General features: G+C 41.9%; 57 protein-coding genes and 1 pseudogene. 17 read left to right on the top strand and 41 right to left on the bottom strand.

The annotated features are described in order from the left end of the window. Window positions 1–509: 509 nt before the first annotated feature. From DXA54_RS21700 to DXA54_RS21580, 25 genes are all read right to left on the bottom strand, one after another. Entirely contained in the window at window positions 510–2252 is a 1743-nt protein-coding gene (locus DXA54_RS21700) for an ABC transporter ATP-binding protein (RefSeq protein WP_004292670.1), read from the bottom strand. A 6-nt stretch (window positions 2253–2258) separates the two neighbouring features. Beyond that, complete coding sequence (locus DXA54_RS21695) at window positions 2259–4055, bottom strand: ABC transporter ATP-binding protein (protein WP_118420357.1); 1797 nt, start codon at window positions 4053–4055, stop codon at window positions 2259–2261. A gap of 7 nt (window positions 4056–4062) precedes the next feature. Next, window positions 4063–4569, bottom strand: coding sequence for a methyltransferase family protein (locus DXA54_RS28605; RefSeq protein WP_227035123.1), 507 nt, complete (start codon window positions 4567–4569; stop codon window positions 4063–4065). Window positions 4570–4754: 185 nt separating this feature from the next. Next, entirely contained in the window at window positions 4755–5432 is a 678-nt protein-coding gene (locus DXA54_RS21685; RefSeq protein ID WP_120080642.1) for a methyltransferase, read from the bottom strand. Then, window positions 5429–6223 (bottom strand): methyltransferase domain-containing protein, encoded by a 795-nt coding sequence (locus DXA54_RS21680; protein ID WP_004292661.1) that lies wholly within the window; start codon window positions 6221–6223, stop codon window positions 5429–5431. Before DXA54_RS21680 ends, DXA54_RS21685 begins: the two co-directional genes overlap by 4 nt. Next, window positions 6213–7019, bottom strand: coding sequence for a hypothetical protein (locus tag DXA54_RS21675; RefSeq protein ID WP_004292659.1), 807 nt, complete (start codon window positions 7017–7019; stop codon window positions 6213–6215). The genes DXA54_RS21680 and DXA54_RS21675 overlap by 11 nt, the downstream gene beginning before the upstream one ends. Further along, on the bottom strand, window positions 7003–8112 hold the full coding sequence (locus DXA54_RS21670; protein WP_004292658.1) for a saccharopine dehydrogenase NADP-binding domain-containing protein: 1110 nt from the start codon (window positions 8110–8112) through the stop codon (window positions 7003–7005). The genes DXA54_RS21675 and DXA54_RS21670 overlap by 17 nt, the downstream gene beginning before the upstream one ends. 4 nt (window positions 8113–8116) lie before the next feature. After that, window positions 8117–9199, bottom strand: coding sequence for a saccharopine dehydrogenase NADP-binding domain-containing protein (locus DXA54_RS21665; RefSeq protein WP_004292655.1), 1083 nt, complete (start codon window positions 9197–9199; stop codon window positions 8117–8119). Then, entirely contained in the window at window positions 9178–9837 is a 660-nt protein-coding gene (locus DXA54_RS28815; protein ID WP_008778686.1) for a DUF6796 family protein, read from the bottom strand. The genes DXA54_RS21665 and DXA54_RS28815 overlap by 22 nt, the downstream gene beginning before the upstream one ends. Window positions 9838–9889: 52 nt before the next feature. After that, entirely contained in the window at window positions 9890–11077 is a 1188-nt protein-coding gene (locus DXA54_RS21655; RefSeq protein WP_004292650.1) for a YncE family protein, read from the bottom strand. A 39-nt stretch (window positions 11078–11116) separates the two neighbouring features. Then, the gene (locus DXA54_RS21650; protein ID WP_017140788.1) at window positions 11117–13546 is read right to left on the bottom strand and encodes a TonB-dependent receptor; all 2430 of its coding nucleotides are present in this window, start codon (window positions 13544–13546) and stop codon (window positions 11117–11119) included. Next, window positions 13528–14118, bottom strand: coding sequence for a 4'-phosphopantetheinyl transferase (locus DXA54_RS21645; RefSeq protein ID WP_004292648.1), 591 nt, complete (start codon window positions 14116–14118; stop codon window positions 13528–13530). Before DXA54_RS21645 ends, DXA54_RS21650 begins: the two co-directional genes overlap by 19 nt. A 2-nt stretch (window positions 14119–14120) precedes the next feature. Beyond that, complete coding sequence (locus DXA54_RS21640) at window positions 14121–20285, bottom strand: non-ribosomal peptide synthetase (RefSeq protein ID WP_005942627.1); 6165 nt, start codon at window positions 20283–20285, stop codon at window positions 14121–14123. 464 nt (window positions 20286–20749) lie between these two features. Further along, the gene (locus tag DXA54_RS21635; protein WP_004312210.1) at window positions 20750–21172 is read right to left on the bottom strand and encodes an integrase; all 423 of its coding nucleotides are present in this window, start codon (window positions 21170–21172) and stop codon (window positions 20750–20752) included. A gap of 27 nt (window positions 21173–21199) precedes the next feature. After that, a complete protein-coding gene (locus tag DXA54_RS21630; protein WP_118420358.1) occupies window positions 21200–21736 on the bottom strand; it encodes a hypothetical protein in 537 nt (178 codons plus the stop codon). 6 nt (window positions 21737–21742) lie between these two features. Next, window positions 21743–22975: a hypothetical protein gene (locus DXA54_RS21625; RefSeq protein ID WP_004292643.1), complete on the bottom strand. Its 1233-nt coding sequence runs from the start codon at window positions 22973–22975 to the stop codon at window positions 21743–21745. Next, window positions 22972–23409, bottom strand: a complete 438-nt coding sequence (locus DXA54_RS21620) for a plasmid mobilization protein (RefSeq protein ID WP_004292642.1) — start codon at window positions 23407–23409, stop codon at window positions 22972–22974. Before DXA54_RS21620 ends, DXA54_RS21625 begins: the two co-directional genes overlap by 4 nt. A gap of 141 nt (window positions 23410–23550) precedes the next feature. Beyond that, window positions 23551–24066, bottom strand: coding sequence for a hypothetical protein (locus DXA54_RS21615; RefSeq protein WP_005942618.1), 516 nt, complete (start codon window positions 24064–24066; stop codon window positions 23551–23553). A gap of 111 nt (window positions 24067–24177) precedes the next feature. Continuing rightward, window positions 24178–24651 (bottom strand): hypothetical protein, encoded by a 474-nt coding sequence (locus tag DXA54_RS21610; protein ID WP_004292640.1) that lies wholly within the window; start codon window positions 24649–24651, stop codon window positions 24178–24180. A gap of 30 nt (window positions 24652–24681) precedes the next feature. Continuing rightward, the gene (locus DXA54_RS21605; RefSeq protein WP_004292639.1) at window positions 24682–24924 is read right to left on the bottom strand and encodes a helix-turn-helix domain-containing protein; all 243 of its coding nucleotides are present in this window, start codon (window positions 24922–24924) and stop codon (window positions 24682–24684) included. Window positions 24925–25157: 233 nt separating this feature from the next. Next, window positions 25158–25571 carry a hypothetical protein gene (locus DXA54_RS21600; protein WP_004312207.1) on the bottom strand — a complete coding sequence of 138 codons (414 nt, stop codon included), beginning with the start codon at window positions 25569–25571 and terminating at the stop codon, window positions 25158–25160. Further along, window positions 25568–26188, bottom strand: coding sequence for a hypothetical protein (locus tag DXA54_RS21595; RefSeq protein ID WP_004312206.1), 621 nt, complete (start codon window positions 26186–26188; stop codon window positions 25568–25570). The genes DXA54_RS21600 and DXA54_RS21595 overlap by 4 nt, the downstream gene beginning before the upstream one ends. Window positions 26189–26193: 5 nt before the next feature. After that, entirely contained in the window at window positions 26194–27624 is a 1431-nt protein-coding gene (locus DXA54_RS21590; RefSeq protein ID WP_004292637.1) for an AAA family ATPase, read from the bottom strand. Window positions 27625–27933: 309 nt separating this feature from the next. Next, window positions 27934–29079: a site-specific integrase gene (locus DXA54_RS21585; protein ID WP_004292636.1), complete on the bottom strand. Its 1146-nt coding sequence runs from the start codon at window positions 29077–29079 to the stop codon at window positions 27934–27936. A gap of 14 nt (window positions 29080–29093) precedes the next feature. Further along, complete coding sequence (locus DXA54_RS21580) at window positions 29094–30236, bottom strand: site-specific integrase (RefSeq protein ID WP_004292635.1); 1143 nt, start codon at window positions 30234–30236, stop codon at window positions 29094–29096. A 202-nt stretch (window positions 30237–30438) separates the two neighbouring features. On the opposite strand from DXA54_RS21580, the pseudogene DXA54_RS21575 reads away from it, so the two are divergent. The 10 genes and pseudogenes from DXA54_RS21575 to DXA54_RS21530 all read left to right on the top strand — a co-directional run. Then, window positions 30439–30897 (top strand): annotated as a pseudogene (locus DXA54_RS21575) (hypothetical protein); the annotation flags it as partial. A gap of 42 nt (window positions 30898–30939) precedes the next feature. Then, window positions 30940–31335, top strand: coding sequence for a hypothetical protein (locus DXA54_RS21570; RefSeq protein WP_032528637.1), 396 nt, complete (start codon window positions 30940–30942; stop codon window positions 31333–31335). Window positions 31336–31341: 6 nt separating this feature from the next. Then, window positions 31342–31956 (top strand): conjugative transposon protein TraK, encoded by a 615-nt coding sequence (gene traK, locus DXA54_RS21565; protein WP_007216015.1) that lies wholly within the window; start codon window positions 31342–31344, stop codon window positions 31954–31956. Between the two features lie 12 nt (window positions 31957–31968). Further along, complete coding sequence (locus DXA54_RS21560) at window positions 31969–32358, top strand: hypothetical protein (RefSeq protein WP_005807095.1); 390 nt, start codon at window positions 31969–31971, stop codon at window positions 32356–32358. Further along, window positions 32355–33500 (top strand): conjugative transposon protein TraM, encoded by a 1146-nt coding sequence (traM, locus tag DXA54_RS21555; RefSeq protein ID WP_007216014.1) that lies wholly within the window; start codon window positions 32355–32357, stop codon window positions 33498–33500. The genes DXA54_RS21560 and traM overlap by 4 nt, the downstream gene beginning before the upstream one ends. Before the next feature lie 14 nt (window positions 33501–33514). Next, complete coding sequence (locus tag DXA54_RS21550; protein WP_005807100.1) at window positions 33515–33868, top strand: hypothetical protein; 354 nt, start codon at window positions 33515–33517, stop codon at window positions 33866–33868. After that, the gene (locus tag DXA54_RS21545; protein ID WP_005807102.1) at window positions 33865–34644 is read left to right on the top strand and encodes a DNA-methyltransferase; all 780 of its coding nucleotides are present in this window, start codon (window positions 33865–33867) and stop codon (window positions 34642–34644) included. The genes DXA54_RS21550 and DXA54_RS21545 overlap by 4 nt, the downstream gene beginning before the upstream one ends. 46 nt (window positions 34645–34690) lie before the next feature. Then, window positions 34691–35542: a conjugative transposon protein TraN gene (traN, locus tag DXA54_RS21540; protein WP_032534606.1), complete on the top strand. Its 852-nt coding sequence runs from the start codon at window positions 34691–34693 to the stop codon at window positions 35540–35542. After that, entirely contained in the window at window positions 35539–36051 is a 513-nt protein-coding gene (locus DXA54_RS21535) for a hypothetical protein (RefSeq protein WP_005807106.1), read from the top strand. The genes traN and DXA54_RS21535 overlap by 4 nt, the downstream gene beginning before the upstream one ends. A gap of 8 nt (window positions 36052–36059) precedes the next feature. Further along, window positions 36060–36731 carry a DUF1566 domain-containing protein gene (locus tag DXA54_RS21530; RefSeq protein ID WP_005807109.1) on the top strand — a complete coding sequence of 224 codons (672 nt, stop codon included), beginning with the start codon at window positions 36060–36062 and terminating at the stop codon, window positions 36729–36731. A gap of 48 nt (window positions 36732–36779) precedes the next feature. On the opposite strand, the gene DXA54_RS21525 is transcribed toward DXA54_RS21530, so the two are convergent. Both DXA54_RS21525 and DXA54_RS21520 read right to left on the bottom strand, forming a co-directional pair. Further along, a complete protein-coding gene (locus DXA54_RS21525) occupies window positions 36780–37772 on the bottom strand; it encodes a nucleotidyl transferase AbiEii/AbiGii toxin family protein (protein WP_005807111.1) in 993 nt (330 codons plus the stop codon). After that, window positions 37769–38488: a DUF6088 family protein gene (locus DXA54_RS21520; protein ID WP_005816027.1), complete on the bottom strand. Its 720-nt coding sequence runs from the start codon at window positions 38486–38488 to the stop codon at window positions 37769–37771. Before DXA54_RS21520 ends, DXA54_RS21525 begins: the two co-directional genes overlap by 4 nt. 151 nt (window positions 38489–38639) lie before the next feature. On the opposite strand from DXA54_RS21520, the gene DXA54_RS21515 reads away from it, so the two are divergent. From DXA54_RS21515 to DXA54_RS21505, 3 genes are all read left to right on the top strand, one after another. Beyond that, window positions 38640–40826 (top strand): type IV secretory system conjugative DNA transfer family protein, encoded by a 2187-nt coding sequence (locus DXA54_RS21515; protein WP_005807115.1) that lies wholly within the window; start codon window positions 38640–38642, stop codon window positions 40824–40826. Beyond that, on the top strand, window positions 40823–41356 hold the full coding sequence (locus tag DXA54_RS21510) for a glycoside hydrolase family protein (RefSeq protein ID WP_005807116.1): 534 nt from the start codon (window positions 40823–40825) through the stop codon (window positions 41354–41356). Before DXA54_RS21515 ends, DXA54_RS21510 begins: the two co-directional genes overlap by 4 nt. Before the next feature lie 215 nt (window positions 41357–41571). After that, window positions 41572–42066, top strand: a complete 495-nt coding sequence (locus tag DXA54_RS21505; RefSeq protein ID WP_005807119.1) for a WG repeat-containing protein — start codon at window positions 41572–41574, stop codon at window positions 42064–42066. 65 nt (window positions 42067–42131) lie between these two features. Here DXA54_RS21505 and DXA54_RS21500 read toward each other — a convergent pair whose 3' ends face one another. The 13 genes from DXA54_RS21500 to DXA54_RS21435 form a co-directional block, all read right to left on the bottom strand. Next, the gene (locus tag DXA54_RS21500) at window positions 42132–42500 is read right to left on the bottom strand and encodes a hypothetical protein (protein ID WP_005807120.1); all 369 of its coding nucleotides are present in this window, start codon (window positions 42498–42500) and stop codon (window positions 42132–42134) included. A 33-nt stretch (window positions 42501–42533) separates the two neighbouring features. After that, on the bottom strand, window positions 42534–42806 hold the full coding sequence (locus DXA54_RS21495; RefSeq protein ID WP_005807122.1) for a hypothetical protein: 273 nt from the start codon (window positions 42804–42806) through the stop codon (window positions 42534–42536). 7 nt (window positions 42807–42813) lie between these two features. Then, complete coding sequence (locus DXA54_RS21490) at window positions 42814–43092, bottom strand: hypothetical protein (RefSeq protein WP_005807124.1); 279 nt, start codon at window positions 43090–43092, stop codon at window positions 42814–42816. Window positions 43093–43623: 531 nt separating this feature from the next. Then, window positions 43624–44067, bottom strand: coding sequence for a JAB domain-containing protein (locus tag DXA54_RS21485; protein ID WP_005807125.1), 444 nt, complete (start codon window positions 44065–44067; stop codon window positions 43624–43626). Window positions 44068–44489: 422 nt separating this feature from the next. Continuing rightward, window positions 44490–46220: a ParB/RepB/Spo0J family partition protein gene (locus tag DXA54_RS21480; RefSeq protein WP_005807126.1), complete on the bottom strand. Its 1731-nt coding sequence runs from the start codon at window positions 46218–46220 to the stop codon at window positions 44490–44492. A 45-nt stretch (window positions 46221–46265) separates the two neighbouring features. After that, window positions 46266–46523 (bottom strand): hypothetical protein, encoded by a 258-nt coding sequence (locus DXA54_RS21475; protein WP_005807128.1) that lies wholly within the window; start codon window positions 46521–46523, stop codon window positions 46266–46268. 392 nt (window positions 46524–46915) lie between these two features. Continuing rightward, window positions 46916–47413, bottom strand: a complete 498-nt coding sequence (locus DXA54_RS21465) for a GNAT family N-acetyltransferase (RefSeq protein ID WP_005807130.1) — start codon at window positions 47411–47413, stop codon at window positions 46916–46918. Then, window positions 47410–47808 carry an SRPBCC family protein gene (locus DXA54_RS21460; protein ID WP_005807132.1) on the bottom strand — a complete coding sequence of 133 codons (399 nt, stop codon included), beginning with the start codon at window positions 47806–47808 and terminating at the stop codon, window positions 47410–47412. Before DXA54_RS21460 ends, DXA54_RS21465 begins: the two co-directional genes overlap by 4 nt. Window positions 47809–47828: 20 nt before the next feature. Then, window positions 47829–48368: a GNAT family N-acetyltransferase gene (locus DXA54_RS21455; protein ID WP_005807134.1), complete on the bottom strand. Its 540-nt coding sequence runs from the start codon at window positions 48366–48368 to the stop codon at window positions 47829–47831. A 2-nt stretch (window positions 48369–48370) separates the two neighbouring features. Next, window positions 48371–48991 (bottom strand): CatA-like O-acetyltransferase, family 2, encoded by a 621-nt coding sequence (locus DXA54_RS21450; protein WP_120080640.1) that lies wholly within the window; start codon window positions 48989–48991, stop codon window positions 48371–48373. Between the two features lie 22 nt (window positions 48992–49013). Continuing rightward, window positions 49014–49268, bottom strand: a complete 255-nt coding sequence (locus DXA54_RS21445) for a hypothetical protein (RefSeq protein WP_005807137.1) — start codon at window positions 49266–49268, stop codon at window positions 49014–49016. A 7-nt stretch (window positions 49269–49275) separates the two neighbouring features. Beyond that, entirely contained in the window at window positions 49276–50031 is a 756-nt protein-coding gene (locus tag DXA54_RS21440; protein WP_005807138.1) for a ParA family protein, read from the bottom strand. A gap of 234 nt (window positions 50032–50265) precedes the next feature. Beyond that, on the bottom strand, window positions 50266–50679 hold the full coding sequence (locus DXA54_RS21435) for a single-stranded DNA-binding protein (protein ID WP_005807140.1): 414 nt from the start codon (window positions 50677–50679) through the stop codon (window positions 50266–50268). Window positions 50680–51082: 403 nt separating this feature from the next. Between DXA54_RS21435 and DXA54_RS21430 the strand changes: the two genes are divergently transcribed. After that, window positions 51083–51280, top strand: a complete 198-nt coding sequence (locus DXA54_RS21430) for a hypothetical protein (protein ID WP_032534579.1) — start codon at window positions 51083–51085, stop codon at window positions 51278–51280. A gap of 165 nt (window positions 51281–51445) precedes the next feature. Here the strand turns inward: DXA54_RS21430 and DXA54_RS21425 are convergent, their stop codons facing one another. Beyond that, window positions 51446–52675: a hypothetical protein gene (locus DXA54_RS21425; protein ID WP_227250250.1), complete on the bottom strand. Its 1230-nt coding sequence runs from the start codon at window positions 52673–52675 to the stop codon at window positions 51446–51448. 12 nt (window positions 52676–52687) lie between these two features. On the opposite strand from DXA54_RS21425, the gene DXA54_RS21420 reads away from it, so the two are divergent. From DXA54_RS21420 to DXA54_RS21410, 3 genes are all read left to right on the top strand, one after another. Then, a complete protein-coding gene (locus DXA54_RS21420; RefSeq protein ID WP_005807145.1) occupies window positions 52688–53596 on the top strand; it encodes an IS1595-like element ISBbi1 family transposase in 909 nt (302 codons plus the stop codon). A gap of 69 nt (window positions 53597–53665) precedes the next feature. Then, window positions 53666–54211, top strand: coding sequence for a BRCT domain-containing protein (locus DXA54_RS21415; protein ID WP_005807148.1), 546 nt, complete (start codon window positions 53666–53668; stop codon window positions 54209–54211). A 220-nt stretch (window positions 54212–54431) separates the two neighbouring features. Further along, complete coding sequence (locus DXA54_RS21410; protein WP_004295324.1) at window positions 54432–55256, top strand: class D beta-lactamase OXA-347; 825 nt, start codon at window positions 54432–54434, stop codon at window positions 55254–55256. The last annotated feature ends 182 nt before the right edge of the window (window positions 55257–55438 follow it).

Raw genomic sequence — 55438 nt, 5'->3', positions numbered from 1 at the left:
GTTGTATATAAAGGTTTAATACCTGTAGTTGGCCGAATACTTACGTTGTAGCAAATGCTCTCATTTGAATATAAACAAATGTACGCATTAATGGAGATAATGCAGAAAAACCATGAAGCATATACGACTCACTGCCACTCTCCATTTGTAGATGTGTGAAAGTAACAATCCATTAATGGACAATAGGGTATATAAAGGACAGATTTCCCGTATATTCGTCTCCTTATTCCTGAATTATGAGCGTAAGTCACATAATTATGGAGAGATATCCACCCTTTAATGGGGAGAGCTGTCGGCAAATATTTGATGGAAATGCCCCGAAAATCACAGGAGAATAGCCATACAATGGGCTGATACACAATAATTATTGGATAAACGTGGTCTGCTCCTGCAAACAGCAAGTTGTCTTTTCGTTAAACGAAAACAGGACGGTTTAACGGCGGAAACGCCGCCAAACCGCCTCCCCCCAAAAAGCTCCGGAGTCGGCTTTGATTTTCCTTATGCCATCTCTATACATTTACTTTCCAATTACAGGATTTTTCTTGAATATCCCATAAATGAGCATATAATCCCTCATCTTTTAATAATTGTTCATGTGTCCCTTGTTCTACAATATTTCCACCATCTAAAACAATAATTTTATCAGCATCACTTATTGTTTTTAGTTTATGCGCTATAACTATAACAGTTCTACCTTGTATTAAAGAATTGATTGCATACTGTATTTCCACTTCATTTTCTGGATCTAAAGAAGCTGTTGCTTCATCTAATAAAATTACAGGAGCATCTTTTAATATAGCACGTGCAATTGAGATTCTCTGTTTTTCTCCTCCAGATAAGGTACATCCACCTTCACCTATCATTGTATCATATCCTTGAGGTAAATGTATTATAAAATCATGACATTGAGCTTTTTTAGCCGCCTCTATTATCTCATTATCTGTAGCATTCTCTTTACCAAATCGAATATTATTCTTTATGGTATCCTGAAATAAATATACGTCCTGAAATACCATTGAAATGCGTTGCATAAGTTTCTCAGGATCAATCTCTCGTATATTTTTGTTACCTAATAATATTACACCTTTATCAGGATCATAAAACCGAGCGCAAAGTTTCATCAATGTACTTTTTCCACTTCCAGAAGGCCCAACTATAGCAGTTAAAGAACCTTGTTTCATTGTAACACTTATATCATGTAGGATATATTTATCATTATACCCAAAAGATACATTTCTAAATATAATATCTCCTTGTTCCGGGGCATCTTGTGTTCCTGACATTTCTGGTTCATTTAGTAAATTCAAAATACGTTCACCTGCAATAGAATAATAACGGAATTCTGCAAGATTGATTAGTGCTAATGTTAGTGGGTCAAAAACTCTGGAGCCAACGATAAGGAACATCACAAAAATAGCAACAGAAAGTTTTCCTCCAATTAAAAGGTATGTACCACATAATATCATCAAAGTAAGTCCCATACGAAGAAGGGTTACAGACAACATGACAATAGGTCCAATCAGAGCTTCTGTTTTGATATTCGCACGTTTGAGATCATTAAATGCTTCCTGTAAACGGATGAACTTTATTCCAGTCATATTATATGCTTTGATAACACGTATACCTTGTAAATATTCTTCCATTCTGCTACTGGCACGTATTTTAGCCAGAATTTGAGTTTGCCCTAGTTTCTTTTGAATACTAGAAGTGAAAATAAGTATTAAAAAAGAAATAGGAAGGGATAAAAACATAGCAATAGACATCTGCCAATCTACGAACAATAAACCTAAAAAAGCAAAAATAGGCATGACCAGTGCACCAAGCAATTGAGGAAGATGGTGCGACATCCCTTGTTCTGTCATAGCAAAATCAGTTATTAACATGGAAGATAATTCTCCAGAATCTTTTTTATAAAGAAAACCTAATGACAACTTGCGTAAATGTTCGGCTAAAGCAATACGACCTTCTGCACTAATATTGTATGCTTCCCGGAAATTTGCATTATAGGATTTCTTTTCTCCAAAAATCATAAAAATTATGTATACAAACATTATCACAATCAGCCCCCATAATTTAGATATGTTTAGAGGAGTTCCAGTTCCATCAAAAGCTTTAAAAAGGGTATTTATAACTTCTATTGAAAGACAAAAGGGAACTATATTTATAAAGTTTGCAAGCATTGTATACCCCACAGGCTTGTATAAACGTTTGGTTTGTCCTATAGTAATATGTTTTATAGCCTTTGTAATCATATTATTTCATTTTTTTAGATTTAACTTCCAGTTATGTGCATTTATATAAGCATTCCACATATTTTTATATATGCCTGTAGTAACATGAAGTTCGTCATGTCTTCCTTTTTGAACTAAACATCCTTCCTTAAAAACAAGAATTTGATGAGCAGAGGTGATAGAAGACAATCTATGAGCTATGATAATAACAGTTTTACCTTTTATTAACTTTTGTAAGGCCTGTTGTATTTTATATTCATTTTCTGGGTCAGCAAAAGCTGTTGCTTCATCTAATACTAAAATAGGAGAATTTCGTAAAATAGCCCTAGCTATACAAATTCGTTGTGCCTCTCCTCCAGAAAGAAAAACGCCTCTCTCTCCGACAATCGTATCATATCCTTTAGGAAGACTTCGAATAAAATCATCACATTGGGCAGCTTGAGCAGCTTGTATAACATCCGATAAACTAGCTTGAGTATTTCCTGCTGTAATATTGGCATATATGGTATCATTGAAAAGAAACGTATCTTGGAATACAAAAGACACGATCTCCAATAATTGGGGTGAGGAAATATTTTTTATGTTTATTCCCCCTATTAAAATCTCTCCAGAGGAAACATCCCAAAAGCGAGGAATGAGATTGGCTATTGTTGACTTCCCTGACCCAGAAGGTCCAACCAAAGCTGTTACTTCACCTTGTCGAGCGATAAAAGAGATATCCTTCAGCGCTTCTGTCTTTGTCATATTTTCTCTATCTTCGTAAGCAAAACTTACATTTCTGAATTCAATATCATACGTCTGAGGTATTTGAGGAACAACTGGTTCACATAGTTTTTTTTCCTCAAATATTTTGTCTATACGTTTTACTCCTTCATTAATTTCTACAGTTCCTGAAGCTAAAAATGCGAGTTTATATACAGGGGAAGCTACTCCGGGCCCCATCACGATGAAAAAAAGATAAATTGCAGCTAATGAGATGTTTTTAGGATCAGAGGTCATTATTAATATTCCTACAGGAAGAATAAACGTGACTATTGAATTCAACAGAATAATAAATGCAATTATACCATTTTGATAGTTATTACAGCATTTTAAAGCAAATGTTTTATACGCTCCGATTTCGGCATTGAACTGCCGAAAAGAACGTATACTTTGTCCAAATATCTTTATAATTGGCATACCTCTCACATATTGAACAGCTGAAGCACTCATGCGTTCTTGGACATCAAAATAGATTTTCGTAAGTGCAGTAGCTCTTTTCCCTACAAAATTAGAAAATTGCATTCCTATACTTAAAAGTATGCATAATAGAGCGGTGAATGCCATCCAACCATTTAAAGAAAAAAAGATAATAAACATAAAAGTTATGGTTGCAAACACATTCACCAAATCGGGAATAGTGTGAGCTATAAAATGCTCTATTTTTTCGACATTTTGTTCCATGATTTTCTTTATACAACCGATAGATGTCGAATTTAAATATCCCAAAGACAACTGACCTATATGCTCTGAAAGTTTTATTTTTAACCCATATAAAATACGAAAGGCGGCTATGTGAGATAACATTAATCCCGCATACAAAAATAGTACACCCACAATCAAAGCAATAAAAGCAAGCCACCCCCAACTGATCATTAGCTCAGAATCTATCGTAGATAAATCAGAAGCATGAACAAGCAATTCCTTTAATATTTCATATATAGACCAAAATGGTATAAGTATACATAATGCACTTATAGCGGAAAATAACCCGGAGAAAAGCAATAAACTTTTTTTTTCTCCCGCAATTTCCAGTAACCTAGATAATCCTTCTTTTTTCTTCATTATTTATTTAAATATATATTGTCGTAGTTAGACAAATATTTGTCACAATAATTACCAAGTAGAAAATAGCAAACAGCCATAATTCCTGATTCATATAAGCTGGAGTTTTTTTAGCATATTCTTCATATTCTTTCTTGAAATGTATACATAATGAATATTTATTTTCTATATATACAATTACAAGATTAATACATATATAAATTATATATAAACATAATGTATGTATGGCTCCAAGCAGAAGAATAAAACTTAAATGACAAAATAGATCTCCCATTATCATCGGATTTCTCACTTTTTTATAGGGACCTTCCGTTATTAACTTTGAAGGATGCAAAAACCTATCTTTGGTTGCTTGCAGATTACAATTTACCACTTTAGTACCCCAAACAGACATAAAATATCCAATTAATGCAATAAGGATAATATTGTAAAGAACATTTTCCAACAGTATTACTTTTATGTCAAACAAAGAAAAAATGTTTAGTTTGAAGCGAGGTTGATTTAAGAAGGGCATAATATACCAAAGAATAGATATAAAAAAGCCCGAATAATACATTAATGTATATCTATTATTGCAAGATAAATCTAGTGTTTTAGACATATATTTACGATTCCCAACCTTAAATGCTATATAATAAGGAATCAACCAAAGAAATGAAATTATGGCCAAAATAATTTGGGTGGCCCAGCTAAAATAAATCATATTATTTTTGTATAATTTAAAAAATTACAAATAACCAACAATGCCATAAATAAAACTATAAATAATAGTTTTTGATCAAGGAGAACAGGGGTTTTCTTTCTATAAACTATAAGTTCTGATTTATAATATGGTTCTAAAGAATACTTAACCTGTATTTTTATCATAAAGAGATCTATAAATACATATATAGGGAATAAAATGCAAGTGTAGATTCCACCTGTTAATAACACCAAAGAAAAATGTCCTAATATATCCCCTATGATCATTGGATGTTGAACTCTTGCATATATTCCTTCTGTTAACAATTTACTTGGGGCATAAAATGCACTTTTAGTAGCTTCAATATTTTGAAAAACAGACTTTTTACCCCAAATGCCAAAGAAATATACAAACAACAGAAAAGAAACTGGAATATACAAAACATTAAAAAAAACAAATTCGCCATTTAACCAGTCATATATTCCATGCATCCTTGGTTGCTCTATAAAGGGTAATACATACCATATGAGTGCTGGATAAGTGCTCATAAAATATAACTTTTCCGGAAGCTTTGATTGTTTTTTTAATTGAGAATTATGTTTTTTGTAACCTAGTAGAAATGCGTAATAATAAACAATTAATCCACTTAATGAGATCAAACTAATTACTATGTGAATTATCAACTTTGTATTCATTGCTGTATTTTATTATTTTTATCTGTATTTAAATAAGTATTTTCTTCTATATCATTTTTCGAAGGCATTTTTACAGCTATAATTCCTGCAAAATTGTGCCATTTAATGAAAGTATCCATACATTGAAAACCGACATCAGATAGTAGACTCAAATTCTCTGTAAGACTCAATGGAATCAAAACGCCTCTCAAACTTTGAGCCTTTTTTATAACTTGTTGTTCATTCAAACCATTTTCTTGCTTAAAATCCCAATACAAGTCATTCCATATATCCTCAAACAGTGAATTTTCCGCCCTTATTTTCTCTACAAATATAAAAGCTCCACCTTCTACTAATCCATTATATATCCGTTGTAAGACTTTTTTTCTTTTCCATAAAGGTAAAAACTGTAACGTATACAATGATAAAACTAAATCTATATTAGCTAATTCATTTATTTCCTCTATATGTTGTTGTAGAAATTGAACTAATTCGCTACTACATTTTTTTCTTGCAATCTCTATCATTGGTAAACTTTCTTCGACTCCGATGAATCTCACATTCTTTTTTCTTGAATGCTTTTGTAATAAAAGAGAAATGGTTTCTCCTGTAGAGGAACCTAAATCATATACAACACTATTGTCTCTAATAAACCATTCACTTATTTCGATAACAGCCTTTTGTACTTCCTCGTACAATGGGACACTTTTTCTTACATGAGTGTCGAAATGTTGTGATACTTGTTCATCAAATTTCCATTCTCCTGGAATTGATGTTATCAAATCATCGACTAGCCCTTCTTTATTTCTCATATATCCTCCTTTTAAATATATAATTAATTCCTACAATATTTAAAATCTCAACTAATACTACATATAAAATAAATAGAGGTTTATACAACTCACTAAAGTTTCCCCACACAAAGAAACCTAAGAAATAAAGAAAAGAGAAAATGAGAATCGCTTTAGATAAATTCATAAAAAAAAGAATCCTATTACTGATATAATATATAATAATAGAAGAGAAAGCAGTAAAACCACTTATCATTCCAAATGTATATTTATCATAAGGTGAAACTGTAGAATAAGAAATATTGAACATTATTTCCCAAGTCTGTTCGGGGACTAAAATATTTACAATGTTCAATAGCAATACTCCTGCCTGCACTTGGAATAAACAACTTAAAACGGGAAGTTTTTGTTTCTTTGGTGCTATACCATTAATACTATGATTTAAATAAAATATGAAACTTCCAATTATAAGCCAAATAAAAGGTTCATAATCTGATGATATATGTACAATCCCTGTTTGAAGTTTTAGCAAGTACATAAAACCGCCCATAAATGCGACTAAGAAAGAACAGAAGCTAATAAGTCCTTTATATTTTTCGATATTTCTAAGAAAGAGAAAATAAATACAGAAAAAACCGAAGAACAAACATTCTTCTCGAAACAAGACAATTGTCAAGTCTGATGGTATATCATGGATTCCCATGTAAGAGTGAATTACATCCCATGAGAAAAATATCCAGGGAAAACCAGTGAAACATGCTATGGCACATAACCACAACATACACACAAGAATTTTCTTTTTAATTTTTATGTTCATAATATGAATATTTTATTCCGTAAAAGTCTAAATCCGACATAAAAGATTGGCAATTCAAAGAGTCACAAAGACAATTTAATCCTATTTTTGTTTTACCTTCTAAAATGTATTGAGTAGTAATAACAGCAGGTAATGCAGTATATAATAAATTATTTTTTGTATATAAATAGTAAAAGGTATCTATCTTTCTTTCTGGCTCTATTTTAGAAACTTGACAAATTACACTTCCCCACTTATTCTCTTTCTTAACGAGACGTTGATAATCATCTTGCAACATAAGTGTTGCTTTATTTAAATTATGTTTATAAAAGATCTTTATAAACATAAACTTCCCCATTGAGATATAGTCATTTAGCATAATGAATGTTGATATCTTTCTTATTTGTTTTAAAGAAGTAGCCAATTGAGTTAATTGTTCGTCAAATGATGGCATACATATTTTTTTATGTCCAATGAAAGGAAAAAATTTGTGATGTGTATATCGAAAAGGAGACACCTGTATTTCCTTTCCATGAGAATAAACATAGGAACGTGTTTTTCCCATAGATGATGCTGCCAGATCATAAGTTGAACTATATGACCAATTATCAACAGCACCATAATAGATATTAAAATTAGTATTTTCTGGGCTGTTTAAATGAGTCTCTATAATAGTTTTAGAAAATACGCCTGAAATACCAGGCATCCAACCAACACCTATAATAAAGCAAAGTTTCTGAGCTTCAATGCTTTTTTCATATGGTTTTAATAAATCACGCAAAATGCCATATCCTCCTATATCGATGTAGTGGCAATTATTTCTTAATGCATGTAAGGCAATCTTGTCATTTATTTTAAATGAAGGTCCAACAGCATTAATAACCAACAAACATTGAGAACAAAAATTATCCAATTCTACATCATTGTTATAGTTCATTTGGTTATACTTAAGTCGCTCACTATTATAAAATGTAGACATAGATATTTCTTTTATGGATCTCCTACCACCAATTAAAACATGGAAGTGAGTTTGTAGTTGTAATAAATATTTAACTATAATAGAACCAATTGTTCCAGTTCCACCTATTATTCCTATATATTTATTATAAACCATAATACTATTCCTCTATAGATATATTTATGTTGTTGTTTTTTAATATTTCGTTTAACATGTGCAGATTGATATTTATGTCTTCAAAAGTAAAGATGCCAGGCATAATTGGTATACATCCTTTTATTATCGAGAGCACAATTACCGCACAAAATACTCCTGTTAATCTAAATGAGGAATCTGAGTGCAATAAACATTTTACAATAGAATTTTGATTTCTTACATAAGTACATACTATCACAGATTTCTCGTTTTTCTCATTTTTCTCCAATTGCCCCTGTTGTTTATTGACCATTTTACAAATCAATTTTCTAATAAAAGAGCTCTTTCTTAGTAAGGGAACTATGCCCATAGGAAGATTTTGCAGATGAAAAGCACAATCAAAATTTTGTAGTTCTTCAAATCGACTAGCTCGTTGTATAGTCCTTATTTCAGGACTAGAAAAGAATATTAATGGCATATTGGAATGAAAACGATCAAAAGTAAAAGTTCTATCTGAATGATATTTAGTTGGTTTTATTCTTCGGATTTCCCTTTCTGAAAGGAGCATCAGGTCATCTTTAAAACCCTCAAACATATTGATTATTGAAGCTGTTCCAGAAACAACACCTGCTCCAAAATAGATTCTCAATTCGGCTTCTAAAACAGTTTTTTTTAATTGTTCTGCAGCATATTCTAGCATGAAAGTTGTCAACCCTGGACATAATCCCATTCCTGTAAAAATTGTTCCCCGAAAATTTGTTATGTTCTCATTTTTTATTTCTAGTACACGTCCACTATGTCCATAGTCATCATTAATATCAACACATATTACGTGATTTCTTAAACAAATTGTATAAATATCTGTTCCTACACATGAAAAAGGACCAAGTGCCAAAATTATAATATCAAATTGTTTAATAACAGATTCTATATTTTGGGTATCATGTATGTCCATTTTTATAAACTTTACTTTCTTCTCTGATATCTTATGAATACCTCTTGATGCTATAAATAATTCACAAATATCATGATAATGTAGCAAGTAATCTGTAATAAATTGTCCCGCAATCCCTGTGCCACCAATTACTAAAACTTTCTTTTTAGACATAAATTTCTATCTTTTTTTAAGCTTATCCAACAAATTATATAATACAGAGTGATCCCCAAACTAAAAATGCCTGGTAGTAAGCATTCGGTCTTGGGAATTATCCAAGTGACAATAGATAAAATAATTGTTAGTATAACAGGGTTCACAACTATAGACCATCGAGGAACTATAGCTTTGGATGAAAAGTTACTAAATCCAACAATCAGCCAGGTCACTGGAAGTAGAATAAACATAAAGGGGAAAAAAGGTATATTAGATCCTGTTAATAATTGCCAATCTATATTTGTTTGCATTATCATTTTTGATGTACCAATACTATATATTATGGCATAGCTGTAATGATAAAACCCCAACATCAATAAAGAATAAGATATACAGAATGTATTAATAAGCGCAAGCTTTTTATTAACTTTACACATTGTTGTGTATATGAAGTATGTCCCTAATATCCAAAAAGGAAAAGTAAAAATACATCCAAAAGATGATAAATTTAAAATAGTTTCTTCTAAAGAAAGTAGTCTTGAAACAAAATAATCTGTTTCAACAGTTTTCATCTGTACTAGATAGTCGCAGGTTGTGATAAATAAACCTGAGATTACACTTATAATGATTATACAGTCATAATTACGATTGTTCATTCCATAAAAATTAAAAAGCTGCCGGAATCTTTTAGCTTCCGGCAGTCTTTATTTATTTTAAATATTGAATTTTGAAGGGATTACCTTCTGTTTTTATCTTTAAAGGTTCATACTTATCTTCTTTATAGTTGTAAAGATAATAACCTGTTCCTTGAGTAGAAGCCATCCCGAACACCATATAGTCTCCTGCTTTACATTGACTACATGACCAACCCGTAGTTCCGTCAAAGTTCATTTTTTTGACAGTTTTATTATAAACATCTATTTCAAATGTTTGCATTGATTTGTCATTTACATAATCAGGTGGATTACTAACATATCCCGGAACATTGAAATATCCATATAGCTTACCATTTCCTGTATATGTTTTGCTATAAATATAATTTGCTTTATTACCCTTTATGTCCGGTATACTAATTGTTTCTATTGGGAAATAGTATGACTGATCAAAGTCTGTTTCTCCTTTCTTTATACGCAAGAAACCTTCTGTACAGTTTGCAAAATATCCGAAGCCTCCTACACAATAAATATAAAGATCGCCTTTTTCATCAATGAAAGGATCACCTGAATACTCATAAGCGGTTGCCATTGTAGCTCTATTATCAGATATCATTTTAATAGGCTTGTCTGTCTTTGTATCAATCAAAAGTACATAAGCTCCAGTATTAGGGTTAAACTGGGACTTATCTTGAGCTAATCCTACATATAAAATACCATCTCTAATAACCGAAGCACCAGGTTCAGGATTTTTATCACCACTTTCTTTCCCAATTGCATATTCAGATAAATCTATTTCACCTGTTTTTTGCATTGTCGTAGGATTTATTATATACAATTTTCCCAATCCTACGCATGATATATAAGCTTTTTCTTCTGAATCAAATGTAAGGAATGCAGGAAGAGAACCGGAAGGGAGAATCATCGTTTCTTTTTCTTGAATTAGCAAACCATTCTCGACTCTGTACTTATATAAACGGGCATTCATCGATTCTAAGACATAAATGTTACCCCCATAAGTAAAAAGAAAAGATTCTTTTGCAAAGACCAAAGAATTTTGTGTACTTGTCTGTTCTACATTTAAATCTTTAAATAGACTAACATAAGCATTATCACCCACCGTGACACTATGAACAAAACTCATATCGTCTTCTTCATCTGTTGGAAACGGATCATCTTTACTACATGAAATAAAACTTAAAAAGGTCGCTAATAGCGACAATAAAAACCATTGATTTTTCATTTTTTTTATTTTTTTTAGTTAAAATAATTATTTATAATATTACAAACTCATCGCTCCCCCTGAAGATTCATCACCAAACCAATTAAATCGTAATTTAATTTTAAAAGTACGACCTTGTAAAGGCTTTTTAAATTCCATATAGCTCTCCTTGTTGAATATATTTTCAACTTCAAACCCTAATGATACTTTATTTTTCCAAATAGATTGCTGGAATCCTGCCGTAAAAAGATGACTACGAGGAATTAACCATTTCTTTCGCTGTTCTGGTAAGTTACTCATTTGCCAACTCCAATCAAAATCATGAACGTAAGATGCGTCTATATAGATTCTAGATATTTCATGTTTCCCAAGTAATCCCTCTGTATGATACTCTAAACCATAGTTAAAATAAAAACGAGGAATATTGGGTACCTGTTTATCATAAGTCGGGTTTTTCACACTTTGGTCATTAGTAGTCCATTTTAGCTTATCCCGAATATCTTGATAGGTTAAGTTAAAATAACTATAAAGCTGTGGAGTCACATCTATTTTTAAATCAAAATCTCCCCCCATGATCTGAGTCTTACCCAAATTCGTATAAATCATTCGTATATCAGCAGGAAATAAACTTATCATATCTGTTATATACATATAATATAAATTTGTCTCTAACTGAAAACGACTTAACCCCATAAAATTACTTTTATCCATGATTAACCCTAAATTTATATTATTACTTATTTCGGGATTTAAATCAACTGAAGGCTTTACTGTCACTCCGTCTCCAAACAATTCTTCCGTATCAGGAAGCCTCACGTTATGTGATAAGGAAAATTTACCTCTCACCCCTTTGAAAAATTCATAACTGATTCCTTCACTTATTCCATAGTAAAAATTGTTTATTTTTGTTTTTTTCGGTTCTTTCTTAACACTTTCAGATTCATCTACAATTTTATCACTTGTTCTATATATTCCAGAATTTAAATAGTATAGACTGAACATTAAAGAGTTTTGAAGTTTGTTATTACGTGAAGAATACTCATGTGCTAACCCCAAAGTATTTCCCTTCATATTACTGGGAAAACCACTAGGGTCAAAACCAACATATTCTGCTGTATAATCATCCTTAGGTCTATACCTTGAATATGTGAATTGATTGTTAAGATTAAAGGTATGTTGCTTTAACTTGTATTTTAAATTCAATTTATGTCTGATTTCAAATTGTTTGTCATCTGAATAGTTTAATAAATTATCATCAGTTTCTCCCATTGTATTTGTTATGGTTCCATCCCATTGCCGTTTTGTTCTAGCGGTATCAACCAAATGCGTATGAATGATTGGAGTTACTAGACCTGACTTGAATTCAAGGTTTTTAAATAAGAAATTCTTCTTCTCTAAAGTTAAAGTAGGCATAATGTTTGTCCCATGTGTATGAGAAAAACGTGAATCAAAATCTAAGGCCTGAATTCCCTTTTTATTGTTATAAAAAGCACATTCTAATTCAATCTTATCAAACCAGAATTTTGTAAATGTTAAACCTACATTATACATTGTGGACCTATAATAATCATTATTTCTTATTACTTCTTGGTAGGCACTTGAAGGTAAATTTGTTTCAAAAACAGGATAAGTCATTTTATAATTATTATCCGATTTATTATGAAAAAAACCTCCTCCAATTTGAATCCCTGGTTTTTCAAACATTTTTTTTACACTGACTAACGTTTTGGAAGTACCAAATGAAGCAAACTCCTGAGTAAAGCCTACCAAGTCACACTCGTCCTCTCTTGTAACAACATTAATCGCTCCTCCCAGACCATCACTGCCATATTCAGCAGGAACTATTCCTTTATATATCTCAATATATTTAATGGCATCAATAGGTATGTCGTTTATATCAAATGAACCATCGGGGCTATTTAAAGGAAAACCATCTATATAAATAGCTACTCTTTTTCCTTCCAGACCATGTATGGACATTTTAGAAGAGCTACCCAAACCTCCGGATTTTCTAACTTTGATTCCAGAAGTACGAGTAAGTACTTCTTCAATTCCAGTTGAACGACCTCTTAATTTTGCTCCATCAACAACCGTTACAGCCATAGGACTTTTACGTATATGATTTATTTCTGCCTGCTGTGAGGATGCTTTTACCACGACCTCATTCAACACTTCTGTACTTTCTTCCAAAAAGAAATTTTTAGTTGTATTTCTATTTACAGTAACAGACTGTTTTATTGTTTTGTATCCGATAAAAGAAACCTCTACAAGATACGTTCCGTTTTGAGGTAATTTTATTCTGTATAACCCATTATCATTTGCATTATCTCCAACCTGATTTTTTCGTATATATACAGAAGCTCCTACAACAGGTTCATTTGTCTTTTTATCTACGATTCGACCAGAAAGAAAAACTTGTGCCCAAGATATCATAGGGAAACAACATATTCCCATAATGACTAAAATTGTTTTTACTTTTCTACACAACATAGGTTTATAATAAAATTTTTTTTTAACATGCATATTATAGTTACATTGGAAGCTTTAGATACATTTATCGTGTCAATATCAATCCAATTGCATAATTTACTATATGCTGTATAATATGCCTTTAGAATAGCTTCTTTACGTGAAAAAATGTCAATAGGAGAAAATTCTTTCTTATCTATACACGCTATCTCTTGGGGTGTACAAAAAAGAGAATATTCCTTTTTTGATAATATCGTCGTTTGATCTTCAATATCTACTCCAATACCCTTATACCTCTTTTTCTTTCCAACAGCAGCAACTGCTATTGCATCTTTATGAGATATAGAACCAACTATGTCAAATGGCCATATTGGTTCACCATCTCTTCCTTTTAAAATGGGAACTATTTCCTTTTGTAAAGTCTGTAAGGCACGATGTGCGGCACAACGTCCCAAAATATAAGTTTTAAGACGTATTTCAGACCATTCTCTTTTAATGAATATTTTTTCTTCATTAAAGAGATTATCTGAAGTAGCAAAAGGACTATCTTCCACAATTTCTACTGCTATATCGGAAAAGGGTAATACAAGCATATTTATACATGCAATTCTATATAATTCATTATCAACTTAGCTAATTCCGCATGATATTTTGTAATAAGAACATGCCCTCCTGGCAATTGGTGGAAAGAAACTTTCTGAAAGTAATTATTCCATAGATGTTGATTGTTTCGAATTGTAGGCTCATCCTCTCTACCGACGATGGAACATAATGGGGTTTTCAATTTACAATCAAGAAACTTGTAATTTACCATTGCTACAGTATTCATTCTCAACTCATGCAAATATTCATGTTTTTCTTCATCTGATAAAGTTGCGATCAATTCTTCATTCAACAGATCTTTTGCACGTGAATAATCCAAAAGGGCATTATCGTCATTTGAAAAGAATTGCATTAAGTCATCACGCAATGTAGGAGGAGTTCCACCAATCATTATAATACCCTGTATCGGAATATTTTCTTGTTCAAATCGTTTACAGATATCATAAGCAATATAGCAACTGTAAGAATATCCCATGATAAACAAAGGAATCTCTTTATCAGCCTCTTTCAGTTCATTGGCTAATAGCGCACCAACTTCTTCTACAGAGGACTTTATCTCACGTCCATCTCCATGTCCCGGATATTGTACTGTATATAAGTTGATTTCTCCGGTAAAATCCCCAGAAAATGTACTATACATACCAGGGGTTCCTGCTGCATATGGAAGACATATAAGTTTTGCATATGGAGTAGAAACCTTTTTCATACAAATGAGATTCTCAACTTTATTATTCTCTATTTCTTGTTCAAGCAGTTCGGCTATCGTAGGTTTATCGAATAAATCTTTTAATTTGATGTTGGTTAATCCGACCTCCTTTAATTCTTTTATTAACCTTACAGATCGGATAGAGTCGCCTCCTATATCCCAGAAATTATCAAATACACCTACCTCTGGTATCCCTAATACCTTTTCCCAGATTAAGGTTATTTGTTTTTCCCTTTCATTCCTTGGACCTACAATATCCCTTTTAACAAAATTTTGTTTCTGATTCGCAATATTGGGTAATTGCTTCTTGTCTGTTTTTCCATTGGCAGAAATTGGAATCTGCTCTATTCTAGCCATTGCGGAAGGTAACATATAGTGAGGTATCTTCATTTGCAGAACAGACATTATATCCTTGTATTCTAAATCACAATTATTTGCTGTAACATAAAAAGCTACAACTACAGGCTGTTTGTTTACATCATATTGAATCTCTGCACAAGCCTCTGTAATACCTGATACTTTTAATAAAGCATTCTCTATTTCTCCTAATTCAATTCTATACCCTCTGACATTTACTTGAAAATCTTTACGTCCTACAAATACAATATCGCCAGTTACAGTCATCTTTACAACGTCTCCTGTATTATATACAATTCCTTCATGAGTAATAGGATTATTGATAAATACAGATTTCGTTTTCTCTTCTTTATTCAAATAACCACATGACACTCCCTCGCCTCCAATATAAAGGATACCAGGAACTTCTGGTAGTGTATATTCTAAATTATCATTTAATACATATACTTGTGTATTATAAATCGGTTTCCCTATTGGAACTATATTTAAATGACATTTGCCGTCTTCTTCAATCGGGATAGGATAAAAAGTGGAAGCCACCGTTGTTTCTGTAGGGCCGTATTCATTAATAAATTTGTGCAAAGGATAATTTTCTAACCACCTGTTTATATCCGAAACATTGATAATTTCAGCACCCAGCATAATAGTCATATTGGGTGATAGGTTTACAGGTCTCTCCAAAAATCCCAACGTATTTACCAACATTGAAAAATGAGAGGGAGTTACATTCAAAAAATTGATTTTTTCTTCATCTATAAAATACAGAAGTTTCTCTATATCTTTAGTTGCATTATCGGAAAGAATGTGTAAAGAAGCTCCGGCAATGAAAGGTAGCCAATTAGAAGTAACAGTCATATCAAAGGAATACGATGTTATTAAAGCAAACCTGTTATTACAGTTTACATTAAACGCTTCTTTCTCATAATTCAAAAAATTGGATACATTTCTATGCCTAAGCATTGTACCTTTAGGTTGTCCTGTTGAACCAGAAGTATAAATCATATAAATCAAATCATCAGGAGTATTACAAGGTACTATATTATCCATAGATTGACTATTTATATCATTTACGGTGTATCGACGATATGTATCAGGTAAAGGAATAGAATCATCATCAAGTAACACACAATGTTTAATGTTGGGGGTATATGAACTATTAATATTGTCTACATGTATTCCTTGAGTTACAAGAACTTCTGCTCCACAGTCATTTATCATATACTGTATTCTATCCGAAGGATAAGAAGGGTCAATTGGCACATACGCCCCACCTGCTAAAAGAATTCCAAGTTGTACTATAGGCAAATCAAGCGTTCTGTTCAGTAATAAAGCAACCTTAGAATTTCGTACCACTCCAAGAGAACGTAAGAAATGCGCCATCTGATTAGCTTTTTTCCAAAACTCTGTATAAGTTAAAGAAACTCCTTGATAAGAGATCGCCTCTCTATTAGGATACAAATCTACAGTATTACTGATCTGTTCATATATTGTTTTAAGAGGATAAGCATGTTCTGTTTTATTTGTTTGCTCCAATAATTTTATATAGAAGAGAGGGAGTATATTTGAACATGAACGCTCTTCGTATCCCTTAGTGTTTGTATCATCTACCAATTGGTTAAGCATAGACGTGAATTGTTCAGAAAGTAGTTGTATGTATTCCGCATCAAATAGCTCACGAACATAATTCCAATCAAAACACCATTTATTTTCCCATGTATACATAACAAGGTCTATATAAGTACCAGGTGCACCTGTCTGTACTTTAGGCGCACCAATTGTCAAATATCTAGATGAATGACTGATACCTTTGGGAAGCATATTGATAGAATTACTAAAAATAATTGCACTCAAAGAGCTTTGTTTTAAGCCTTCCTGTTCTGCGATTTTTCTGGACAATTCTATTGAAGATATTGGATACTCAAGCATGGTTCGTACAAATTGTTCTATCTTACGTGCAATAGAAACAATCGGTTCTTGTGGAGATGTTTGGATACGGACAGGGAAAATATCAAGAAAACTACCTATTATATTTTTTGCATTAGGTAAATGCTGTTCCCTGTTAAATACAGGCATGTTGATAATGAGATCATTTTGTCCAGACCACAAATTCATCAGTTTAAAATAGCATGCCATAAGTAAGGAATTAAGGCATATACCAGAAGTATGAGAACTGATTTCAAGAACTTTATTCATCAATAAAGAATCCAATTCCGTATGTAAGGTATTAAAATGGACTTTATTTATTAAAGATGGCTGACATTTCGTGGGAATAGATATTTTCTCTGGTAAATCTTTAAACACCTTTAGGGCAAAATCCATTGCATTCTGATATCGCTTTGTTTGCCTTCTGAATCTCTCCACAAAAACATAGTCAGAAAAAGTTAGACCTTTTTCTTGTTCAACAGTTATTTCTTTACCAGCGATAAACTGATCATAAGTTGATGTTAATTCTTGAAGGAATTGAAAAAAGCTGAAACCATCAATTATCTGGTGATCAATATGTATAATTAATTCATGTTCATCTTCCCCTGTTTTATAAATATTACAATAGAATAAAGGATACTCTTTAAGGTCAAATCTGTGATCATGATCTTTTTCGTCCTTTTGTAAAAAGAATGTTTCCTGTTGTTCTTTGTTCATTGAAGTTATATCTTCATAAGAACTTTTAAATGTCGGATATTCAGGAAGAGTTATCATCTCAGGTTTATCCGACTCTTCGGAAAGAATAGAATGTAACAATGGATGACAGTTAATAATGTGATTTAACGTCTTGTCCCAACATGCTGGATCAAAAAAACCTTTCAATTGTGTCCGACAAATGATATAACAACTTAATCCTGTCGGTTCATTACGGATAAAACTTTTACTGTGATAGAATAATGTTTCTTGGAAATCCATTAACGGAAAAGAATACCCCTCTGGAGTTACATAGCGTTCCTTAATGGTTTGTGCTATATCTCGTATACAAGTTTTATCTTTTATATCATCTAATGTTATTTTATCAAAAACTTCAGTTAAGCGCTTCATCATTTGATATACAGCGGCAAAAGAAGTCACTTTAGTTATAATATTTTCTGTATATTGTATTTCTAAAGAGGGAATTCCTATTTCTTCGCTGATAAACTCTCGAACTAACAGTTCATATTCATTTAAAGGAGATTGAAGTTCTTTTAATAAATATTGTTCAAGATAATGTTTTTGAGAGACTAAGGTCGGATATTTATAGAAGAAACTATTTTCTAATTTAATATTTAACAGTTCTTCAAGTTTAGAAACAGCCATCATACTGCGTATTGAGTCTCCTCCTAAAGAAAAGAAGTTATCTTCTATATGAATGAGGTTTGTTTTTAAAACTTCTGACCATATTTTTTTGAGAACCAATAAATAATCCATATTATGAGATTCTTTGTTTAGTTTTACAATTGATTTATTATACTGTCCTTGCTCAAAATACTTTGCCATAGATCGACGTTTTATTTTAGAGCTAGAAGTTCTGAGTATTTCTCCTTTTTTTATCTTTATAGAGTATTCTGGAGCAAATCCAACTTTGTCTGCTAGAAATGCGTTACATTCATTTATTAATTGTCTTATTTGTTCTTCCGACATTTTTCTTGATAATACAAAGAAATGAAGTACAATTTCACGATTTTCTGTAGAAGAATAAAAAGATGTAAATACAGTTTTTTCAATTGAAAGACCAAATTTCTCTAAGACACAATTTTCTAAATCAAAAGGATGAAAGTTTTGTCCATTTACTATAATTGTTTCCTTTTTTCGACCTACTATATAAAGAATATTGTTATAATCAAAAAAGCCCAAATCTCCTGTACTTAACCAACCGTCTTTTAATACTTCATCTGTTGATTGTATGTCATTATAATAACCAGACATGACACAAGCGCCTTTTACTTGAATCTCTCCTAAATTTAAATTATTTTGAGGAATACCGTCTTTAACAATGCGTACTTGTAAGCCTGGTAATATTCTACCTGCACTAACAAATTCACAAAAATCTTGTTGTTTATCGACTAATTTGATAATCCCTTCATAGAACGCCTCTCTATTTATTCTTATATTTTTATTTCCATAACCCGGTAAACAGGAAGAAACAATCAATGTTGTTTCAGCCATTCCATATGAAGGGCGGAATGCATTTCGATTAAACCCAAGTTGAAAAAGGGGGGATAATCGGACGTATAAATTAGATGGAACCATTTCTGCTCCAATTGAAAGAGTCTTCACTTGAGATAAATCCAATTCTTTTATGTCATTAGATTGTTCTAACTTTTGAATTAACAAATCCAATCCTGAAGGTGTCGTACCGCCACAAATACTTACTTGATATTCGGAAATTTTCTTTAGAAAAATCAAAGGATCTCTTAAAAAGGAAAAAGGCTCTATTTTTATTTCTGTAATTTGGTTATACAAACAAACCAAATGATTTCCAAATAGACCATAATCATGAAAATATGGCATCCAGTGAATCAAAGTATCTTCAGTTGTAATTTCATCCGCAAGAGTTTTTATTTTCAAATTAGTTAAAATATTGTTAAAACTAAGCATGACTCCTTTGGGTGCCCCTGTACTTCCTGATGAAAACTGAATAACACATAAATCTTTACTATCTCTTTTAGGTATGTGTAAAGAATAATCTTGCAACAAATCCAATTGTTTCATAATATCTTCAACACACACAGCTTTATGAAATGAAGATTTATAATATTCAAATAGATTAATATCATTTGTTATAAGTGTAACTACACCTAATATATCAATTGCATTCTTTAGGCGTTCAAAAGCAATAGAGTTCTTATTACTGAATTGTACAGAAGGCATTAAAACGGGTATACAACCTGCCATAACACATCCCCAAAATAATAATATAAAATTTTCGGATTTTTCAACAGAGATTATTATCTTACTGACAGGCTTTACTTGATAGTAAGATTTTAAAATAAAAGCTATTTTTCTAGATTTTTCTCGTAACTCTGAATAAGTTAGAAAAAGATCACATTGACTATTATTTACAATAACAATTCCTTTTGTCGGCACTTTATGTGCTGCTTCTTCCAACAATTCATATAGGTTTTCCATCTTGCTTTATTTTTTGCCCGCAAAGTTCGTTTGTTTAGCTAAATCCATCAATACCAATTATTAGGTATTTTTAATAAATTGTTGTATGCATATAATATTACTTAAATTATATATTTCTATTTATTGTGTGTAGCTATCGTATTAGTAGTCAGTTGATATTAATTTATATTAGATTGTTATACATAATCATTTATGATAAGGAAATATTACCTACAAAGGGGTATTATATGTATTTTTACCTTCCTATTTTTTGTAAAATGATAAGTTCTTTATATCTCATAAATAACTATTGCTTCTTTATTAAGACCTAGAAATCATCACATTTAATATATTACTGATACGCAATGCTCTAAAAATATTTAGTTATTTACTATAACAGTCAATGTATATTTCAGGTATACCTGATAATCTTCCATTATCATCTGGTCTATTACTGCCAACGGAACGTCCTTGTTATCCCGGAATCATTTGAAGCTGCCGAGTGCGGTATGGTAGTTCTTGGCCGTACCGATGTGATTTAATTGGCAGAGTCGCTCGATGAGATTCTCCATGAATATAAAAAGGGTATTTTCTTTTTCGGTGCACCGGAACTCCATAATTATATCTTCAGATGAATAACCTCGTCGTAGCAGATCGAATCTTTCAATAATCCTGTTCAGCTTTTCCAAATTCTCCTCCAGTTTTCGGATTATTGTCTGAATAACGGTTATCCGTTCGCCAGCCGGTGCCGAAACAGGTCTTGACTGTTTATCATCCCATTCATGAGAGAACACCTTATAACCGGTTGTGATTTGCCTGACGACACGGCGGTGAGTTACAAAATAAACGATAGTGCCCGGACGGCCTTCGACTGTTGACGGGCGGAATTTCACCTTTACTGTTGTCATACTTATATTTATTTAATTGGTAATGTTTCATTCTCGTCTTAACTTGCTGCATATAAAAATGGTCAACGTGACACAGACAACGAGAAAAGCAGCGGTACAGCCGAGTACTTCCCACAGCAATATGCTATGTATAAGACGAGCGTTCGCGGCGCAGGTACAAACGAAAGCCGCCGCGAGGGAGATGATTGCCTCTACCATACACCAGAAAGCGGTTGCGGAGATAAGCACACGGTCATTCGCCGAGAGGCGTCCGGCTAGCCTTGCGCATTCCCGTTCCATCCTGTCGGCCATCTTCCGGCAGATTTTCTCTCCCTCCTGTTCAAGCGTCTTTCTCGCTTCCTCGCCGAGTGTGACCGTGCTTGCCCCACGCAGGGAAGAAACAGCCCCGTCCATTTTGGGCAGGGCTTCCGAAAGTCTGTTTTCGAGCTTTTCCACGTTGGCACTAAGAATGCGGACAGCTTCATAATTGTTTTTCAGCGCATCGATTATGCGGTCTTGCTCCTGCATTTTTTCGGCAGTCGGAAGTGCCCCGTCTATTTCCGAGAAATCGAATTTTTTATTCATAGGCTGTTATCTTTTTCGTCCTGTCTTCGGTTTCTTTCCGATTACCCTTGCCGCTTCACGGGCGCACCGGCGTGCCCATTCCCGTTCGTCCTCGTCCTCGCGTCTTCCCCAAGGCAGGTCGTTGGAACTGCCGCCACCACCTCCCGAAGGAACCGCCGGAGTATCGAGCATCCCGACGAAAAGTGCCGCAGCCATGTCCGTGAGGTCACGGCTGTTGGCTGTCTCCCGGTAGTCGAACTCGTCATTGAATACGTCCAACGCTTCATCGGGAATGAAGAACCGGCGGCTTTCCCCGTCGATGTCGATATGGTACGGGCTGGTACCGGGACGATAGCCGGTGTATTGCGGAACCGGTGTCGTTCCTTGTGCGTGAACCGGAATCGTCCGGGGTGTAGTCGGTATAGATTTCCCTGCGGCGGGCTGTGTCGAAACAGTCCTTGTCTTGGGAGCCGCGTGCAGCTTTTTCCACGTGCTTTCAAGTTTGGTCGCCATGAGGTTGCGCCCCCTGCCGAGTTCGGAAGCCTTGTATCTGGCGTTGCCTTTCTTCAGCACGTAACCGCGCAATATCTTCTTGTTGTCGCGCAGCTCCCAAAACTCATATCCCTTGCTCCGGAGTCTGGCCACGTACTCGTCCCATGACCAGCTTTCCATGGATTGCAGGGTTTCCATGCAGTCCCGGTTCACCTGCCCGATGTTCGTCTCACGTACTTCGGCGGCAGTCGTCCAGCCCCGTTTCAGGGCCACACGCTCGGCTGCCCGCTGTGCCCGCAGGTGTATGTCATGGTCGTTGTTGATATTCCCCCGTTCGTCGATACGGCAGAACGCACCGTGAAGGTGGGGAATGCCGCTCTTGGATTCCAGATGCAGCCACACCGTGCCCTTGCTGCCTTTGAGGGCGGTTTTCGGGGAATAGGTCTTGCCGTTCTTGTCAAGCAGTTCGATGTTGTCGAACTCATCCGTGAAGTCGTCCCACAACCTTTGCCAGTCGTCGATGGTAAAGTCTTTGGTGTGTTCCGGCGCAGGGCTGACCTCGATGCGGATGACGGAATTTTTGACCCGTTTGGACTTCTCCAGCGTCAGCCGCATAGAATCCCATATACCCGTGGCATCCAGACCGGGCGGCAGCAGATTGTCCCCCACGTGGAAGATGCGTTCGGGATGTTTCTTGTTCCTCGATTCTCCCGTGATGTACCTGATGTCATTTATCCCGTGGGAGATGGATTTCGCTTTCCCTATCATGGCTCGTCCTCCCTGTCTTCACCGTTCCTTGTCCCGTCGGGCAGGCGGTTGGAAAACCGTACCTTGTCGAGCACGTCCGTGACACGCTCGGCCAGCCTGCCGAGTTCCTTGAGCCATTCGAGCATGAAAGGGTAACTGTTAAACATCTGTCTGCGCTTTTCGGGGTTCATGCCACGGAGCGCGGACGTGTAGTTCACGAGGTCGCTGCGGCATCCTATAAGGGTCTCCATGACCGCCTCCTGCCTTGCCGTCAGCCTCGCTTTCGGCCTGTAGTTGAAAGCTCTTGCCAGCACGTAGCTGCTGACGGTCATGCCGCACTCGGCGGCAAGGCGGCGGATGTACTGTTTCTGTTCCACGGTGACTTTGGCTCCGATGTATTCGGTGCGGCTGCCGCCGGACGGAAATGATGTGTCTTGCTTATTGTCTTCTGTCATAACTGTTGTTTTATAAGGGTTAAGCGGTGCGAGCCTGCGAGCGCCGCCACCGGCGAACTGCCAGTGAGCCGCGAGAGCGCCAAGGGATGACTGACCGAAGGGAGGTGATACCTTGGCATATCTCGAAACTGAAAGACGTTTTCACCTCTCCTGCGGCGTGCCTCCGCTGCCGGATAAAATGCCATTCAAAGGCCGTTCAGATGCCGTTCGAATACCATTCAGGGCGGGATTGCAAAGGTTTACGACGTGGAAGTTCTGAAAGTCCGTCCATTCCTCGACACAGGTCATGGAAGCGACGGAAGCGGTTTTGGAAGCGTCCACCGCTATCATGCCCAGCTTTTCCATCGTTGCAAGGAGATTGCGGATTCTTTTTCTCCCTATGTTCCATTCCTCCGCGAGTCTGGTTTCCGAGAACTGGAACTGTCCGGGCTGCAATTCCTGCGGCCTGCGGAATGAATCGCCCCTGCCGGGGGACAGTCGCATCCGTGAGAGCAGGTCATAAAAAAGAGTATGGTTGCCGATTGTATTGCCGTCGTCATCTTTCGTTGTCCCTCCGAGCCATTCGATTGCCTCTGCGGTAAAGTGGATGCGGACTGTACGGAAGCCCTGCGGCTTTTTGAAAAGGGATGTTTCCTTGTTCCTCTTGTTTTCTTGCATAATTCAATAAAAAATAAGGGAATGGAGTATCGGAAAACCTACAACAGTTTCAATGAGATAGTGCGTGCGGGAGTTTCCTTGTCCGTCCGATACCCCGTTCCGGTTTTGACATCAGTTCCGGTTCACGTTGGCGGCGGGTTGGGATTGCAGGTGTCCCCGTGCGTCCTCCACCGCCTTGAAGTCGGAAGAGATTTTCATCAGCACGATGCTGACGCGGCAGAGCTGGCCGATGTCAACGAAATCCTTGACGGCTTCCAACAGTTTTTGCGCACGTTCCTGACGGTGTTTCATCACGGCCTCGTTACTTGTTCCGTTTTCTTTGGCAAGCCCGTGATTGAGAAAGCGGTTGACAGCCAACATGTCCGTCGCCTCAATCGTTGCGGTATCGCCGTTGCCCGTCCCGTAACCGACCATTACCCGTATGGAATCGGCCTCGTAGGGGGAACAGCCGCGAAGAAAGTCCAGAATGGTCTGTGCCTTCGCGCTGATTACGGGTCTGCTCTCTTTCTTTCTCTGTTCCTTGTTCGGGGATTCCTGAACCGTGGCATTCCTGATACCCGGTTCCATGTTCTTTGAATTGTCCATAACTGCATTGTTCTAAAAAAGGTTGATGAATCATTTGTTTTTCTCATGTGTTACCAGATAGTGGGATGCCTCGCTGTCGATCTCGACCTGCGATTTCACCCGTACCCGTTTCAGCCATGCGTCGAGGTCTTCCTTGGCGAAGAAGCACAGCTTGCCGCCCGGCTTGTAGTAAGGGATTGCGCGGCGCATCATCATCTTGTAGAGATAGCTTGGCTTCAGTCCGAGGTAACGGGCTGCTTCCGTGGTGGTCATCAAATTACGTTCACTTTCCATATACGTTCATTTTTATTGTTACTTGTACTTTCGTAGAATCGGAATCTGCTGTTTTTTCAGACTTTTCCTTTCTTCTGTTTCCGATGCAAAGTTAAGTTTGCTCCAAGGTGGGCCAATGGGGGACGAATGGGGAAAGTGCATGAAAAGAAAATGCGCCATACCGTTGTGTATGAACGGTATAGCGTATAGCTATAATGGGAAGATACCGGGCTGAATGGGGAAACGACGGGCGGTTATGGGGTACCTTTCAGCCGTCTTGCGTTTTCAACGGCCTTGTCGATGGATTTGCGGAAATCTTGATTCTCTTTGGTGGCAGCATTGTTGCAAACATCGCTGCGGTGCTTGTCGTAGTAGGATTTGGATATGCCGCAGCGTTTCAGGAACTCTTCCGACCAGAGTTTCCCGCGCTCTCGCGGCCTGATGGTACGGGCGATGGAAAACACCATGTAACAGATGCGAAGGTTCTCTTTCGGGCGCACGATGACCTCCCGTTCGGTGGGTTTCAGGTTCAGGAAGTTCACGAAGTCGCTGCCCGACAGATACTCGAACTGGTAGTCGTTGCACACCTCGTAAATGAACAGGCACAGGGCGAGGTCAACGGTATCCATCCATGCGGTGGTCTCTTGCAGCAGGCCTGCACGGTTCATGGGTTGCCCTCCTTCACGCGTCTGATGTCGGAGATGATGCTTCCGGCGATTCCTTGCAGACGCTCCACCAGCACGTCGAGGAATACCGGTTTGAAGCACCAGACACAGAAATTCCGGTCACGCTCCTGCTGCCATTCCTTATATGATAGGTTTGCGTGTGCATGAGCTTGGTCATATTTTGCCTTTGCTACTCCGCACTCCGTGTCGAGCGACCTGTATTCTTCCGAATCCAGAGGCAGGAAATCCAACCGGTTACTCATTGCCGAATACTCGCGCCAAAGTTCTGTGGCGGCTGTTTTCGCTTCCTCGTACCGGTGTTCAAAGGGGCTTAGATATTCCTCGAAAAGGGCTTCAAAGTTCACTGTCTGCAACGGTGTCCTGTCGAGTGAAAGGTATTTGTTCGTTTCCGAAAGAAGGGAAGAAGAAAAGTCCAGAAGTTGTCCGGGGTTCTCCTTTACCAGACAGGCTGCCTCCTTGACAAGAAGGTTCGTGTCGTTGAAATCCTGATAGAACAGGGACGGCGGCAAGGCCTGTTCAAAAGACAAGACGCCTTGTCCGTAAGTTGCAAGAAGCGTGTTCACTTCGTGCAACCGTTGTGTTATTTGCCGTATCATCATAATCGTCAGGAATTGAAAAGGTCGTCCATCGTCACCTCGCTGTGGACGATGCTTCTGTTCTTGCCATTGGCCACACCATACGTCGTGATAAAGGTATGAACCAGTGTCTTGTTGGTCTTGGTAAGTTCCCTGAACAAACCGGAACGGTCACGCAACCGGCGTTCGTATTCGGGCTTGATACGGTATGTGTCCATGCAGAATTTCATCTCGCACAGGTGTATGATCCGGTCAGCCCGCTCTATTATCATGTCTATTTGTCCGCCGGGCATTCCTTCCTCCTTATTGGGCTTGACCTGCCATGTGGACAAGGATGTAGCCATGCCCCTTATTCCCAAAGCCGACTTGATCTGTTTATGATGTCTCATGCAGACAAGCTCGAAACTGCTACCCATCCAGTCGAATACATTTCCGGAATCAAGATGATTGCTCCACCATTCATCATCGTGTGAGAGGTTGTCGGCAAGGAACTTGAAATAGAACAGCGAAAAGAAATCCGTAAGCCTGTAAACGGCTCCGCGACGTTTGTTGCCGTACTGAAGCCATTTCTCTATCATATCGGACCTTTCAAGGTTTTTTATCGCCTTGGTTATGTTGCTGCTCTTCGATGATAGTGACTGGAATATGTCCTTGCTTGTCATTCCCGATTCGTGTTCGCTGAGTAGTTGTACGATTGACGTGTACAGGTCGGCATTGTCGAAAAGGGCGTTGTATAGCTCCTCGAACTCCAGTTTCAAAAGTGCGCCTTCATTGAAAAACAGCCGGTCTATATTCTGGGAAAGGCTCAACGCGGGGTCAAGAAGGCTGTAATAAAACGGAACACCGCCAAGCACCATGTATGTCTGGGTAAGCTGGTAACGATCCCATTCGATGCCTCTGGTAGCGAGATACCGCTCCGTCTCATTCAGGGTGAACGGGGACAGATGCAGGTTACACGTCACTCTGGCATGGAGGCCTCCCTTGTTGGCGACAATCTTGTCTTTCATCCATGAGGTCGCGGACCCCGTGGCGATAAGCATGATGTTCCGCTGTGACATGGCCCAGCCGTTCCAGAAGTTTTCAAGGGCCGACACGAATATGGATTTTCCCGAATCCATCCAAGGCATTTCATCTATGAACACAATCCGTTTACGGTCAGCGGGCAGGGACGACAGGTATTCTTCAAGGGCATAAAAGGCTTCATCCCAGTTGCTTAAATGGGAGAACTTTTTTCCCGAATAACTGTTGAGCACATTCAGGAAGTTGTTCAACTGTCTGCGGGTGGTCATTCCATGCGCACCGACATATTTGAAATCAAACTCCCGGTCGAAAAATTCTTCAATCAGGAATGTCTTTCCGATACGCCGCCTGCCGTAGACTATGACCAGCTCCGATCTGTCCGAGTTCAGGCATCTTTCCAGTTCCGCGTGTTCTTTGTCGCGGCCAATAAGTTTATCCATACTTTCATGTTTTGATGCAAAATTACGCATTTGGAATTGCCCAAGCAAATTTTAGAACCACTTATTTGATATTATCTATGAAATATTACGCTGTAAATTCAGATATAAGGTTTTGTGAGGTTTATGAACTGCGTCCATAAATCTGAAATTATCTATCTAAATCAAGAAGATAAGTTCAGGTTTATGTATCTGATAAACAGATATGCCGAGTTTTGACCTCTTCGGATTGAAATCTGGCCGGAAAGGTCAAAATTCGGCAATTATTCAAATAAGGCTGAAAACGGTGGTAATGGAGTACAACGCAGGATGTCAGCCAAATACGTTATCAACCAGATTCACCGCTTCAACTTTCTTGCTGTCAACGATTTTCGCGTAAATCTGCGTAGTCTTTACGTTGGCATGGCCGAGCAGTTTGCTCGTGGTATAAAGATCCGCACCGAGGGTAAGCATCATTGTGGCGAACGTGTGGCGGCTCGTGTGATAGGTGATTTTTTTATTGATTCCTGCCGTTGCCATCCATTTGGCCAGTACCTTGTTGATATTGGGTTCTGCCGGGAGTCCGGCAAAGACATGCAGCCCGTCTTCCGCACCGTTCCTTTCAGGCAGCCAACGGACGGCATGGCGGGAAAGAGGCAAGTAAATCGGTGTGGTAGTTTTTTGCATCACGGTTGACATCCGGTATTGTTCCCCGTCCTGAACAATATCTTTCCATCGTAAGGCATAAACATCGCTCAACCTCAAACCGCAGTAACAGGCGAAAAGGTAGGCACGTTTCACGTCTTCGCGGGGGCATTCCGTGTCAATCAGAACTTTTATTTCGTCAATGGTCAGGTATTCCCGTTTGGATTCCGGCACCTTGATACGTTCTGTGGCTGCAAGTGTCATTATCGGGTTCTCCGGGATAACCTCGGCACGGACGGCGGCGTTGAGTGCGGTGGAGAAATAACCCACGTAGTCCGCTGCACTCTTGGGTGAAAGCGGCTTGTCCCACCGGGTCTTGTAGGTGTGCTGAATCCAGTCGATGAAACCCAGACACCAGTCCTTGTCAATCTCTCTCATCTTCACCTTTTTCTTGTAAAGGGGAAGTAACCGGCAGACTGTTCGTAACAGTTTCAGTCCTCTCGCGCCTTTTCGTTCCTGTTCGGCAAGATAGGCTTCCATCCAGTCGTCCAGTAGCATTTTGGAACGGACGGATGTCTTTTTCAGTCCGGCCTTCGAGTGAGTCAGTTCGATGATGCGTTTTGATTTGATGGCCTCTACCGCCGCTTTTGTGGCCCGGTTCTGCTCCTTGACCATAGGATTGATTTCGGGCAACAGGTACAGTTTCAAGAACTCGTAACTGCGTTTTCCGTCAACATAGATGTCGAGATAATAGGATTCCGAACCGTCGGCGAGCTTCTTCGTGCGCACCTTTACCGGTTCCTTGAGTCTGGTCGATTTCTTTGTTGTTGCCATATATAATAATGTATTTAGAATGCGTCGTCAACCAAGGTGATTGCATCGTCCTTTTTCTTGTCTACTATTTTTGCATAAACCTGTGTGGCACGCACGGAACGGTGGCCGAGGATTTTTGAAACGGTATAGATGTCCGCTCCGAGCGTCAGCAGCAGCACCGCACATGAATGACGTGCCGTGTGGAATGTCACGTTCTTCTTTACGCCTGCCTTATCAGCCCAGTTCTTGAGACTGACACAAAGGTTGCTTGTATTGGGCAGCCCTCCAAAGACAAGGCCATCCGGTGTACAGCCATTACGTTCCGGCAACCATTTTACCGCTTGGGACGAAAGGGGGATATAAACGGGATTGGTGGTCTTTGTCATTACTACCGACACGAGCCATTGCCCGCCTGATATGGAAATGTCACGCCAACGCAATTTCCGTATGTCACTGATACGAAGTCCGCAAAAACAGGAAAACAGGTATGCCTGCCGTACCTGCTCGTTAAAAAATGGCGTGGCTATCATTTTCTTTATCTCCTCGATGGTCAGAAAATCCCGTTTGCTTTCGGGAACTTTGATTTTCTCGGTCATCTCCAGTTTGTACCAAGGATTTGATTCAATCAGTCTCTCACGTACAGCCTCGTTCAAAGCGGTACGCAAAGTGGTATAATAGGAATGAGCCGTCTTGGGAGTAATCTGTTTTCCCCATGCGGTCTTGCAGGAAGAACGAAGCCAGTCGATATAATCAATGTAAAACTGTCTGTCCACATCACAGAGCCTGACATCTGCACGGAATTTCAGCAAGTTTTTACGGGCGTTGTCGATTCCGTTCAGGTCGCGTGCTTCCCGGTGTTCGTGGTTCTTGCGGACAATGGTCATCCAGTCGGACAGCAGCATATCGGAAGATTTGCTTTCCGGTACTGTTCCCACCTTCGCATTGAGCAGGGCTTCTGTCCGTTCTCGCTGAATATCTTCCGCCTTGCGGAGTGTCTGCGCATTTTGCCGCCTTGCTTTGGCAGATGTTTCCGGCATGAGGTAGAGTTGCAGAAACTCGTACTCATGCCCGCCGTCTACACTACGGTCAAGAAACAGGGATAAACGTCCGTCCGCCAGTTTACGGTGACGTAACTTGAACGGAGATTTCTCTATTAATGATTTCTTTTTTCTTCCCATTGTATATCAATGATTTATATCCATATACAAAGGTAACAAATAATCCGGATATAAGTATCGTTTTAGGTAACAAAAATGTCGAATAATAGAGATTTTTAAGGAATACAACAGAAATCATCATTAGTTAATAATACATTGATAATCAGTATTTATATAGATTTTATCTGTTTTTATTTTCCCTTCGTTTCAATACATTGGCTAATGGGCTACGATCTACTGCCAGCAGATATTGCTCGGTATGCTGACGATATTCGGCCCGTTGCAATGGGCGTTCTCTCTGCTGCCGAAATGGGAAGGTTCCTGGGCAAAATGGCTGACACGTTACCTGACGGTACATTTCTACGGGGCCATGCTCTACTTCGTGGGCTTCTATGTATTGCTCCTTTTCGACATCGTACTGTGCATCCAGGTGGAAAACCTGACCGCAATCACGGCCAGCGAGCAGACAATGGCGGCCTACCTGCAGAACAGTTTCTTCTCCGCCGGTTATCTGATGGCGGCAAGCATTGTAGCCTTGAAATGTCTGAACCTTGTACCTGACCTTGCGGCGTGGATGATACCGGAGGGCGACACGGCCTTCAGTACGAGAAATTTTGGAGAAGGCGTGGCACAGCAGGCCAAGATGACAGCGACAGGCGGTATCGGGGCAATCATGAGATAAGATAAAAAACATATAAACAACAATCCTTAAAAATAAAAAAGTATGAACGTACAAGAACAAATCAAAGAATGGTGCAAGGACGGACGCTTCCTGCGCTACGCGAATGAACGCATGAGAAAAGAGATTACCGAAGTTCCGGAAAACCATGTGGTTACCCCGGAGTATGAAGCCCTTGACGAAGGCTTCGAGTATGACGACCGTTATGCGGCCCCGCTGGCCGCTTACCTGACCTACCGTCTGCAAATGGCCAAGTTGCAGAAAAAGGCGAAAGTGCGCAAACGCGGTATCTGGTGGGTATTCGTGCAGGTCATGACGCTGGGCCATTACGTGCATGTCTTTTCCGATGAGTTCGGGGCTCTCGCTGCGGAACTGCAGGAAACAGTCATGCCGATGCTGCACGATGAATATGTAATGATGTTGAACGGGAAAAGACAATAAACCGATATGATTATCAAGCATCTGGAAAACAAGATACGGCTGGTGGGCATTATCTGCACGGCCTTTCTCGTGGGATGTGTCATCATCAGCGTATCGAGCATCTGGACAGCCAGGACAATGGTGTCGGATGCACAGAAAAAGGTGTACGTGCTGGACGGCAACGTGCCCATTCTTGTCAACCGTACCACGATGGATGAAACGCTTGACGTGGAAGCCAAAAGCCATGTGGAGATGTTCCACCATTATTTCTTCACCTTGCCGCCTGATGACAAATACATCAAATACACGATGGAAAAGGCGATGTACCTGGTGGACGAAACAGGTCTGGCGCAATATAACACTCTTAAGGAGAAAGGTTTTTACTCCAACATCCTCGGCACGAGTGCCGTGTTCTCGATTTATTGTGACAGCATCCGTTTTGACAAGAGCACCATGGAGTTCACCTACTACGGCCGCCAGCGAATCGAACGCAGAAGCAACATCCTGATGCGTGAGCTGGTGACTGCCGGTCAGCTCAAGCGTGTACCGAGAACGGAGAACAACCCTCACGGTCTGCTGATAGTGAACTGGCGCACTCTCCTTAACAAGGATATAGAACAGAAAAGCAAGAGCAACTATTAAACAATCAAGGATATGAACATCAAGGGATTCAGACGGATGCTGCTGGGTGAAAAGATGCCTGACAGGAATGATCCGAAGTACAAGGAACGCTATGAGCGTGATGTGGAAGCCGGACGCAAGTTTGCCAAGGCGACCCGTATAGACAAGGCGGCAGCCAAGGTGCAGGGCTTTGCCAACGTGCACCGTACTCTTTTTCTGGTCATCGTGTTCGCTTTCGTGCTGGGCGGGCTGGCATGGAACATCTACCGTATAACGGTGGTATATCGTCACCAGCCGGCGGAGAGGACGGCGACAGAGATGCAGGATTCGGTATTGAGGGAGCGGCACAGGATGTTGCAGGAAGAGGAACTGAGGGAAACCGGGACAGGAAATACAAACCGTAGCAAAACAGACTTGCCATGAAAAAGATATTTGAGAAAATCAATTTCAGACAGCCGAAGTACATGCTCCCTGCCATTCTTTATATCCCTCTGCTCGGTGCGTCCTACTTCATATTCGACCTGTTTCATACCGAAACGGCGGATATACCGGACAAGACGCTGCAGACAACGGAATTCCTGAATCCGGAACTGCCGGAAGCGCAGATCAAGGATGACGGCATTGGCAGCAAATACGAGAACATGGAGAAATCGTGGGGCAAGATACAGGACTACTCGGCGGTCGGCAACATAGAAAGAGACGAACCTGATGAAAACAAGGAAGAATATGAATCACAATACACGCAAGATGACATCGCCCTGCTCGATGAGCAACAGCAGGAAAAAGCAGCGGCAGCGGAAATTGCCGCCGCCAAAGAGCGTGAACAGGAAGCACTCGCGGAGTTGGAAAAGGCCCTTGCCGAAGCACGGCTGAAAGGACAGAACATGGTGATACCCCAGGAAGAGGCGGATACCACAGACACCGTTCCGCCGCAGAATGTACCGGAGGCCGGCACCATCGACGAGGAGAAACGTCCGGTGCAAGCACCGTCGGCAGACGAACCGCCCAGCGCGGTAGTCCGCAAGGTGAAGACCACCTCGGACTATTTCAACACGCTGGCGAAGGATGCCCGTGAACCGAAGCTGATCCAGGCCATCATAGACGAGGACATCAAGGCCGTGGACGGCTCGCGAATCAGGCTGCGCCTGCTGGATGACGTGGAAATAGACGAGTGCGTGGTGAAACGCGGTACGTACCTGTACGCCACGGTAAGCGGCTTCTCGTCCGGACGTGTCAAGGGAAACATCAACAGCATCCTTGTGGACGACGAGCTTGTGAAGGTCAGTCTCGCGCTTTATGACACGGACGGTATGGAGGGACTGTATGTCCCGAACAGCCAGTTCCGGGAAACGAGCAAGGATGTGGCCAGCAGTGCCATGTCGGGCAACATGAGCATGAGTACCGGAACTACAGGAAACAGCCTCGCCCAATGGGGAATGCAAGCGGTGAACAACGCTTACCAGAAGACGAGCAACGCCATCAGCAAGGCCATCAAGAAAAACAAGGTCAAGCTGAAATACGGGACTTTCGTCTATCTGGTCAATGGTCAGGAAAAAAGGAAATAAAAAAGTTCGAGACAATGGAAACAGATATTTCAAAACTACATGAGGGAACGGACGGCTTTTACTACGATGACTTCCTCGCTCCCGACAAGGCCGAAACATTCGTCGGGCAACTCGTGAGTACCCAATGGTGGCAGAAAGGTGGACGCTTCGCCCTGATATGCAACTTTCTGGCAGAGGACGGGCGGAAAATCGCCTTGTTCGCCTTCCAGAAATACACCGGCTTTTACGGGCCGGGAGACGGGGCGGTCAATTTCAAGCACGCGGAGATGAATACCTTCTGGGAGTGTGAGGTCCGGGAAAACCGGAAGGGACGTTGTACTTGGGCGAGTGCCCTGCAGCTTGGAGGGCCGAAAAACAACGCGATATGATAGAGACGGACAAGATATACAACATGGACTGCCTGGAAGGCATGAGCCGTATGCCGGAGGGAAGCGTCGATGCCATCATCGCCGACCTGCCTTACGGTGTATTGAACCGCGGCAACCGGTCAGCATGTTGGGACAGGCAGATACCCCTCGGTCCGCTGTGGGAGCAGTACCGTAGGATTATCAAGCCGGACAGTCCGATCATCCTGTTCGCCCAGGGAATCTTCTCCGCGCATCTCATGCTTTCCCAACCGGGAATCTGGCGCTATAACCTCGTGTGGCAGAAGGACCGTGTTACGGGCCATCTCAATGCCAACCGGATGCCGTTGCGCCAGCATGAGGACATTCTGGTGTTCTACATGAAGCAGCCCGTGTATCATCCGCAGATGACACCGTGCCCTCCCGAAAGGAGAAACCATGGACGCAGCATGACGGAAGGCAGTTTCACGAACCGGTGCTACGGGGAGATGAAGCTGGTACCGGTACGCATGGCGGACAACAAATATCCGACATCGGTCATTTTCATCCCGAAAGAACACAAGACAGGGGCATTCTATCATCCGACCCAGAAGCCTGTGGCACTGGTCGAGTACCTGATACGCACCTACACCGACGAGGGGGACACCGTGCTGGACAACTGTATCGGGTCCGGAACGACTGCCATTGCCGCAATCCGTTCGGGACGGCACTATATCGGATTCGAGACCGTGAAGGAGTACTGCGACATCGCCGAACTCCGTATCCGGGAAGAACTGGAGCGAATACATACGACGACATAAGGGTAAAAGAAAAACAAATGGAATATAAACAATCAACGACATGAATATGAATCTCAAGAAAATCGGAACGGTATTTCTTCTGACAGCCGGACTGCTGGGAACGCGGAATGCACAGGCGCAGACGACCTACGAGGAAATGGAACAACTGACGGTCAACGAACAGGTGACGACCGTCATCACGGCATCGGAGCCGGTACGCATGGTGGACATTTCCACCGACAAGGTGGTTGGCGACCAGCCTTTGGACAACATTGTACGGCTGAAACCCAAGGAAGCCGGACACGAGGACGGCGAGGTGATTGCCATCGTGACCGTCATCACGGAACGCTACCGCACGCAATACGCGCTGGTTTACACCACACGGCTTAAGGAAGCCGTAACGGACAAGGAGATACTCCCTCACGAGCGCAACGCCTACAACAACCCGGCAGTATCGATGTCAACCGCCGAGATGACACGCTTTGCCAGACGAATCTGGAACTCTCCGGCGAGAATCAGGAATGTGGCCACCAAGGCACACCGTATGGTGATGCGCCTGAACAACATATACTCTGTCGGGGACTACTTCTTCATAGACTTTTCCATAGAGAACAAGACGAACATCCGTTTCGACATCGATGAGATCAGGGTAAAGCTCGTTGACAAGAAACTCGCCAAGGCCACCAACGCCCAGACTATCGAGCTTACTCCGGCGATGATACTGGAGCCGGGAAAGACATTCCGACATGGCTACAGGAATGTGCTTGTCATCAAGAAGATGACCTTCCCGAACGACAAGCTGCTGACTGTCGAAATGACGGAAAAGCAAATCAGCGGCCGCAATATCAGCCTGAACATCGATTATGAGGATGTGTTGTCTGCCGATTCGTTTAACGCTGACCTGCTGGAGGAGGAATGATTATGAGAAAGACTCTGATTCTGATGTTTGCCTGCATGTGCCTTGCCTTCAGCGCGAACGCACAACGCAACAGCGGCCGTCTTTCACTGGGGGTCGGGCTGCTTTACAGGAACGGTATGGACGTGACGTTTTCATACGAACATGAAATGAACTACCGGCACGCGTGGGAGTTCTTTGCCAACGGCTACCTGCAGTGGGCCGAATGCGGCCCGTGCGGCCATATCTGTCCGGAATCCTTCTGGCGCAACTACCGCACCTATGGCTTTGGCGTGGCATACAAGCCTTGCGTGGTACGGGGCCGCAATCATTACGGCAACCTGCGTATAGGAGCTTCGGCAGGAAGCGACACGAAGAAGTTCCTGGGCGGCCTGCATTTCGGTTACGAGCACAATTACGTGCTGCGGTCCGGATGGACGCTGTACTGGCAGGCGAAGAGTGATTTGATGATAAAGGGCGCGGATCTGCTTCGGGTAGGTGTAGCCCTTGGTGTGAAACTACCGATAAAATAAGGGAAAAGATGAAACAGAACATTTTCAGAAAGGTGAGCCGGTTCGTACCGGTACTTGTCGCAGCAGTCGCCGTGACAGGTTGTGACGCGCATATAGACGTACCGGACACGGCTGTCCGCCCGGGACATGTCCTGTGCGAGGACGGAACGGCCTTGTCCTACACGGAATACCAGCAATCCGGGAAAAAGGCTGTGGCCGTCGTGTTCGACACCCGGCAGCATGAGGGTGCGGAAGGAAACGGCTACGCGGTTTACCTGTGGGACATCACCCCGCAGGCATTTGCCGACAGCCTCGGTATTGCCCAAGGCACATCTGCGGACCTCGCGGCACATGACGGCAATGCCAATACATTCGCTCTATATGAAACGAAGGAAACGGCTTCGCCGATGGCGGAAGCGGTCTTTGACCTCTGGTGTTACGGGCAGAGCGCATACGTTCCGTCGGTGGCACAGATGCGTCTGCTATATACTATCCGGGAAACGGTAAATCCTGTCATCGAACAGTGCGGGGGCGATCCGTTGCCCCTGACCGACGGCGACTGCTGGTACTGGACATCCACGGAAGTGGCCGAACAGGAAACGGCAAAAGCCTGGCTTTACTCGATGGGCAGCGGAGCCATACAGGAAACACCCAAGACACAGGCGCACAAGGTACGCCCGATTATAACCATCAACCGGTAAACCAGAGATATACGATTGCGTTCTTTGACATTGTTGGACAACATACGATTACAAACCAGAGCCGAATTCACGCAGTAATGCCATCAAGCGACGTATGCTTTCCTCGACATCCGAGGGGGCCGGAATGGCACGATATGCCAAATCCGGGAGTTCACCCATGTAAACTGTCTGCAAGTTGCCCCAAACCTGCGGCAGATCTGTCATCAACGGGGACTCCTCCAGTCGCCGGTCACGCCAGCCTTCGGGCTTGTCAAAGCTCTGCCGGTCGTGTTCGAGCAGTGACCTGAAATCTTCGGGGAAAGCATCGCTATGAAGATACGTGAGGCACTCTTCATCTTTCAGCAGATGATGCAGATCGTAGAAATGACGGATTTTGGCCGTCAACTGCGGCATATACAGATTGGCCAGCGAGCATCGGATGAGTGACACCAATTTCTCGGTCAGCGTGCGGCGACGGTCAAGCACATTGACCTCGAACGGCTGCATCCCGTATTCCTCTATCATACGGTTGTTGCCGGTAGCCTGCAGGAACTCTGTCAGGAAACTGCAGAGAGAACGCCGCTCGAAAGGATATGGATTGGCAAAACTGTTGATTTCTACCAGGAGTTGCCCAGCCCGGATTGCTCCGACCTGTTCCGTATCTATGGCCCGTGGATAGGTGTAAAACGCCTTGTGGTAATGCGATCCCTTGCTTGTCATGCCGGGGATGACCAGTTCCTCCAGTCCGGCTGTCATATTCTTCGATGTACGGCGTATGAGGTTCTTTAGCTGGTTTCCGCTCAGTGTCCATGCTTCGGCGATGGCCACGTCAATGTCCTCGGAGAAACGTGCCCCGATGCCGTAGGCCTTGGTCAGGGAAGTTCCGCCCTTGAAAATGGCACGATTATCCTTGTCTCCGGTAGCCATAAGCGACAGCGAACGACAGATCCAATAGTCTTTCTCGATAAAGATACTCTTGATGCCGAGTCCGCCGTCCTGTACCGGACGTGCAGCCGCTTCTATGGCATCGGCAAACAGTTGCTGATTCTCGTGTAGTCTCATACGATGTTCCATTTTAATTTGGTGGGTAAAGCCTGTGCGGTGACAGGAAGTTTGTAGGTCGTGACCCCATTGAGTGTCGCACGCAATTGTCGGGTGTCAGCTCCAAGACTGTCCAGAATGGCACCCAGCAATGCCCGGACATACGGCTGGTAATTTTCGGCCAGGTCCGCCAGTTTCTCCAGATCGCCTTCGGACAGAGCGGCTATCAGCCGAGCAACGCCCCGCACACAATCGTCAGGTGATGTTGCCGGAATCTCACGGAGCAATTTGAGCGCGTCAAGGATCAGCAGCAGAGGAATGTTCTCCCGTGTGATTGCATTAGGCTGTACAAGGAAGGACACGCTGTATTCGCCCCGTTTCATAGGCCGGCGGTATTTGTTCGTGCCTATCGTAATGGCCGATGTGATCTGTGTCGTCAACCCCAACTGCGCAAATGCTGCCGTACCGGTCATATAGCCGATTGGCTTGCCGTTACGTTCCAGAAGGTCCTTGACCACCTCTGCCACCGGAGGCTTCAATGTGCCGAACACCGTCTGTTTAGGCTTGTAGTACCGTCCTTTGGCAATCTTGCAGATAGAGCCTTCTGCCACCAGACGGCTGAGTGCCTTGACCAACGCAGGCTGGTACTCCGGCAGCACATTGAAATCGGCAATGGTAAGCACCTTGCCCGGAGGCGTGGCGTCCAGTATTTCCTGTACCTGTTTAGTAATCACCATAATCGAATCGTTTTGTTCCGGATGCAAATATAAGAAAAGTCTTGTTTTTTACTGCAAAAACATGACATTTATTTTCGTCTGAATCAAAATAATCAAGTCCAACAATATCCGAGGCGATCAGAACCACAACCCAATAAAAAAGCTATAAAAAATGGAAGAAAGCAAAGAGTTACAAGGATTCTACAAGATATTCCGTGCAGTCGTCTATGTGTCGGTTCTGCTGGAGTTCTTCGAGTATGCCATTGACCCGGCAGTATTCGACCAGTGGGGCGGCATACTGACTGACATCCACGGACGTATCAAGCGATGGACGATCTATCAGGACGGCCATCTCGTGTACAGCAAGATAGCCACGATACTGCTGATCTGCATCACCTGTATCGGTACGAGGAACAAGAAGCATCTGGAGTTCAACGCCCGCAAGCAGGTGATTTTTCCCCTGACCGGCGGACTGCTTCTGCTTGTCCTGTCCGTATGGCTGTTCGGACATCCGATGGAAATGCGGCTCTATACGCTGCCGCTGAACCGTATCCTATACATGGCGGCTTCGCTCGTGGGAGTGATACTGGTACATATAGCCCTGGACAATATCTCCAAGTTCATCAAGGAGGGCCTGATGAAGGACCGCTTCAACTTCGAGAACGAGAGTTTCGAGCAGAGCGAAGAGATTCAGGAGAACAAATACAGCGTGAATATCCCGATGCGCTACTATTACAAGGGGAAGTTCCGCAAGGGATGGGTCAGTATCAGCAACCCTTTCCGCGGGACGTGGGTCGTGGGAACTCCCGGCTCGGGTAAAACATTCAGTATCATTGAACCGTTCATCCGTCAGCACAGTGCCAAGGGGTTTGCCATGGTTGTATATGACTATAAATTCCCGACACTTGCCACGAAACTTTACTACCATTACAAGCTGAACGAGAAACTTGGAAGAGTTCCCAAGGGGTGCAAGTTCAACATGATCAACTTCGTGGACGTGGAATACAGCCGTCGTGTCAATCCTATTCAGGCAAAATACATCAACAACCTGGCGGCAGCCAGTGAGACGGCGGAAACCCTGCTCGAGTCATTGCAGAAGGGCAAGAAGGAAGGTGGCGGCGGAAGCGACCAGTTTTTCCAGACATCCGCTGTGAACTTCCTTGCTGCCTGCATCTATTTCTTTGTCAATTACGAACGGGAGCCGTATGACAAGGACGGAAACATGCTGTATGCGGAGAAACGTCAGGACCCGGAAACCAAATTCTGGAAGCCGACCGGAGTCGTGCGTGACAAAGAGGGCGGCAACATCGTGGAGCCGGCCTACTGGCTGGGAAAGTATTCGGACATGCCGCACATATTATCGTTCCTGAACGAAAGTTATCAGACCATCTTTGAGGTACTGGAGACTGACAACGAGGTGGCACCGCTGCTCGGGCCGTTCCAGACTGCCTTCAGGAACAAGGCCATGGAGCAGTTGGAAGGTATGATCGGTACGCTGCGTGTCTATACGTCCCGTCTGGCGACCAAGGAATCGTACTGGATATTCCACCGTGACGGGGATGACTTTGACCTGAAGGTGAGCGATCCGAAGAACCCGAGCTACCTGCTCATCGCCAACGACCCGGAGATGGAGAGCATTATCGGTGCGCTGAACGCCCTTATCCTGAACCGTCTTGTCACCCGAGTGAATACAGGCCAAGGGAAGAACATCCCGGTGAGCATCATCGTGGACGAGCTGCCGACGCTGTATTTCCACAAGATAGACCGACTGATAGGAACTGCCCGAAGCAACAAGGTGAGCGTGACCTTGGGATTCCAGGAGCTGCCGCAGCTGGAGGCCGACTACGGCAAGGTAGGTATGCAGAAGATCATCACGACCGTGGGTAACGTGGTCAGCGGTTCGGCCCGCTCGAAAGAGACACTGGAATGGCTGTCGAATGACATTTTCGGTAAGGTCGTGCAAGTGAAGAAGGGCGTGACCATTGACCGTGACAAGACCAGCATTAACCTGAACGAGAACATGGACAGTCTGGTGCCGGCATCAAAGATTTCCGATATGGCAACGGGATGGATATGCGGGCAGACAGCGAGGGACTTCGTGAAAACCAAGACCGGCGTAGGCGGCTCGATGAACATTCAGGAGTCGGAAGAGTTCAAGACCACAAAGTTTTTCTGCAAGACGGACTTCGATATGGGAGAGATAAAGAAAGAGGAAGCCGCGTATGTGCCGCTGCCGAGATTCTACACCTTCAAATCGAGGGAGGAACGGGAACGCATCCTGTACAAGAACTTCGTGCAGGTGGGTCAGGACGTGAAGGAGATGATCAAGGATGTGTTGAACAAACGGGGTGCGAAATGAAGCACGTAAGGATGTTTGTCATCATACTGCTGGTATCTGCAGTGGCAACAGTCTATGGGAAGGAAAGGCATGGGACAGAAACGGGAACTGCCCAACTGTCCATATACAAGCTGCCACCGCTGGAGAGGGCAATCAGATGCACGAAATACTATGAGGGTTGGCATGGTGAGAAAAAACATTGGCCCTATGTGGGATGGGGTCATAAGGTTCTTCCCGGAGAGAGTTTTACCAACGACATCACAAAAGCTCAGGGAGACTCCATCCTGCGAGCGGACATGATGAAACTTTGCCGTCTGTTCAGCAGATTCGGGCGTGATTCTACGTTGCTCTCGTGTCTTGCCTACCAGGTAGGCCCGTACCGGCTTTTAGGTAGCAAAGACTTTCCCAAAAGCAAGCTGATACAAAAACTGGAAGCCGGAAACAGGGATATTTACAAGGAGTACATTTCCTTCCGCTGCTATAAAGGCAAGGTAGTTCCGAGCATCGAGCGGAGAAGGAAGGTGGAATATCTGCTGCTTTTTGAAGAGTAAAAAAGAAGGGAGAATCTTTCGGTGTATTTCCGTCAATTTTCCAGGATAGAAAAGAAATATTTCACAAAAGCGAGAGAACAAGCCTATTACCGCCGATATCCTGAAAAAAAAGGATAAAAAATATTTCTGGCTTCAGTTACTATTGCCGCTTGGTCTGTGGCTGATTGATTTGTGTTTAATCTTCTGGCTTTTTACTTGGTATCATTGAATGGAATATGGAGAAAAGAAGACATGAATATAATCAGGGAAAGAAGGATGCTGTTCTGCCGTTTCAACATGCAGTTCCTGCTGCCTTGACATTAACAAATACAGATTATCAAATGAAAACAACCCGCATCATGAACAAGATTATCATTTATCTGAGTGCCGTATTGCTGCTGTGCAGTTGCGGCAGTGCAAGACATTATGCAGCGTTTCAATATGACAACGGAGACGACTATGTAAGTGAAGGACTGTACCGCATAGTGGACCGGAAAGGGCGTATCGGTTACGCAGACGAGACAGGCAAGACCGTCATCCGTCCTCGTTTTGCCTTCGGCTATCCATTCGAGGGTGGCAAGGCGAAAGTCACCGATTCGGGGGAACGGAAAGAGGTGGCAGGCTCCGGCAGCGAGCACTGGTATTGGGAAAGTGATGACTGGTACTACATTGACAAACAAGGGAACCGGTGTGAGAATCAAGATACAGACAAGGACAAAACACATCCATAACACAGCAATAACCCCGGAGGTTCAGATGCGAGCCTTCGGGGTTAGCCTATAAGTACAGTACTTCCTCAATTGCCAAATCCGAATGACATGGCTGCCTGTTCACAGAAGCGTGCATATTCCTCTTTGTCAGTTCCGCTTTCAATATGGCGGTCTATCAGTTCTCCCAGTTCATCGAAGCAGACTTCGTCACTGAGGCACTCTATGTCTGTCCCGTTCCGGAGATATACTTCATAATAGTCCGAGCCGTTCAGACAGATCAGCACTTCCCCTTGGAAGAGTCTTCCGTTTACATGGAATTTCAGTCCCGGCAGGTCATTGAATACTGTTGCCATAAACTCCCCGATGCCCCATGACATAAGGACCGGCGTGTCGGTCATCGTTACCAGCTGTTCGCGAATTGTCGCAGCCACTCTCATTACATACTCTTTATCCATAATCTTGATTTTTAATAGATTTATATATTCATTTTATTCAAACCATTCCGGGTTGTCTTCTTTCAGCATCTCAACCAGCTCGTCATCCGGCAGCTCAAGACTTCCGGCATCGGTGAAGAAAAAAATCTCATCGTATAATTTCTCAGCCTCCTTACTCGCAAAGCCCTCGTTCTCGCTGTCGAAACTACCGGGCTGGAGTGCGTCAAGCAAACCTGTTGAGCCGATAAGGAGTTCTTCACCTTCATTTGATTTCACCACACGGCAAGAATAAGTTCTGCCGGCAAATTCCACCTCTTTCTTTTTCATCGGTCTATCACTTTAATGGTATGTTTCTCCCGTGTTCTTTCAGGTACTCCATGATACATTTCGCTTCCTCGTGCGAAGCCATATTGCGTTCGTCGTACCTGCGGCTGTCATCCGCCATAACCTTGATGCACTCTTTAATCAACCTATACAGGCTTTGCTGCAGTGTCGGGTGCATGGTCGGTATTGCTGCTGCAAATCGAGCCGGATTGAAACTGTAATTGTTGACTGCCATTTCCCAGTCTTTAGCGAGACGGTACTCTCTGCTTTCTTTGATGTCCTTGTCCATAATTCTGATATTTAACGATTTTGTTTTTCTTCCCTCTGTTCGGCCTCCTTTTCGGAGGAGCCGCTTCGGGATTTACGGTGCATCGATAGACGGTCGTCAAAGCCTCTCCCGATGTTTTTTCCTGCCAATTACTCTTTCAGAGAAAGGAAGAATTTGCAGGAAATGCACTTCAAAACGGAGGGAACAGGCTCGACCGCCTACATTCGCACCAGTAAAGTCCACGCGGCGACGGGAAGGACGACGAAAGAAGAAATGACTCTCATGTCAATACAAGAGGGAAAATAGAAAGGGATAAGGGTGGTGGCGGGGGCTTATGACGGACGGCGTTAAAACAGGTGCCGCTATAAAGGTTCCCGGAGCGGCCGATGGCAGAATACGGCCCGTGCCGGATTCCGTCATCAGCCACAGATCCGGACCGGAGTGCTTACAGCAGCCCAGGGCTGCCGTCGTGCATGAAGGTTTTATAACAGTCTCCGCCTGGCGCACATGAGGGCGGCAGTATAACGGGATTTGCCGTGAAAAGAGATGCTGTCAAAGCATCCCTTCGTCCGCGTAGCTCAGATAGCCTGTATCCGAGAGGATGATATGGTCAAGGAGAGTGATGTCAAGGATTTCGCAGGCTTTCTTGAGTTTGCTTGTGATGGCATTGTCACTGGAGCTGGCCACCATGTTGCCTGACGGGTGGTTGTGGCTGAGGATTATGCCCGAGGCATGGGCCAGAAGAGCCGTCTGCAGGATGATACGGACATCCACAACGGTCTGGCTGATGCCGCATTTTGATATGCAGGAGAGTCCGAGAAGCCTGTTGGCTTGATTGAGGAACATCACCCAGCATTCCTCATGATGCTGCATACATTCATCGTATGCCTCCTTGAAGATGTCGTAGCTCACTCTGGAGGAGTTTACCAAGGTACGTTTTGCAGCATCGGCATCCTTGTAATTTACTGAAATCTGAGGGAAAGAAAATGTATTCATAATAACGAAGATTTAAGGTGAAACAATTTTTTTCGCCCGTGCACAGCTCTGTCTGGACTTCGTGCAAGATTTTGGGAAAGAATACTATCCGCAGGATTGGAGATTGTTTCCCAAATTCACCCGGATCTTGCGTTTGTCCGGAAAGATGCTGTAACTTCGCTGAAAACAAATGTTGAGACTACCGGGGTATTATAAGAGGTCCGGCTATAAAGGTTATCCGGGCCGGCCGATGACGGAAGACCGCCCGTGCGGCCTGTAGGAATCAGCCAGAACCCGGTCCGTACTGTTTCAGCAGACGGAGACTGCCGAAAGACAGGGAGGTGTATAAAAAAGGTCAGGCGGCGCCGGTCTGCCTCCGGCACTCAACAGAAAAGCAGGACGGATTTCTCCGCCCTGCATCTGAAATCAACTATGAATTATGGTCAAGCAGCAACCTCTTGGGATTGAGGTTGTTTTTCGTTGTCCGCATCGGCTTCAGTCTGCTCTGCTTCCTGTTTGGCCTGTTCCTGCACCAAAAGGACGGCTTTCTTTTCTTCGATGCGCTGATGTCTTTTTTCGTAAACTTCATTATGTCCGTTCTCGATGTCGGCAAGTCTTTCCGGCATGTGTTTTCCTGCAAATTCAAGCAACATGTCGGCTATGGCGTTGCTTCCGTATGCGTTCTTGAAATTCTCAATCAGGAAATCCCTGCGGATGACGGCTTTTGCCTTTGGGGTAAGATTGGCCACAATATTTGTCTTGTCCTCGTTGGACAGATAGGGCGAATGTTCTCCCTCTATGCCAACGGCGGCAAAGTGTTCCTTTCTCAACGATGAAAGCAGGAAGAAATAAATCATCTTTTCTTCGTCAGCCCCGAACTTGGTTTCGGTCATATCCACTTCCAAAATCTGTTTTTTGGTATCTTCCACGGTCTTTTCCCTGGCAATCTCCTTGTTTCGCTTGTCCTGCTTGTCCAGTTTTTCAATCGGGGAAAGCTGTTCCTGTCCTGCCTGTTGTCCACTGACGGCATTCATCATGGAATTCTCCACATAACATTTGACAATGTCTTCGTTCCCAATCCGTGCGAAGAGCGATATTTCGCCTACTTCTGCCCTGCGTACAAGTTCCTTGCCCTCTTCCATATAATCGTTCATATCCTGCTCATACTCAACCTTAGCTTCCTTATATTCGTCTTCCGTATCATATTCTCCGGCTTCAGGCTCTTCGGGAAGTGTCGGGTAGTCTTTGTATCTGCATTGCAGTGCCACAACCTCATAGCCCATTTCCTTGAGGCGATTAACCGCATCCGCATTATAGCAATATGCGTCATGGCTTAGAGATAGTGCAGGATAAGCCTTAATGGTCTCTATTGCCTTTTCCGTCAAAAATGCGGCATTCATTTCATCAAGACAGCCTTTGTTGGCGCATTTTCCGCATGTTCCCTCACAGAACAATGTCATGTTGTTGGTATTATGGGGGCATGACAGGCAAAGGGTCTTGTCAAAGTTGTAGCGTTCAAGGTCTGTCGTGAAGTGGCGCTCGATGTTCTTTGCCACCTCGGTCGCTTTCATGCCTCGCCAACTGCCAAACATGATACCCTCTTTCAAGTGCTTGTCGAAAACCTCTCTCTGGATGTCCTCGCCATATCGGCAAATTTCGCTTGCCACGCTGATAGTGATTTCATCCTTTTCCAACAATTCTGCTATTTCGGGGATAAGGGAGACGAACTTCAGTCGGGTGCGGATATAGGTCTCGTTCTTGCCGAACTGCATGGCCAAAGACTGAATGTCGTGCCGTCCGCTTTCTATCAGCCTCTGATAGGCGTTTGCTTCCTCGATAGGGGTTACATCCTTGCGTTGCAGGTTTTCCGTCACCGCCATTTCTTCGGCGGTCTCGTCCGAAACATTCAGAACGATTGCCGGAATTTCTTCCAGTCCTGCCATGAGTGAGGCACGATACCTGCGTTCCCCGAATATGATTTCAAAGCGGTTCTCCGCAATGGGACGCACCCCGATAGGCTGGAGGACGCCCTGCTGACGGATGCTTTCCGCCAATTCCGCAAGGCTTGCTACATCAAAATTCTTGCGTGGGTTATAGTTACTCGGCTGAATATCTGCCAAAACTACTGATACGATGTTCTTCTCTGCTACTGATTGAATGTTCATTGTTTCCATAATTCATAAATTTTGATTTGTTATACATTGATTTTCTGATTACTGCTATTCCTGTTGGTTGGTGTCATACTCGTACATTTGCGTATTGTCGTACCCCCCGAACGATAGCCGGAACGTGTCGAAGTCTTTCCTGCCGGCCAGCCTTACGGTATCGTTCTTTCCGATGAAATAGGGTTCAAGCATTGTCCGGAACGGTGCGCCGAGCGTAGTCCTGTCTGCCAATGTGCAAACCTTGTCGGGTTGTTGGGGCATGATATAGCCCAGTGCATATTCGTTGTAAACTACCAATCTTATTTTATCCATGTCGATGTCAATTTTGAATTGTTTTTTTATTTCCCTCTGGTCGGTTCTTTTCCCGTTTGAACCGCCTTGGGGTTTTATGGATGCGGTTTACAGCTGTCGGTACAGCTTCATACGACGGCTTTTCCTGCCAATTACTCTTTCACAGAAAGGAAGAATTTGCAGGAAATGCACTTCAAGCCGGAGGATCAAGCGCGACAGCAGACCTTTGCATCTGATAAAACCAAGGCCGGTGCGGCGGGAATGAAGCCGGAAAGCGGTAAAAGATGAATTATAAAAGAAATGTTCTATGGAACTATAAAAGAAAAAGATTACCGATAATTTACCGGTAATCTATAATATAATAGGGAGATGTCTTCTTGAAGAAGATGACATATATAAGAGGTTGTCCGTCTTTAGTAGGATAGTGAGAGATCTTTAAGCATGACAAACTCCTCTTCAGTCTCATGGATGATCTTAAATCCAAGTTTTAGATACATTCGGACGGCATAGTTCGCCTTTTGTACGGACAGAGAGACGCGACTATATCCTTTGCTCTCAAGTAATCGAAACATTTCACGCATAAGATGGCTTCCTATGCCTTTACTCCTGTATTCCTTATATAGGGATATGGAGAGCGATGGGGTCCTGTCATCCACATGTCCGTAATCATTCATAATACGTACCCATACTGCACCGACCACTTTCCCTTCACAGTCTGCGACCAGACAAAAGTCATCTTTTTTCTTTCCGAAGTCCTCAATATACAGTTTCAGTTCAGGTAAATCCACCACGTCCTTTGAGGGCGGTTTGACTCCTTCAGGGATATAAATCGCTTCGTAAAGAAATTCTCTTAGCAAATGGTTCTCACTACCTTGCAAATGGCGTATTATATACTTGGCCGATCCGTTCATTCTTGTTCACATTTTCTTTTCAGGTCAGCTATATACCGTTTCTGCTGTAATTTCAAATACAACAATGCAAAAGGATATAACCACCATTTCTTTAGGCTAATTGACTCTGTAAAAATCACTTCCGTTCCATTTTCAGCCTGTCTGAAATGTCCCGTCCACTCCCCGGAAAAGTTCACATTATCCATAAGAAATGAATATTTTAGAAAAGGCTCTATAACAGTAACAGTAAAACAGGTGACATAGCCTTCATTACTTATCTCCCTGAAATGGCGCTCGTCGGAAACTTCTATGTCCTTTATGTCACTTCGCCATGAATAGTCGTAAAGTGAAGTGACAGAATGCCAGACAGATTCCAAATCAGCCTGTATAAATGATTTTATCGTAGTTCTTATCATGGGACATTTTTATATTTCTCTTACCGTTTTTTCCAGTCCTCTCTGGTAAGCAAAGTAAAATGTTCTGTACGGATATCTCCTAACGGAGAAGTCTTTCCTTCTTCTGTGTGATGGTACTTGAATCCACATTTTTCCATTACCCTGCGGGATTTGATGTTTCCGTCATAATGTCCACACCAGACCCGTTTCACATCAAGTTCGACGAAGCAACGCTTCAACAAACGTTGTACGGCTTCCGGTATAAGTCCCTGTCCCCAATAAGGAACACCTATCCAATATCCTATTTCTGCATCTCCATCCTGCATATCCGCACTGTGTACGCCATCAGCGAACATAATTCCGACACTGCCTATCGGTTCATTGGTTTCTTTCAATACTACAGCGTATGTCTCGGGTGCAGAAAGGATATCGCGTATTATTTCTCTGCTGTTTTCCACAGATGTATGAGGAGGCCACCCGGCAATGGGGCCGATAGCAGGATCTTTGGCATAATTATAAAGAGACTCTGCATCGTTTTCTGTCCAGGGACGAAGTATCAATCTTTGTGTTTCCATATTCATCGCTATACAAGTAATTTATTGATTTCCTGCTGCAAGCGATCCAGGAACTTTGCAGCATGTGCCCCATCCATTTGAGTGTGATGGAATTGGAATGAAACCGTCAGTGTCGTCCTGAAGAACCCCTTACGGTACTTGCCCCATATCATAAACGGATTGTTGAAGATGCCGCTGTACATACCTACCGCACCGTCAATTTCATATTGGGCCAGTGCGGAAGTTCCTATTACCATGCTTTCAGTCAAGTCGTGGTTCTCACAGCTTTGTGCTACTTCCGTTGTCAATTTCAGATAATCTTCATTGAATAGCTGCAAATCATCAGAAAAGGGCACATCGCATGAACTGACCTCATTGTCCTTGTTCATAACAATGGTATTAACCGCAATGGCATCATATTGCATCAATTTGTCTCCGACAGGCAGCATATAAAATTCCTTGATACCGCTTGCCGCCTTGCCGATGCACCAGCACATCAGCATATTGAATTTCATACCTGACTTTTTGCTGATTTTGACCAGACGACTGACATCCAAAGTCTTGAAAAATGTAACCATCGGCATCGGGGCTTTCATCCAAAGCTCAAATGCGTATGCACGGGTGGTTTCTTTGGGATTTATTTCTCTCATAGTGCGTCTTTCAAATTTTCAATCATTTTTCATGCTTCTCCAGATATTCTCTCATGGCCTCGTTGACGATGTCACGGAGAGACATGTTCTTTTCGATGGCCAGGTATTTCATCCTGGTATGAATGCTCTTGTTAATGACGAAGTTGCAATGCACCGCCGGTTCCTTTTCCGCCTTGGCCGGAACCGTTTCTTTTTTCTGCGGGGATTTTTTGGTTGATGAAAGCAGCCCGTCAAGGCCGCTTTTCATACCGTCTTTCAATAAATCGCTTTTGCCCATATTGTTTTTACTTTAGTTTCAGTACCTCCAGCGCCAAGTCCATATAATCCTTGGCCCCGTTGCTGTTTTTGTTATACTCGAAAATGTTCAGACCCTTGATAGGAGCTTCCGCCAGAGCCACGTTGTCCCGGATGACGGTCTTGAACACCTTGTCGCAGAAAGAATCGTTGATGAGCTCGGACACGCTTTTGTTAAGCGTCTTGCGCTTGTCGAACTGGGTGATCACGATACCTCCGATGCTCAGTCCCGGATTCAGGCGTTCCCTGACGATTTTAACCACATTCGTAATCTTTGCCATACCGCGCATGGCGAGGAACTGTGCCTGTACCGGGATAATCAGGAAGTCCGATGCGGTAAGCGCATTGAGCGTGAGCAGTCCCAGCGATGGCGGACAGTCAATCAGTATATAGTCGAATTTCCGGCTGTCAAGCAGCTTCGCAATCAGCCCTTTCAGTATCAGTTCCCGGCCAGGTTCGTTGATAAGTTCCGATTCGGCAGCCGACAGGTCAAGGCACGAGGGAACGATGGCAAGGCCGTTGTTCAGTTCGACCAGCGGCAAAGGGTATTCGCCCTTCATCGCCCCGTACACGGTCTGTTCTTCCTCGATGGACAGGCCGCAGGATTCCGTGAGGTTTGCCTGACCGTCCATGTCGATCAGGAGCACACGTTTTTTCTTCAGCTGCAGTGCGGCAGCGAGATTTATGGTAGTGGTTGTCTTTCCGACCCCACCTTTATGATTCAGAACTGCTATAATTTTTGTCATGATTCAGAGTCTTAATGTTCTGGTACAAAGATAATACTATTTTTAGTCTTCACTACAATTAGTATTTACTATTTTACTACTATAACATATTTTAGTATCGTAGTATTTACTACTCTACTAAAAGACTTAGCCACTAAATGTAGTATCTACTATTTTTCGTAACCCGGGATTTACTAATCTCCTAAATTACTACAATTAGTAAATACTACATCCGTGACCGTTTTCCGGAAGATGTCAGAACGGAAGGTCTTCCTCCCCGTCCTGTGGCATGTCCGCCGGAGGAACTGGTGCGTTATCGGCAGCTGCGGCTTGGCCGTCGGCTTCGGAGGTTGTACCTTCCCGTTTACCGGTATTGATGAACTCCAGGGCATCCGCCGTGATGGAGAGCTGGATCTGGCTGTCGCCGTTTTTGTCCTTCCACAGTGAAGTTGACAATGTTCCCCCGACAAGGACCATGCGCCCTTTGGTGAGGTATTCGGAGAGGCGGATATGGTTTTCCTTGTTGCTGCGTACCCTTACCCATGTGGTAACGGCGTTTCCGTGCGAGAAGTCATCTACTGCCATGTCAAAAGCAATAAACGAACCGTGTGTACCCTCGATAACCTGACAATCCTTTCCGATGCGACCGATAGTGTGAATGTATAGCATAATTTGAAAATGTTTTGCGGCAAGGTGGTTAGTCCTGCCATTACCTGTGACTTTGTTTTTTTCTTCCCTCTGGTCGGATCCTTTCTGCCGGACCGCCTTGGGGTTTTATGGTGCATGACAAGGATGTCGGTACAGCCCATTCGACGTTTTTTTGAAGCAAAATACTCTTGCCCGGCAAGGAAGATTTTCCTTCAAAATGCACTTCAAAACGGAAGAATCAGGCGCGACAGCCTACATTCGCACCTGATAAAACCTACGCGGCGGCAGGCAAGGTATGACGAGAGAAGGTAATCCCGATACAGATATAAAAGGCAGAATTGTCCCGTATATATAAGGGGATGTTTATAAAAGTGATGAATGACGGCTTGGGCGGGTAAAAGAAACGGTCTGCCGGGCAAACAAAATGGGGACTCTTTCTGCCTGTGACATGCCGGAGGCACGACGGACGGCACAAGCAGAATGTGTCACCGTTTGCCCACGACGCCGTCGGCCCGGAAAGAAAAGCTACGGACAGAAGGCGGAATGTGCCGGAGCAACAACCAGGCAGGATGCCCATATAGCGGAATACCGGTTGTTTCGACAGGTCGAAGCTCCGGCATGAAGCGGTATGATGCAGACTGCCGTTGATCGGGCACAGCCTTCCGTACCTTGGAGTGGAGGGCGGACCGCGGCACAGACATCATACCTTAATTTTCGGGTGGGGAAAGCCGGATAGAAAAGGATTCAATTTTGAAAGATGTAGATCTTGATGTAATAACACATGTATTTACAATTGTTTTATCATATTTGAAATAGCTGTTGCACCGAGCGATAATACATTATTTGAAACCGACTGGGAATTTGATTTATCTTCATTTAAGCCGAAATACTCAAAAGCCCTTTTTTTGTCTTTATCTAATTTCTTACTATTTCGATGAAGCATATAGGAACGTAAGGATTGAAGATTCCTGAGAAATACAATAAAATTGTAGCCTTCAATATTGAGTGTTTCTAAAATTCTATCAAGATGTGATAAGGGTTTTTCTTTAGTTGATTCCTTAGTTTTTTCACCATTTACTACTTTTTCTTTGATTTCAGTTTTAGCAGGAATAATCATTTCCATCATTTCCAAATCAAGGCTTTCTTGTAGCAATAGTGATAAATATTTTACAAGGTCAGTAAGAGCTTCATAATCATCTCTATTTAGAATACAAATTTGATTGAAATATTCTGCCTGGATTCCATTTAATGACTTAAACAGTTTCCAACCATACTTCTCCTCCCATTTAGCGACAAAGGTTTTATACAAATCTCGAAAGACAAAGTCTATAGACTGTGCAACACCATTCCATTTGCCTTCAATTATCGTTTTTTGAAAAAGTTTGCTAAATGTTCTGCCGTCAGGAGTAATATTAAAACCTTTCCATATACATTGTTCGCGATAAGGAAGGTCTTGAATATCACGTAAAAACACCACCACATAATCATTATGGTCATTATCGCACCTTAAGGTGAAGTTAGGACTTATGATACGTAATTCTTCTATACGGCATCCTTGATAATTATAATACGCTTGTACTTTTTTATCAAAAAAAACAGGAGTATAAGGATCTGTTGCAACCGTAGAAGCTATCGGAGCACCATTAACATCTGTTCCTATAATATAGTTGACACTTGTCTTCATCCGTTCAATAATACTTTTCAATGATTCATGGTTAAATATGATCTTACCATTAAACCAGCTTTGAATTTTAGCAAAGTGTGGTGATATACAGATTTGATAGTTAGATTTAGCATTTGGGCTGATATCCTTAAATTTACCATTTGTACATTCTATTTCGAATGGCAAATCAATAGCTCCTAAATCAAATTCAATTTCTGACTGGCAACAACATATCAAATCCATTCTTTTAGCGGCCATAAATTCTACAAGATATTGATTCAATATTTTTACAGAATCTTTGTTAATCTGATTCTCCGCAAACACACCTAATATTTTTAGTATATTAGCGCTCAAAAAGCAGGGATTATGAACATATTCAGTTTTACGGCTCATTTCGGTTCGGAGGAAGATTGTCGTTTGCATTTCAAGGAGCAGCGTGATAAGGAAGGGGTTGTCTGCAAGCGATGCGGGGGCACTTCCCATTATTGGTTACAGGGTAAATGGAGTTATGAATGCAAAGGTTGCCGTTTCCGCACCTCGTTGCGCAGCGGTACGATCATGGAGAGCTCCAAGCTGCCGTTTCTGGTGTGGTACAAAACGATGTTCCTGATGAGTTGCACAAAAAAGGGATTCTCCACCAACGAACTCCAGAAGCAATTAGGATTGAAGCGTTACGAACCGGTATGGGCGATGGTACACAAACTCCGCAGGGCGATGGGCAACCGGGATGCAAGGTATACACTGGAAGGGATGATAGAACTGGATGAGGGTTACTTTTCGGTGGCCAGTAAGGAAATCGAGCGAGGCAAGGGTACACGTGGCCGGGGAGCCGAGGGAAAGCAGAACGTTGCGGTGATGGCCGAAAGCACCCCGTTGGAAGATATCGAAACGGGCAAAAAGGAGAAGCATGTGCGTTATTTCAAGGCCAGGGTACTGGATAGCCATCAAAGTGAAGGAATCAACGGCGTGGTCAGGGACTGCATGGAGGATGATGCCATCGTATTTTCGGACAAAAGCACTTCTTACGTTGACATCTCCGATCTGGTGGAATTGCACGTCACCGAGAAATCAGACGCCAAAACCACCAAGGAAACACTCAAATGGGTGCATATCGCAATCAGTAATGCAAAACGGACATTGCTGGGCAACTACCATAAAATCAAAAGGAAATACTTACAGTTGTATCTCAACGAGTTTATTTACAAATTAAACAGACGGTATTTTGGAGACAAACTCTTTGACAGACTAGTAATTGCGAATATAACAGGTGCATAAACGGATAATCAGAAAAATCTATATGAACATTATAATTTAAAACCATATGTCATAAGTTATATTGACACAATGTTATTTGCAGATAAACTTGGGATGCCTAAAAAAATAAAAGATTTAGCAGAGAGTTTGGACTTAGAAGTAACAAATCATCACGACCCAGAATTCGATGCAAAACTTTGTGCTTTAATATTTGGCGAATTGACTGACAAGTATCCAAGTTATCAAGAACTAATAAGAAAAATTGATGACCAGCCTAAAACAAATAATAATTATTTCAATCAACCAAGTGAAGATGTTTTAGAAGAAAATGAAGAGCATTTATCAAATTATCAAATAACTCAAAACGAACTTGAAAACATTGATTTAATAGGAAAAGGAATAGTTATTACGGGCAACTTTTCAATAGAAAGAGAAGAAATAAAAACTTTTCTAATGAAAATTGGTGGACAAATAAAATCAGGAATAACAGGTAAAGTAGATTTTGTTTTTGCAGGTGAAGATTGTGGTTGGTCAAAAATCCAAAAAATAAACGACTTAAACCAATCAAAAAAAGCAAACATTAGAATTTTAAACGAAGCTGACTTAAATTATCTTATCAAAAAATACGGCATATAACATCGCATTGGCAAAATGGCGGGTTAAGTGCCAAACTCAACTTTTGTGCATTTTATTCCGCCGAATGTGTTCCACATTCAGCTTTTTTTAATAATTTAGCTTCTGTGGAAACACATCGGCTACGTCACTGCTAAATTGAACTTTTTGTCCAATTTATCCGCCACTTCGCCAATGCGTTTCCCGTTAGTGGCAACAAAAACAAACGATAATTAGACAATAAATGAAAAATATTTTATTTGTAGTTTTTATTTCAATGATATTTTTATTTGTTTGCTGTAACACAACAACGAATAAAAACATAATTGAAACAGAAATTTCTGATTTTGACAAAATTTTAGATAGTTTTCAAGTAAATGGTTCAATTCTAATTTATGATAACGACAAGAATACTTTTTACTCAAATGACTTTGATTGGGCTAAAAACGGAAAATTACCTGCATCAACATTCAAAATTCCAAATTCTATAATTGCTGTTGAATTAGGCATTATTGAAAATGATACAACTATTTTAAAATGGAATGGCGAGCAGAGAAAAATGGATATTTGGGAAAAAGATTTATCATTTAAAGATGCTTTTAGAATTTCCTGTGTTCCTTGCTATCAGGAAATTGCAAGGAAAATCGGAACAATTAAAATGAAAGAATATTTAGAAAAATTTGAGTATAAAAATATGATTTTTGACAGTTTAACGATTGACAATTTTTGGCTTGAAGGAAATTCAAAAATATCTCAAAAACAACAAATCGACTTTTTAAGGAAATTCTATTTTTCAAAATTTCCAATTTCTGATAGGACAATAAAGATTGTCAAAAATATTATGGAAATTGAGCGAACTGAAAATTACATTTTAAGCGGTAAGACTGGATTAAGTTCGATAGAAGAAAAATATAATGGTTGGTTTGTTGGTTATGTTGAAACAAAATCTAATGTTTATTTTTTTGCAACAAATGTAATTCCGACAGACGGATTGAATGTTGATGATTTTATTTCATCGAGAATTAATGTAACAAAAAATGCGTTAAAGCAAATGAATATAATGAAATGATAAATGCCACTAACATATGGTAGCCGATAATTGCCGGCTTTCGTGCCAACTTGATACTTTGGTGCTTTTAACGAACCGAAGTGCTAAATTGATACGAAAGTGCTGTAAATCCGGCAACTACGGCTACCATTTTTCGTTATGCGGCAGCTTAAAAGACGACACCAAACCAGAAAAATCATCTT

Source organism: Bacteroides sp. OF03-11BH (assembly GCF_003604005.1).
GTDB classification, from domain to species: Bacteria; Bacteroidota; Bacteroidia; order Bacteroidales; family Bacteroidaceae; genus Bacteroides; species Bacteroides ovatus.
The sequence above is the reverse complement of the archived record's forward strand: the minus strand, read 5'-3'. Positions and strand labels throughout refer to the sequence as shown.

Excerpts from the sequence above, each read along its gene's own strand:
- DXA54_RS21700 (WP_004292670.1), bottom strand. The coding sequence starts at position 2,252 with ATGATTACAAAGGCTATAAAACATATTACTATAGGACAAACCAAACGT.
- DXA54_RS21695 (WP_118420357.1), bottom strand. The coding sequence starts at position 4,055 with ATGAAGAAAAAAGAAGGATTATCTAGGTTACTGGAAATTGCGGGAGAA.
- DXA54_RS28605 (WP_227035123.1), bottom strand. The coding sequence starts at position 4,569 with ATGCCCTTCTTAAATCAACCTCGCTTCAAACTAAACATTTTTTCTTTG.
- DXA54_RS21685 (WP_120080642.1), bottom strand. The coding sequence starts at position 5,432 with ATGAATACAAAGTTGATAATTCACATAGTAATTAGTTTGATCTCATTA.
- DXA54_RS21680 (WP_004292661.1), bottom strand. The coding sequence starts at position 6,223 with ATGAGAAATAAAGAAGGGCTAGTCGATGATTTGATAACATCAATTCCA.
- DXA54_RS21675 (WP_004292659.1), bottom strand. The coding sequence starts at position 7,019 with ATGAACATAAAAATTAAAAAGAAAATTCTTGTGTGTATGTTGTGGTTA.
- DXA54_RS21670 (WP_004292658.1), bottom strand. The coding sequence starts at position 8,112 with ATGGTTTATAATAAATATATAGGAATAATAGGTGGAACTGGAACAATT.
- DXA54_RS21665 (WP_004292655.1), bottom strand. The coding sequence starts at position 9,199 with ATGTCTAAAAAGAAAGTTTTAGTAATTGGTGGCACAGGGATTGCGGGA.
- DXA54_RS28815 (WP_008778686.1), bottom strand. The coding sequence starts at position 9,837 with ATGAACAATCGTAATTATGACTGTATAATCATTATAAGTGTAATCTCA.
- DXA54_RS21655 (WP_004292650.1), bottom strand. The coding sequence starts at position 11,077 with ATGAAAAATCAATGGTTTTTATTGTCGCTATTAGCGACCTTTTTAAGT.
- DXA54_RS21650 (WP_017140788.1), bottom strand. The coding sequence starts at position 13,546 with ATGTTGTGTAGAAAAGTAAAAACAATTTTAGTCATTATGGGAATATGT.
- DXA54_RS21645 (WP_004292648.1), bottom strand. The coding sequence starts at position 14,118 with ATGCTTGTATTACCCTTTTCCGATATAGCAGTAGAAATTGTGGAAGAT.
- DXA54_RS21640 (WP_005942627.1), bottom strand. The coding sequence starts at position 20,285 with ATGGAAAACCTATATGAATTGTTGGAAGAAGCAGCACATAAAGTGCCG.
- DXA54_RS21635 (WP_004312210.1), bottom strand. The coding sequence starts at position 21,172 with ATGACAACAGTAAAGGTGAAATTCCGCCCGTCAACAGTCGAAGGCCGT.
- DXA54_RS21630 (WP_118420358.1), bottom strand. The coding sequence starts at position 21,736 with ATGAATAAAAAATTCGATTTCTCGGAAATAGACGGGGCACTTCCGACT.
- DXA54_RS21625 (WP_004292643.1), bottom strand. The coding sequence starts at position 22,975 with ATGATAGGGAAAGCGAAATCCATCTCCCACGGGATAAATGACATCAGG.
- DXA54_RS21620 (WP_004292642.1), bottom strand. The coding sequence starts at position 23,409 with ATGACAGAAGACAATAAGCAAGACACATCATTTCCGTCCGGCGGCAGC.
- DXA54_RS21615 (WP_005942618.1), bottom strand. The coding sequence starts at position 24,066 with ATGCAAGAAAACAAGAGGAACAAGGAAACATCCCTTTTCAAAAAGCCG.
- DXA54_RS21610 (WP_004292640.1), bottom strand. The coding sequence starts at position 24,651 with ATGGACAATTCAAAGAACATGGAACCGGGTATCAGGAATGCCACGGTT.
- DXA54_RS21605 (WP_004292639.1), bottom strand. The coding sequence starts at position 24,924 with ATGGAAAGTGAACGTAATTTGATGACCACCACGGAAGCAGCCCGTTAC.
- DXA54_RS21600 (WP_004312207.1), bottom strand. The coding sequence starts at position 25,571 with ATGAACCGTGCAGGCCTGCTGCAAGAGACCACCGCATGGATGGATACC.
- DXA54_RS21595 (WP_004312206.1), bottom strand. The coding sequence starts at position 26,188 with ATGATGATACGGCAAATAACACAACGGTTGCACGAAGTGAACACGCTT.
- DXA54_RS21590 (WP_004292637.1), bottom strand. The coding sequence starts at position 27,624 with ATGGATAAACTTATTGGCCGCGACAAAGAACACGCGGAACTGGAAAGA.
- DXA54_RS21585 (WP_004292636.1), bottom strand. The coding sequence starts at position 29,079 with ATGGCAACAACAAAGAAATCGACCAGACTCAAGGAACCGGTAAAGGTG.
- DXA54_RS21580 (WP_004292635.1), bottom strand. The coding sequence starts at position 30,236 with ATGGGAAGAAAAAAGAAATCATTAATAGAGAAATCTCCGTTCAAGTTA.
- DXA54_RS21570 (WP_032528637.1), top strand. The coding sequence starts at position 30,940 with ATGAACGTACAAGAACAAATCAAAGAATGGTGCAAGGACGGACGCTTC.
- traK (WP_007216015.1), top strand. The coding sequence starts at position 31,342 with ATGATTATCAAGCATCTGGAAAACAAGATACGGCTGGTGGGCATTATC.
- DXA54_RS21560 (WP_005807095.1), top strand. The coding sequence starts at position 31,969 with ATGAACATCAAGGGATTCAGACGGATGCTGCTGGGTGAAAAGATGCCT.
- traM (WP_007216014.1), top strand. The coding sequence starts at position 32,355 with ATGAAAAAGATATTTGAGAAAATCAATTTCAGACAGCCGAAGTACATG.
- DXA54_RS21550 (WP_005807100.1), top strand. The coding sequence starts at position 33,515 with ATGGAAACAGATATTTCAAAACTACATGAGGGAACGGACGGCTTTTAC.
- DXA54_RS21545 (WP_005807102.1), top strand. The coding sequence starts at position 33,865 with ATGATAGAGACGGACAAGATATACAACATGGACTGCCTGGAAGGCATG.
- traN (WP_032534606.1), top strand. The coding sequence starts at position 34,691 with ATGAATCTCAAGAAAATCGGAACGGTATTTCTTCTGACAGCCGGACTG.
- DXA54_RS21535 (WP_005807106.1), top strand. The coding sequence starts at position 35,539 with ATGATTATGAGAAAGACTCTGATTCTGATGTTTGCCTGCATGTGCCTT.
- DXA54_RS21530 (WP_005807109.1), top strand. The coding sequence starts at position 36,060 with ATGAAACAGAACATTTTCAGAAAGGTGAGCCGGTTCGTACCGGTACTT.
- DXA54_RS21525 (WP_005807111.1), bottom strand. The coding sequence starts at position 37,772 with ATGAGACTACACGAGAATCAGCAACTGTTTGCCGATGCCATAGAAGCG.
- DXA54_RS21520 (WP_005816027.1), bottom strand. The coding sequence starts at position 38,488 with ATGGTGATTACTAAACAGGTACAGGAAATACTGGACGCCACGCCTCCG.
- DXA54_RS21515 (WP_005807115.1), top strand. The coding sequence starts at position 38,640 with ATGGAAGAAAGCAAAGAGTTACAAGGATTCTACAAGATATTCCGTGCA.
- DXA54_RS21510 (WP_005807116.1), top strand. The coding sequence starts at position 40,823 with ATGAAGCACGTAAGGATGTTTGTCATCATACTGCTGGTATCTGCAGTG.
- DXA54_RS21505 (WP_005807119.1), top strand. The coding sequence starts at position 41,572 with ATGGAGAAAAGAAGACATGAATATAATCAGGGAAAGAAGGATGCTGTT.
- DXA54_RS21500 (WP_005807120.1), bottom strand. The coding sequence starts at position 42,500 with ATGGATAAAGAGTATGTAATGAGAGTGGCTGCGACAATTCGCGAACAG.
- DXA54_RS21495 (WP_005807122.1), bottom strand. The coding sequence starts at position 42,806 with ATGAAAAAGAAAGAGGTGGAATTTGCCGGCAGAACTTATTCTTGCCGT.
- DXA54_RS21490 (WP_005807124.1), bottom strand. The coding sequence starts at position 43,092 with ATGGACAAGGACATCAAAGAAAGCAGAGAGTACCGTCTCGCTAAAGAC.
- DXA54_RS21485 (WP_005807125.1), bottom strand. The coding sequence starts at position 44,067 with ATGAATACATTTTCTTTCCCTCAGATTTCAGTAAATTACAAGGATGCC.
- DXA54_RS21480 (WP_005807126.1), bottom strand. The coding sequence starts at position 46,220 with ATGGAAACAATGAACATTCAATCAGTAGCAGAGAAGAACATCGTATCA.
- DXA54_RS21475 (WP_005807128.1), bottom strand. The coding sequence starts at position 46,523 with ATGGATAAAATAAGATTGGTAGTTTACAACGAATATGCACTGGGCTAT.
- DXA54_RS21465 (WP_005807130.1), bottom strand. The coding sequence starts at position 47,413 with ATGAACGGATCGGCCAAGTATATAATACGCCATTTGCAAGGTAGTGAG.
- DXA54_RS21460 (WP_005807132.1), bottom strand. The coding sequence starts at position 47,808 with ATGATAAGAACTACGATAAAATCATTTATACAGGCTGATTTGGAATCT.
- DXA54_RS21455 (WP_005807134.1), bottom strand. The coding sequence starts at position 48,368 with ATGAATATGGAAACACAAAGATTGATACTTCGTCCCTGGACAGAAAAC.
- DXA54_RS21450 (WP_120080640.1), bottom strand. The coding sequence starts at position 48,991 with ATGAGAGAAATAAATCCCAAAGAAACCACCCGTGCATACGCATTTGAG.
- DXA54_RS21445 (WP_005807137.1), bottom strand. The coding sequence starts at position 49,268 with ATGGGCAAAAGCGATTTATTGAAAGACGGTATGAAAAGCGGCCTTGAC.
- DXA54_RS21440 (WP_005807138.1), bottom strand. The coding sequence starts at position 50,031 with ATGACAAAAATTATAGCAGTTCTGAATCATAAAGGTGGGGTCGGAAAG.
- DXA54_RS21435 (WP_005807140.1), bottom strand. The coding sequence starts at position 50,679 with ATGCTATACATTCACACTATCGGTCGCATCGGAAAGGATTGTCAGGTT.
- DXA54_RS21430 (WP_032534579.1), top strand. The coding sequence starts at position 51,083 with ATGGGGACTCTTTCTGCCTGTGACATGCCGGAGGCACGACGGACGGCA.
- DXA54_RS21420 (WP_005807145.1), top strand. The coding sequence starts at position 52,688 with ATGAACATATTCAGTTTTACGGCTCATTTCGGTTCGGAGGAAGATTGT.
- DXA54_RS21415 (WP_005807148.1), top strand. The coding sequence starts at position 53,666 with ATGTTATTTGCAGATAAACTTGGGATGCCTAAAAAAATAAAAGATTTA.
- DXA54_RS21410 (WP_004295324.1), top strand. The coding sequence starts at position 54,432 with ATGAAAAATATTTTATTTGTAGTTTTTATTTCAATGATATTTTTATTT.